At 68.9% G+C, this 45,328-nt stretch carries 31 protein-coding genes and 1 pseudogene; 18 read left to right on the top strand and 14 right to left on the bottom strand.

Annotated features, from left to right (window positions below; genetic code table 11):
* Positions 1 to 267 precede the first annotated feature (267 nt).
* The gene (locus P1P75_RS11590; RefSeq protein WP_319254249.1) at positions 268 to 2,895 is read left to right on the top strand and encodes a hypothetical protein; all 2,628 of its coding nucleotides are present in this window, start codon (positions 268 to 270) and stop codon (positions 2,893 to 2,895) included.
* Between the two features lie 63 nt (positions 2,896 to 2,958).
* On the opposite strand, the gene P1P75_RS11585 is transcribed toward P1P75_RS11590, so the two are convergent.
* The 6 genes from P1P75_RS11585 to P1P75_RS11560 all read right to left on the bottom strand — a co-directional run bounded on the left by P1P75_RS11585 (position 2,959) and on the right by P1P75_RS11560 (position 7,054).
* Positions 2,959 to 3,270: a hypothetical protein gene (locus P1P75_RS11585; protein ID WP_319254247.1), complete on the bottom strand. Its 312-nt coding sequence runs from the start codon at positions 3,268 to 3,270 to the stop codon at positions 2,959 to 2,961.
* A gap of 126 nt (positions 3,271 to 3,396) precedes the next feature.
* Positions 3,397 to 3,693 carry a hypothetical protein gene (locus tag P1P75_RS11580; protein WP_319254245.1) on the bottom strand — a complete coding sequence of 99 codons (297 nt, stop codon included), beginning with the start codon at positions 3,691 to 3,693 and terminating at the stop codon, positions 3,397 to 3,399.
* Between the two features lie 566 nt (positions 3,694 to 4,259).
* Entirely contained in the window at positions 4,260 to 4,973 is a 714-nt protein-coding gene (locus P1P75_RS11575; protein WP_319254243.1) for a ParA family protein, read from the bottom strand.
* A 181-nt stretch (positions 4,974 to 5,154) separates the two neighbouring features.
* A complete protein-coding gene (locus P1P75_RS11570) occupies positions 5,155 to 5,739 on the bottom strand; it encodes a helix-turn-helix domain containing protein (RefSeq protein WP_319254241.1) in 585 nt (194 codons plus the stop codon).
* Positions 5,721 to 6,365: a MarR family transcriptional regulator gene (locus P1P75_RS11565; protein ID WP_319254239.1), complete on the bottom strand. Its 645-nt coding sequence runs from the start codon at positions 6,363 to 6,365 to the stop codon at positions 5,721 to 5,723. The genes P1P75_RS11570 and P1P75_RS11565 overlap by 19 nt, the downstream gene beginning before the upstream one ends.
* Entirely contained in the window at positions 6,365 to 7,054 is a 690-nt protein-coding gene (locus P1P75_RS11560; protein ID WP_319254237.1) for a hypothetical protein, read from the bottom strand. The genes P1P75_RS11565 and P1P75_RS11560 overlap by 1 nt, the downstream gene beginning before the upstream one ends.
* Before the next feature lie 1,035 nt (positions 7,055 to 8,089).
* Between P1P75_RS11560 and P1P75_RS11555 the strand changes: the two genes are divergently transcribed.
* Positions 8,090 to 10,000 carry a DUF2075 domain-containing protein gene (locus P1P75_RS11555; RefSeq protein WP_319254235.1) on the top strand — a complete coding sequence of 637 codons (1,911 nt, stop codon included), beginning with the start codon at positions 8,090 to 8,092 and terminating at the stop codon, positions 9,998 to 10,000.
* Between the two features lie 176 nt (positions 10,001 to 10,176).
* Entirely contained in the window at positions 10,177 to 12,291 is a 2,115-nt protein-coding gene (locus P1P75_RS11550) for a DUF2075 domain-containing protein (RefSeq protein ID WP_319254251.1), read from the top strand.
* Between the two features lie 53 nt (positions 12,292 to 12,344).
* Here the strand turns inward: P1P75_RS11550 and P1P75_RS11545 are convergent, their stop codons facing one another.
* A complete protein-coding gene (locus P1P75_RS11545; RefSeq protein WP_319254233.1) occupies positions 12,345 to 12,473 on the bottom strand; it encodes a DUF6408 family protein in 129 nt (42 codons plus the stop codon).
* A gap of 512 nt (positions 12,474 to 12,985) precedes the next feature.
* Here P1P75_RS11545 and pglW point away from each other — a divergent pair.
* Together pglW and pglX are read left to right on the top strand one after the other, a co-directional pair.
* Positions 12,986 to 17,716, top strand: a complete 4,731-nt coding sequence (gene pglW / locus P1P75_RS11540) for a BREX system serine/threonine kinase PglW (protein ID WP_319254231.1) — start codon at positions 12,986 to 12,988, stop codon at positions 17,714 to 17,716.
* Positions 17,713 to 21,330 carry a BREX-2 system adenine-specific DNA-methyltransferase PglX gene (pglX, locus tag P1P75_RS11535; RefSeq protein ID WP_319254229.1) on the top strand — a complete coding sequence of 1,206 codons (3,618 nt, stop codon included), beginning with the start codon at positions 17,713 to 17,715 and terminating at the stop codon, positions 21,328 to 21,330. The genes pglW and pglX overlap by 4 nt, the downstream gene beginning before the upstream one ends.
* Here the strand turns inward: pglX and P1P75_RS11530 are convergent.
* Positions 21,257 to 21,781, bottom strand: coding sequence for an ATP-binding protein (locus P1P75_RS11530; protein WP_319254227.1), 525 nt, complete (start codon positions 21,779 to 21,781; stop codon positions 21,257 to 21,259). The two genes, pglX and P1P75_RS11530, sit on opposite strands and share 74 nt — an antisense overlap.
* Positions 21,782 to 22,009: 228 nt before the next feature.
* Here P1P75_RS11530 and P1P75_RS11525 point away from each other — a divergent pair, with 228 nt between their 5' ends.
* The 4 genes and pseudogenes from P1P75_RS11525 to P1P75_RS11510 form a co-directional block, all read left to right on the top strand.
* Positions 22,010 to 22,840, top strand: coding sequence for a helix-turn-helix transcriptional regulator (locus P1P75_RS11525; RefSeq protein WP_319254225.1), 831 nt, complete (start codon positions 22,010 to 22,012; stop codon positions 22,838 to 22,840).
* Entirely contained in the window at positions 22,837 to 23,031 is a 195-nt protein-coding gene (locus tag P1P75_RS11520; protein WP_319254223.1) for a DUF397 domain-containing protein, read from the top strand. Before P1P75_RS11525 ends, P1P75_RS11520 begins: the two co-directional genes overlap by 4 nt.
* A gap of 223 nt (positions 23,032 to 23,254) precedes the next feature.
* Positions 23,255 to 24,130 carry a hypothetical protein gene (locus tag P1P75_RS11515; RefSeq protein ID WP_319254222.1) on the top strand — a complete coding sequence of 292 codons (876 nt, stop codon included), beginning with the start codon at positions 23,255 to 23,257 and terminating at the stop codon, positions 24,128 to 24,130.
* 8 nt (positions 24,131 to 24,138) lie between these two features.
* A pseudogene (locus P1P75_RS11510) lies at positions 24,139 to 24,288 on the top strand (SAM-dependent methyltransferase); the annotation flags it as partial.
* Between the two features lie 53 nt (positions 24,289 to 24,341).
* On the opposite strand, the gene P1P75_RS11505 reads toward P1P75_RS11510, so the two are convergent.
* Together P1P75_RS11505 and P1P75_RS11500 are read right to left on the bottom strand one after the other, a co-directional pair.
* Positions 24,342 to 24,980 carry a DUF6879 family protein gene (locus P1P75_RS11505; protein ID WP_319254220.1) on the bottom strand — a complete coding sequence of 213 codons (639 nt, stop codon included), beginning with the start codon at positions 24,978 to 24,980 and terminating at the stop codon, positions 24,342 to 24,344.
* Positions 24,973 to 25,242, bottom strand: coding sequence for a hypothetical protein (locus P1P75_RS11500; RefSeq protein ID WP_319254218.1), 270 nt, complete (start codon positions 25,240 to 25,242; stop codon positions 24,973 to 24,975). The genes P1P75_RS11505 and P1P75_RS11500 overlap by 8 nt, the downstream gene beginning before the upstream one ends.
* A 254-nt stretch (positions 25,243 to 25,496) precedes the next feature.
* Here P1P75_RS11500 and P1P75_RS11495 point away from each other — a divergent pair, with 254 nt between their 5' ends.
* Positions 25,497 to 25,907 carry a hypothetical protein gene (locus tag P1P75_RS11495; RefSeq protein ID WP_319254216.1) on the top strand — a complete coding sequence of 137 codons (411 nt, stop codon included), beginning with the start codon at positions 25,497 to 25,499 and terminating at the stop codon, positions 25,905 to 25,907.
* Positions 25,904 to 28,060, top strand: coding sequence for a tetratricopeptide repeat protein (locus P1P75_RS11490; RefSeq protein WP_319254214.1), 2,157 nt, complete (start codon positions 25,904 to 25,906; stop codon positions 28,058 to 28,060). Before P1P75_RS11495 ends, P1P75_RS11490 begins: the two co-directional genes overlap by 4 nt.
* 37 nt (positions 28,061 to 28,097) lie before the next feature.
* Here the strand turns inward: P1P75_RS11490 and P1P75_RS11485 are convergent, their stop codons facing one another.
* Together P1P75_RS11485 and P1P75_RS11480 are read right to left on the bottom strand one after the other, a co-directional pair.
* Complete coding sequence (locus tag P1P75_RS11485; protein ID WP_055511941.1) at positions 28,098 to 28,355, bottom strand: Txe/YoeB family addiction module toxin; 258 nt, start codon at positions 28,353 to 28,355, stop codon at positions 28,098 to 28,100.
* Positions 28,352 to 28,624, bottom strand: coding sequence for a type II toxin-antitoxin system Phd/YefM family antitoxin (locus tag P1P75_RS11480; RefSeq protein ID WP_319254208.1), 273 nt, complete (start codon positions 28,622 to 28,624; stop codon positions 28,352 to 28,354). The genes P1P75_RS11485 and P1P75_RS11480 overlap by 4 nt, the downstream gene beginning before the upstream one ends.
* A gap of 346 nt (positions 28,625 to 28,970) precedes the next feature.
* Here P1P75_RS11480 and P1P75_RS11475 point away from each other — a divergent pair, with 346 nt between their 5' ends.
* The 4 genes from P1P75_RS11475 (at position 28,971) to P1P75_RS11460 (ending at position 39,471) form a co-directional block, all read left to right on the top strand.
* Positions 28,971 to 32,849, top strand: coding sequence for a phage resistance protein (locus P1P75_RS11475; protein ID WP_319254206.1), 3,879 nt, complete (start codon positions 28,971 to 28,973; stop codon positions 32,847 to 32,849).
* The gene (gene pglZ / locus P1P75_RS11470; protein WP_319254204.1) at positions 32,846 to 35,749 is read left to right on the top strand and encodes a BREX-2 system phosphatase PglZ; all 2,904 of its coding nucleotides are present in this window, start codon (positions 32,846 to 32,848) and stop codon (positions 35,747 to 35,749) included. Before P1P75_RS11475 ends, pglZ begins: the two co-directional genes overlap by 4 nt.
* 174 nt (positions 35,750 to 35,923) lie before the next feature.
* Positions 35,924 to 37,273, top strand: a complete 1,350-nt coding sequence (gene brxD / locus P1P75_RS11465) for a BREX system ATP-binding protein BrxD (RefSeq protein ID WP_319254202.1) — start codon at positions 35,924 to 35,926, stop codon at positions 37,271 to 37,273.
* Positions 37,273 to 39,471 (top strand): DEAD/DEAH box helicase, encoded by a 2,199-nt coding sequence (locus P1P75_RS11460; RefSeq protein ID WP_319254200.1) that lies wholly within the window; start codon positions 37,273 to 37,275, stop codon positions 39,469 to 39,471. The genes brxD and P1P75_RS11460 overlap by 1 nt, the downstream gene beginning before the upstream one ends.
* Before the next feature lie 216 nt (positions 39,472 to 39,687).
* Here P1P75_RS11460 and P1P75_RS11455 read toward each other — a convergent pair whose 3' ends face one another.
* On the bottom strand, positions 39,688 to 41,148 hold the full coding sequence (locus P1P75_RS11455; RefSeq protein ID WP_319254198.1) for an MFS transporter: 1,461 nt from the start codon (positions 41,146 to 41,148) through the stop codon (positions 39,688 to 39,690).
* Between the two features lie 235 nt (positions 41,149 to 41,383).
* Here P1P75_RS11455 and P1P75_RS11450 point away from each other — a divergent pair, with 235 nt between their 5' ends.
* Positions 41,384 to 42,001, top strand: a complete 618-nt coding sequence (locus P1P75_RS11450; RefSeq protein WP_319254196.1) for a TetR/AcrR family transcriptional regulator — start codon at positions 41,384 to 41,386, stop codon at positions 41,999 to 42,001.
* Between the two features lie 215 nt (positions 42,002 to 42,216).
* Here P1P75_RS11450 and P1P75_RS11445 read toward each other — a convergent pair whose 3' ends face one another.
* Positions 42,217 to 42,792, bottom strand: coding sequence for a YdeI/OmpD-associated family protein (locus tag P1P75_RS11445; protein WP_319254194.1), 576 nt, complete (start codon positions 42,790 to 42,792; stop codon positions 42,217 to 42,219).
* 499 nt (positions 42,793 to 43,291) lie between these two features.
* On the opposite strand from P1P75_RS11445, the gene P1P75_RS11440 reads away from it, so the two are divergent.
* Positions 43,292 to 44,626 (top strand): cytochrome P450, encoded by a 1,335-nt coding sequence (locus P1P75_RS11440; protein WP_319254192.1) that lies wholly within the window; start codon positions 43,292 to 43,294, stop codon positions 44,624 to 44,626.
* A gap of 151 nt (positions 44,627 to 44,777) precedes the next feature.
* Positions 44,778 to 45,011 (top strand): hypothetical protein, encoded by a 234-nt coding sequence (locus P1P75_RS11435; RefSeq protein ID WP_319254190.1) that lies wholly within the window; start codon positions 44,778 to 44,780, stop codon positions 45,009 to 45,011.
* Positions 45,012 to 45,328: the final 317 nt, after the last annotated feature.

Below are 45,328 nucleotides of genomic sequence, written 5' to 3'. Positions count from 1 at the left end.
GACGACACTCGGGCCCTCAACCTGCCCAGCCTCAGCCCACAGCACGAAAACGGTCCACCGACTCCGTCGGCGGACCGTCACGCAAGATCGAGGCTAGAGGCGGGACAGACTCATGTCCGCCATGCGCTGAACACTCTCCTTGACGAGTTGTCCCGGCTTGGCCGCGAGAGCATGAGCGCCGCTAGCGCCCATAAAACAGTCAGCTCGTTGCTCGAAGACCCCCGAATTGACGCTGTGCGGCTCATGGGCCTTCTGCAGGAGGAGGGAGTGCTCACACGCGAGCGTCTCCACCTGGGAAGCGGAAGGTCTGGGGAAGGCGTTCGCATCGTCTTCCAGGCCTTCGCTGACTTCCTGCTCTTGAAACGTCGCCTTGCGCTGTCCGACGACCCGCTGAACGACGAAGCGGTCAGACAGTGGCTGACGGAGGAGAGCAGCTGGGGGATCCATGAGGCAGCGACCATCCTGTTCCCCGAGGTCTACGGTGTGGAGCTGCTGGACTTCTTGAGTCTCAGGGTGACCGAGGCGCCCGACGGGCACGAAGACAGGGACGCCTGGAACCAGCACGGGCGCGCCCGCCGGCTCTATGAGGTACTTGTGGAGACCCTGCCGTACCGTGCCTCGGAAGCAATCACTCAGCGGACGATTGACCTGCTAAATGAGGCCCAGCGCTATCTGCGTCGTTCGGACCTCTACGAGGTGCTCTTCGCCCTCGCACCGCAGCCCGACAACCGACTCAACGGCGAGGGACTGCACCGGTATCTCCTTCACCGGAAGATGCCCGAGCGCGACAGCGACTTCGGTATCGCGATGTATCAAGCGCTGTCCGACGCCTCGGGAACGGCAGCCCGACTCGCCCGCTGGGCGGCAGCGGGACCCTATCCCGCCTACGACCCCAAGGTAGTCGAGCTCGCCTGCATCCCCCTGTGCTGGCTCCTGTCTTCTCCGAACCGATTCATGCGGGACTGGACCACCAAAGCCCTGGTGCACCTGCTGCGTGGGCATCTCGACGTCATGCGCGCACTCGTCGAGCGTTTCTGGGCGGTCGACGATCCTTACGTGGTCCAACGTGTAGTCGCGATCGCCTACGGTGCACTCCTGCGCAGCTCCCCTCAACACGCTGATCAGGCAAAACCTCTCGCAGAACTTGTCCACAAGCTGGTCTTCACCCCACCCGTCCGGCCGGACGAGCTGCTCCTCGACGCTGCCCGCGGCATCGTCCGATGGGCCGTAGCGCAGCAGATGTTGCCTGCATCGGCGCTTGATATGTCCCGGCGCCCATACGGGCTGACGGTGCCTGGTCCGCCACCGACGGAGGCGAGGATCAAGGCCAAGTACGGTGGGCGCGAAGGGCAGTCGGCTGACGAGAGCTATTTGTCGATCTATCTCTCACTGATGGGCATGGGCGATTTCGCCCGCTACGTCGTCCAGCCTGGCGTTCATCACTTCTCGCGCTACCGCCTTGGGCAGTCGTATCCCGAACGGCAGCGGCGGGAGCCGCGGTTCATCAAGAGCCGCTGGGAGAAGTTCGTCGCGTCGCTGAGTGAAGAACAGAAGATGACGCTGGCCGACAAGTTGCGCAACCCTGAAGAGCAAGCACTGAGCCGGCTCAAGTCCCTTCTGCGCCGTGCCGAGGATCCGCTGAGCGAAGAGCAGCGAAAGCTCTGGGACGCATCGTTCGTGTATCCCAAGCCGGTGGACAACGACTACCCGGCAGACATTGCGTGCCGTTGGATCTTCCGCCGCACACTCAGTCTCGGCTGGACACCCAAGCTGTTCGGAGACGAAGACCGACGCATCGGCCGTGGGCGCGGTGGAAGAGAAGGACACAAGGCCGAACGCTGGGGCAAGAAGTACCAATGGATGGCCTACCACGAGCTGCTGGCCCGGATTGCGGACAACTACCAGGCATCGCGGCACTTCGGAGATAGCGAGCCCTATGAGGGCTTGCACCAGATCATCGGCGACCGCGAGATCGATCCCAGCCTGCCCCCGATCGACTACCACGCCTTCAACGAAGAAGGCGGCAACGGCGTAACGGCATGGAGCTCGCCGCTGATCAGCATCGAAGCGTGGCCACCAGCCCCCCTCGACTTCAGCCGATACCGCGGAGACATCAGACGGTTCCTGGCCGATGCCGCCTCCGAGCCGACCGTTGCCGACTCCCTGTTCCTGAGTGACCGAGAAGGCCACGACTGGGTGGCACTCGAGAGCTTCCTGAACAAGGTCGATCCGATGGCCGACAAGGGATGGCGTGGCCTGCAGGAGAAGAGCACCATCCACACACTGCTCGTCAAGGCTGATGACGCCAGCGCCCTCCTGAAGGCCCTGCGAGACGAATCACGTCACGATACCCGTGATCTCCTCGACTCACACGGCCACACAGACTGCTGCTATGTCGGCGAAGTAGGCCGTATCGGACCGAACTGCCCGCACCGACACGACACCCTTCGCCGGGTATCGATCGGCGGCAAAGAGATCGAGGTCGTCCCCACCATCGAGGAGTACACCTGGGAAGGCAGCATTCTCGACTGCTCCATTGGCGATACCGCCAATGTTCTCCTGCCTGCGACCTTCATCCAACAGGCCGCGGGATTGACCTTCGATATGCGAGGTCCGGGCTGGCTCGATACTGCGGGCGCACCCGTGTTCACCCACTACGAGGAACCCGGGGATGAAAGCCGGGCGCTTCTGGTGAGGAAGACCTTCCTGCAGAACTTCCTCGTGGAGCACAGTCTTGAGCTGGTTGTGTGGCACTGGTACGAACGAATGCAGCTACGAGACGACTATCACCAAGGCCAACACCCCTATGTCGAATCGAGCGTCATCGCCCGGCTGGGGGCAGACATGAAGATTGGCCAGGGCACCCCGCAGCGGACAGAACGGGACCTGGAGTGATTGGCAGGTCTTCCCTCACCGCGACGTACGGTGCCCCAGTGGCTTCCGCTGTGTAAAGGCTGGTTAAAGGACTTCCGTCCCGGGCGGTTTGAGGTCCGGTGGGTAGCCCTTTGCGTGGAGCCAGGCGTCAAGGGCGAGAGCGACGATGTCACCGTGAGGGATGTCGGTGTCGGCGTTGCACCGGCGGATCCGGCGCTGGAACTGAAGAACTTCAGGGACGGCGTGGTTGAGCTGCCCTCGTTTGGTGTGCCGGTCTGTGATGACGTTCACGGTGTCGGGGTGCGGCGTAAGAGCGTCGTCGGTTGGCTGGAACTCGGCGTCGAGCGCGTCGGCGATTTCCCGCAGTCGGCGGGCGTAGGGGGAGTGATCAGGCACGAGAGCTGCTCCGGTCGGTCCGTCTAGGCGGATAGCTACCCGCCTACTGGGCTATTGGAATAGTCGGCACGAGGGGCGGCCGCACCCCGGCACGGGGCGGCCGCCCTGCGTGCGCTGCAGTCGGGCTCAGAACCCGCGAGCGGTGAGCCACTCGTCCAGCGCGACCGAGACGATGTCGCCCATGGGTAGGTGATCGAGTTCGTTGTCCAGCGCGAAGCGCTTGATCCGCTTCTTGAGCTTCAGCGCGGCGGGGACCGACGAGTCGAGGCTCTCACGCGTGATGATGCGCTGGTTGAGAACGGCGGCGACCTCGGGGATGCCCTTGGGTCGGCCGGGACCGTGCGCGTACGGGGTCCCCTCGCTGGGCGCCTCCTGCGATCGAGTGTCCTGTTCCTGGTGAGCCCCCGGGCCATCGGTCCTCACCGGGAACGCGGTATCGCCTGCGACCGGAGGGACTGAGGGGCGAATGGCCACCTCGGCGGCCGGAGCCGCACCAGTAGCCGCGGACGGCACAGGAGACGGACCATGTTGCGCGACAGGTTCGGCCGGCGTCGTGGGCTGGGCCGCGGGTGTTCCGGCTTCGGCAGCCGGGACCACAGGCGGCACCTGCCGTTCCACCGGCTCCCCACCGGCCCCGGTCCCCGCCTCAGGGGCGACGACGGCCGCGTGAACCGGCTGGCTGGCAGCTGGCTCCGGCACGGGACCGCTCGGCGCCCCGGCAGTCGGCTGGGCGGGGGCCTGCGTCACTTCGGGCACCGCCTCGGTCCGGTCCTGCACCGACCCCTCGGGGTCGGGAACGGTCGAAGGAGCAGGCTGAACCTGCGGCTCGCCCGAAGTGGGACGGCCTTTGCCCTGGGCGGCGGCCTGTTCGGCGGCGTACTGCTCGGGGGTGAGCTCGGCAGCCGGGGGAGGAGGCGGCGGGGTCGCCTTCTTGGCCCCGCCACCGAGGGTGCGACCAGTGCGTCGGCCAGGGGGCTTCATGCGCTCGCTCACGCCGTCAGCTCCTTCATCAGCTCGGCGTACTCGCTCAGCTCGGTCGGGATCTCGCCGAAGGCCTCCATGTAGTGCACCCAGGAGTGGATGGTCGTCTCGGCGAGCGGGAACGGCTCGTCGCGGTCCGGCCCGATGCCTTCTCCCCGGTCGGGGTCGAGGAGCTGGTCCTTTGCCCGGCTGGGCAGGCTGGTGCGGTCGTCGGCCTTGACCATCACGACATGGGCGGTGACGCCGTGGTCGTTGCGGGCGGCGGCGCGCTCGGCCTCGTCGATGGTGGCCACGAGCTTGCGGCGCTCGATTTTGGTGGGGGCGACCGGTACGAGCAGCAGGTTCGCCTCGGTGACAGCCTCGTGGAAGATGCGGGCGCTGCCGCCGCCGGCGTCGACCACGATCGCGCCGAACTCGGCCCGCTTGGTGCGGAGGTACTCGGCGATGTCGTCGAACGGGTAGCGCTCGACGATCAGGTTGGCGGGGATGTCGTAGCCGGCGGCCTGGGCGACCTTGAACCAGTCGTAGGCGGACTGGCTGGTCGCGTCCGCGTCCAGCAGCAGCGTCGGCAGGTCGAGGACGACGGCGTAGTAGAGGGCGATGAACCAGGCTGAAGTGGTCTTGCCGGTGCCGCCCTTGAGCATGCCAACGACGATGACGAAGGCGTCCCAGGGGCTGGCCGTGGCCGCGGCCAGGGCCTTGGTGCGAGTGTTCTCACTCACGGTGCTTGATCTCCTGAATCGGGAAAGGTGTGTTGACGTGCGTGCATCGACCAGAAGGCCGACGCACGGAGGCAGCTGAGTGCGGACAGAGGAGGGGCTCGTGCGGCAGCGCTGGATCCGGGATGGCACGCCATCGGTCCTGCGATCTGCCAGGCCCGGCCGGGGACACCTGCCGGGGCTCTCATGACCGCTTCCTCGGGGTACGGGCCGGGCCGTGGTTGTGCTTGGGCCGCATGCAGGTGCCCGCTTGGTGCAGGAGCCGGTAGACGGTGCCGACGGAGTAGCTGCACTCCGCAGCGAGGTCCGGCACCGTGGCGCCGGCCTCGTACCGCGCCCGCAGGGACAACGCGAGCTTCTTTCGCCGTGCGGCATCGGCCGCGGAGCGGATGCGCAGCGTCTGCTGGGTGGTCCGGGGCGTGCCGCCCGCCTCGATCAGCAGCCGCCGAGCCACACGTCGCGTCACGGACCCAGCCGCAGCCAACTCCGTGAGGGTGGCGCCCTGTTGCTCGTAGAGGCGACGCAGGCGGGCCGCGAGGTTGCGGCGGGCTTGCCCGTCGCGCAGCCTGCGCGTCTGCCACGAGGTGCGCATCACGGTCCCGGCCTCGTGCAGCCGGTTGAGGACCGTGCCGTAGGACAGGCCACTGCTCGCCACGAGTTGGTCCAGGGTGAAACCGGACTCGTACTGCTCCCGCAGTGCTTGCGCGGTGACCTGATCATCGTGATCGGTCGTGGGGCGAGGGGGTGGGTTCACGCTGCGGACTCCCATTCACTGAGGGCTTCGGCATGGGCGGCGGCCAGCTCGTCGTAACTGCGCTGGTCGGCAGGGGTGATGAGGATCAGCCGTCCATCGGTGGCAATCCGCCAGTCGGGAGCGGCACGGCCACTGGCCGGATCGAGGACACAGCCGTCCGGGGCGTGCCACGCGGCGGAAACCTCATCGGGGCGTGGCGCGGGAACCAGCACCTGGCGCCCGTCGCGGACGATCACCACGGCCTTGCTGCGGTGCTCCGACAGCCGCTCCAGTGCTTTCTGGTACGCCGCGCGCTCGGCGGCATGCACCGCCTTGCGCTGCGCCGCACCGCCCGCGGTCCCGTGCCGCGTCGCGACTGCGTCCCAGCCGCGGGCTGGCTCGGCGATCTCTTCGGCCGCAGCCTCCGGAGGGAGGTCGCCGAAGCCCTCCAGGGCGCGAGTAGCTAGGGTCCAGGTCTCACCGCTGTGGTGGACGAGGCCGTGGTCGGCCAGGCGCCGCAAGGTGCGGTAGATGGTGGCGCGGGAAACGGAGGACGAGCCGACAAGCTCGGCGACCGTCTGCGCCGGCCGGGCGTGCAGTGCACTGATGATCACCAGGGCGGCGCTGCCGAGACCGCGGTGGGCGAAGGCGTCGTGGCCCATCAGATGGCCGATGACGGTGGAGTCGAGGTCGGCCGTTGTACCCGTCTCAGAGGTGGGCCACTCCTCAAGTGCCGGGTCGGGGGGTACTGAGTGGTTCGGAAACGAGATTGCGCTACGGGGATGCTGTGGCGGTCGGAGCTGCCTTCGGTGAGATACCAGGTCGAGCCCTCGCGGCCGTGGCCGACTCGCAGACGTTGCAGCCAGCCCTGAGGTTTGAGGACGGTCTCGTAGACGGCCCGGAGGGTGGTGCGGGATATCCCCGCTTCCTCCGCGGTCTGCCGCTCGCTGGCGTGGTGTAGGGGACCGCCCGCGATCTCGGCGAAGTTCAGATGCGCCCGCAGGACCCGCAGCGCGGTCCGCCCACGTTCCCCACGCCAGGGCGTCGTCTCGATGCGGTCGCGCAGCGCGGCGAGAACCTCGTACGCGTGGTGCCGCGATCCCAGCATCGTTGTGCTGCTGACCGCGGCCGAGGCGCTGGCCCACACCCGACCGATGTACGCCAGGGCACGTGACTGCCCGGACCGCAGCGCGATGCTCCGAGCGTGCCGCCCGCCCTCGTGCTCGGGATGCAGCAACAGCTGTGTCAGCTCGTCGACGGTGCCGTCGGCGCGAGCGACATGGCAGGCGATGGCCGCCGTGATCCGGTGCCCGTGTTCGGCCACGCCCTGACGGGTATCGCGCAGGGACACGGTCCGGCCGTCGGAGGCGAGCTTGCTGTAACTGCCCGCCGCATAGCGGCCGGTGAGGTCTCCGAGCAGAATGAGATCGGCTGCAGCCGAAGGCAGCTGGTGAAGACCCAGTCGCTCGCCTGGGTGAAATGGCCGTCGGAGAGAACCTGTCTGGTAGGTGCTGTGTGGCACTGTGGAGCCGTCCCGCAAGGACAGAGACGCCACCCAGGCCCGCTAAAACCACGGGTGGTGTCCGGTACCGACCTCCAATCGGTGCCAGCGATGCCTCCAGGATGGCCATCCTGGAGGCATTCGTATGCCTGGCTCCGATGCCGGAGGTAGACGTCCCCATCGCGGCTCGACCGAGGTCGATTCCGGGTGCTGTCAGCGGGTTCACAGCCCGATCAACGCCGTCTGACCTGGACCGACTCGGACCAAAACAGAGGGCGATTGCCTCTGACTGGCTCCGAGCAGCTCGGTTCGAATCGGGGTCGAATCAGAGCGATTTCCTCTGACTGCCTCCGGTCGCCTCTGCAACCCGACCTAGCAGGTCACAACCGATACGCCCCACGAAGCCGCAGGTCAGAAAGGTGCGTCAGGAATACCCGGCGTACAGCCCGACTCGTCTGCCGTCCGGTCCCTGACTCCTTGGGGCGGGCGCCGTGCGTGGGTTCGACCACGTGAAGTAGGCGTCCGATGCCCAGGTCGGGCGGTGCAGGGGACGACGGGGTCCTGGTCGCCGTCGCGTCGGCCGGGCTCGCTCGCGGCCCGTAAGCCCGACACCGGCCGCAACCGCTGGGATGACGCGGACGCTACCAAGCTCGACTGTGGCGGCGGCAGAGGACCCAGGTCAGGCGCTCCGGCATCCGGACATCGGGAATCCGGACACGGCGTCCGCTGACGCCACTGGCGACCACCCGTACGACTGGGAGGACCGCCAGGTACCCTCAGACACATCGTCAACGCGGCCCGACGGGCTTCCGTTCCACTCCGGTGGAGCCTCGAAGGACATGCCCCCACCCGCACGAGTCTCTTCGTGCTGCCTGGGGGAAGTCCTTGCTGTTCCGCGCGTCCGCGAAAACGGTCGCAGTCATGGCACTCGACGGTTCGCTGTTCCTTCACCTCACCGACCGGTTCGTCCACATGCACGGCTATCGGCCCGGCGCCTCGGAGGTGCGCTCCTGGGAACGCAGCATCCCCATCCTGGCCGCCGCACTCAACGACGCCGGCCTGGGGGACGTGGAGGTCATGCTGGAGTACGCGCTCCCGCTGAACAGCAAGCGTGCCGACGCCGTCCTCGCCGGAGTGCACCCGGTCACGGGGGACCCGTCGTACGTCGTGGTGGAGCTGAAGCAGTGGAGCCAGGCGCTGCCACACGAGGACGACCCCACCCTGTGCCATCTCGACGCGTACGCCCACCCCGTGCTCAATCCGATCGAGCAGGTGCGGCGATACTGCGACTACCTGGTCAACTTCAACGGCGCGGTGGCCGAGCACGGCAGGCGGATCCAGGGAGTGGCCTTCCTGCACAACGCCACCGAGTCCGGGACGGCGGGACTGCGGGAGATCGAGTGTGACGCGCGGGGTTTGCTCTTCACCGGGGAGCGCCGTGGCGCGTTCCTGGACCACCTGCGGTCGAAGCTGAGCGACAAGCAGTCCGGCGTCCGGGCGGCGGACGAACTGCTCGCGGGCGCCACCGTGCCGTCGAAGCAGTTGATGTCCGTGGCTGCCCAGGAGGTGCGGGAGCGACAGCAGTTCGTCCTCCTCGACGAGCAGCAGGTCGCCTACCGCCTGGTGCTCAACGCGGTGGAGCGGGCGAAGCGCGCCGACCACAAGGAAGTCGTCATCGTCACCGGCGGCCCCGGCACCGGGAAGAGCGTGATCGCGCTCCAACTGCTCGGCGAGCTCTACCGGAGGGGCGTGGCCGCGGTCCACGCGACCGGTTCGCAGTCGTTCACCAAGACGATGCGCAAGGTGGCCGGCTCCCGGAAACGGGAAGTCCAGGATCTCTTCAAGTACTTCAACAGCTTCATGACCACGGAGAAGAACAGCCTGGGTGCTCTGATCTGTGACGAGGCGCACCGCATCCGGGAGACCTCCGCGAACCGCTACACCAGCGCGGCCCTGCGGACCGGCAGGGCACAGATCGACGAACTCATCGACGTCGCCCACGTACCGGTCTTCTTCCTCGACGAGCACCAAGTGGTGCGTCCCGGTGAGATGGGCACCGTGGACGACATCCGTGAGGCCGCGTCCAGACGGGGCATCGACTGTCATGTCGTCCCCCTGGAAAGCCAGTTCCGCTGCGGCGGCAGCGACGCCTACCTGCGCTGGGTGGTCCGGCTTCTTGGCCTCGCGCCCGGCGGGCCGGTCGTGTGGGAGCCCGACGACCGCATGCAGTTGCTGGTCGCGGACAGCCCTGAAGAACTGGAGGCGTTCCTCGACGCCCGCCGCGCCGAGAAATACGGTGCCCGGATGTCCGCAGGCTACTGCTGGCGTTGGTCCCCCGAGCCCAAGCCCGGCGATCCACTGCCCCCCGACGTCGTCATCGGGGGCTGGGCCCGTCCATGGAACCTGCGTGGAGACCGGTCGGTCTCCGGCGCGCCCCCGTCCGCGCTGTGGGCCACCGACCCCGCGGGCTTCGGGCAGATCGGCTGCGTCTACACCGCTCAGGGGTTCGAGTACGACTGGTCCGGCGTCATCATCGGCCCAGACCTGGTCTGGAGAGGCGACCGTTGGGTCACCGACCGCACCGCCTCCAAGGACCCGGTGTTCAAGAAGGCCACACCGGACACCGATGTGGACCGTCTCATCCGGAACACGTACAAGGTGCTGCTGACGCGGGGCATGGTCGGCACGATCGTGTACTCAACCGATCCGGAGACCCGGGAGAAGCTGCGGGAACTGGTGTCCAGCCGGCCGGAGTCACGGCCTGCCGCGATCGAGGAGCCCCCTCTGCGGCGGTGAGTACCTGATATTCGGCCATGATGCCGGTGCTTCCAGCCGACCGACGTGTCATATGCGTCGGGAGAGTGGTCACTTCCCTAAGATCCCAGGCGTCATTGCGGCCCGACGGGCTTCCCACGTGGACATGCCCCCATCCGCACGAGTCACTCGTGCCCTGGGGGATCCACCTCGTGTCCATGCTCCTGCTGAAACTGGCAGCGCGGGATCTGCTGAACCTGAACTCAAGACGCCGTATGGTGCCCCACCTCGCCGCGAGATGGAAGCACTTCCTCAGCACCGACGCTTCGTTGACCGAACGGTCCGCCTGGGCGGAGAGCCTGGTGCATCTTGCCGAAGATCTGGTCGCCGCCGACCGGGGGAACGTCGAGATGGTCGTCGAGTGCGCGGCCACACTCGACGAGGCCGACCGCCCCGGGGACCCGCGGCTCATAGACGTCGTCCTCGTGGGTCATCATCCCGAGGAGAACGGGCTGTCCGTCCAACTTGTCGAGCTGAAGCGGTGGTCGACGGTGACCCGGGTGGAGCGAGCCACCGCGGAACTGGTCCATGTCCCCGGCATGGGGGAGAAGAAGCATCCCGCGCTGCAACTGCGCGAATACTACGAGGCGTTCACGGGTGACAGAGGCCCGCTGCACGGACTGGACTACGAGTGCGGCGGCTTCGCCTATCTGCACAACGCCACCGACGCCGCAGTGCTCCCACTGGTCGGCGTGGACGCGCCGACCGGTTCCTACGCCCGTGTCTACACCAGGGACAGCCGTACCCAACTGCTGTCGGACCTGCGGAGCAGCTTCGCCGACGACGGTGCCGACTCGGCGGCCGAGATCCTGTTACGGAGCATGGGCCTGCGCAACACCCCGTTGCTCGACGCCATGATCCGCTCCAGCGGCGAGGACACGGTCTTCACCCTGCGCGGCCGTCAGAAGAAGGTCGCGGACCAGATCCTCGACACGGCCGCCAAGGTGCTTCCCGATCCCCGGCGGCCCGCGCTCCTTCCCGACGAACGACGGGTGGTTTTCCTCGTCACGGGTGGTGCCGGTACGGGCAAGAGCGCCATCGGCCTCCAGCTCAAGGCCGAACTGGAGGCGGAGGGCCGCACGGTCAAGTACGCGAGCGGTAGCAGGGCTTTCAACGGCGCCCTGCAGGAGCATGTCGGCTTCGGCGACCGGGAGTTCAAGGAGACCTTCACCTACTTCAGCAACTTCGTCACCCCGCCCGACCCGCCGCTGGACGTGCTGATCTGCGACGAGGCCCACCGCCTGCGCGACCGCTCCACCAACCGCTTCTGGAAACCCGAGGACTGGGGCACCAAGCCTCAGGTGGACGAGCTCCTCGACGCCTCCCGGTTGACGGTGTTCTTCCTCGACGAGGGGCAGTCCGTACGCCCGCAGGAGGTCGGCACCGCCGCTCTCGTGGAGGAAGCAGCACGGCGCTACGACGCCCATCTGGTCCGTAGCTGCCTGCGGGAGCAGTTCCGGTGCGGTGGCAGCGACGCCTACATCCGCTGGGTGCGTGGCGCGCTGGCGGTGTCCGACGCGGAACCGGAGTTGTGGACCCCGGACGGGCTGATGCACGTCGAGGTCGTGGACAGCCCGGAGGAACTCGAGCGGATCATCCGTTCCGAGGCCGGGGCGGGAGCGTCAGCGCGCATGGTCGCCGGATACTGCTGGCCCTGGACGAAACCCCTGGGCAAGGAGAAGCGTCTTGAGCCCGACGTCCGGATCGGTGACTGGCACCGGCCGTGGAACGCGGACAGCGACTCCTTCTGCGAGAACAAGACCGTCCCGCCTTCCAAGATCTGGTCCGTGCACGAGAACGGCCTCGGTCAGATCGGCTGTGTGTACACCGCGCAGGGCCTGGAGTGGGACTGGTGCGGTGTGATCATGGGCGAGGACATGGTGCGCCGGGGCGACCGTTGGGTGTTCCGCCGGGGCAAGGAGAGGGTGGACAAGGAGGCCGGCGTCAAGCGGGTAGCCGTTCCCGGGTCGTTCGATCCCAAGGTGAAGCCGAAGAGTGTGGACGATGACGAGTTCGCCCGCCTCGTCCGGCACGCGTACCACGTGCTGATGACCCGGGCGAGCCGGGCGACCGTGCTCTACTCCACGGACGAGGAGACCCGGGACTACCTGAAGGGGCTCGTCGGCGATGTCCAGATCCACGATCTGCGACCCACCTGGGAGAACCTGCCGGAGCAGGCGCGACAGCCGCACCTGCCCCGCCCCGGCCGAGGACGGCGCCGCCGCAGGAAGCGCCAGAAGGACACCCCGCCCGGAGAGCTGCGTCTCTTCTGACGCGGGGACGAGCACGTGGAGTGGCGGGCTCTTCCGGGCCCGCCACCTGCCGGTCAGAAGACCAGGCGTGCTGCCGCGGCCAGGGCCGTCATCAACAAGTTGATGACGACGCCCACCGTGACGTCGACCAGAATCTGACGAATCCGGTCACGACGTGCAAGCTTGTACTCAACGGGGTTCATGGGTTTCCACTCCTGAGCGTGAGCTGGGAATGGCAGGGATCGCCCTACCGGGCATCCGCAGTCGCACCGCGTACAGCACGCGGTGGAGACCACTCGTCGCTCATCGCCGAGGACCGGCACCTGGAACACCGCCGACGTACCCTCCGGGAAGGTGCGCAGCGGGTAACCACGTTAGTGCACGCGCCAGTTGACGCGGATCGGTTTTGGGCGCCGCAGTGTGTCCGCCCCGGCGTCACACGAGAGGGCGCTGGACGGGACGCCGTCGATCACGATGGCCTCTGCTGTGCGGAGTTTGCGCAATTTCACCTGAGGGGATGGGTGAGGCTCCAGAATATGTGTGGTCCACACAGCACAAGTCGCTGAATTCAGGCGATAAGGGTGGAATATCCCGTACTCCCGTCCTTCACCGTCTCTTTTCGTGGCACGGCCAGCCACTAGGATCTGGACCCTGGGGCTGACCAGGTCATGGGGAAACGGCGGCCCTTGCAGGACACGAGGAGCGGGGAACAGGCATGCGGGAAGGCCGGTGGGTCACGGTCACCGAGTCCGAGTTCGATCACGAGCGCCGTGGCCTGGAGGCGATCCGTGAGCGGCTGCCGGACTCCGACCCCTGGCGTGCCTGGTCGAACTTCACCTTCACCGCGAACACCGGTCACGTGCGGGAGGTCGACCTCCTGGTCGTCACTCCCGGCGGCGTCTGCATGATCGAACTGAAGGACTGGCACGGCTCGGTCGCGTCCGAGAACGGCACCTGGGTGCAGACCACTCCCGGCGGTCGCCGCCGGACGCACGGCAACCCGCTGCACCTGGTCAACCGCAAGGCCAAGGAACTGGCCGGCCTGCTCGCGCTGCCCGGCGGCAGGCGCGTCTGGGTCGCCGAGGCCGTCTGCTTCACGGACAACGGCCTTCGTGTACGCCTGCCCGCCCATGACCAGAACGGCGTGTACACGGTCCACCAGCTGGTCGAGATGCTCAAGCAGCCTCCGCGTGACGAGCGGGGCCGCATCACGGCGATCGGCTCGCGCGAGATCGAGGCGGCCCTCAAGAGCGTCGGCATCCGCAAGAGCGACGCGCAGTACAAGGTCGGCCCGTACGAGTTGGAGCGGAAGTCCTTCGACTCCGGTCCCACCTGGGCGGACTATCTGGCCCGTCACAGTGATCTCCCCGAGGCCGCCCGCGTCCGCATCTACCTCAGCGAGCGCGGCTCGGACGCCTCGCTGCGCCAGTCCGTCGAGAACGCCGCCCGGCGCGAGGCCGCGGTGCTGGGCCGTTTCAAGCACCCGGGCGTGGTCGAACTCAAGCAGTACTTCCCCTCCGGGCACGCGGCCGGCCCCGCGCTGATCTTCGACTACCACCCGGACACCCTGAAGCTGGACGAGTACCTGGTCCAGTACGGCGAGAAGCTGGACATCCTCGGCCGGATGGCGCTGGTCCGCCAGCTCGCCGAGACCATGCGCTCCGCGCACTCCAGCCGCATCCACCACCGGGCGCTCGCCGCCCGCTCCGTGCTCGTCGTCCCCCGGCCGCGCGGCGGGAAGGGCCGGGCGGTGGGGGAGGAGGCCGCCTGGCTCACCCCGCACCTGCAGATCTCCGACTGGCAGATCGCCACCCAGCGCAGCGGCGACTCCTCCCAGGGCCAGGGCATGACCCGCTTCGCGCCGACCGCCCTGTCCGCGATGCACCTGGCGGACGACGCGGACGCCTACCTCGCCCCCGAACTCACCGCCCTCAATCCCGACCCGGTCCATCTCGACGTGTACGGGCTCGGCGTCCTCACCTACCTGCTGGTCACCGGCAAGGCCCCGGCCGCCAGCCAGGCCGAGCTGCTGGCCCGCCTGGAGGCGGGGGAGGGCCTGCGCCCCAGCTCCCTGGTGGACGGCCTGTCGGAGGACGTGGACGACCTGGTGCAGGCCGCCACCGCCTACCGCCCCGGCCAGCGCCTTTCCAGCGTGGACGAGTTCCTGGAGCTGCTGGAGGTCGTCGAGGACTCCCTCACCGCCCCGGCCCAGGCCGCCACCGCCACGGAGGGGCCCGGCGACGAGGACGACCCGGCCGCCGCCGACAAGGACCCGCTGGAGGCCGTCGCCGGTGACGTGTTCGCCGACCGGTGGGAGATCCGCCGCCGCCTCGGCACCGGCTCCACCAGCCGCGCCTTCCTCGTCCGCGATCTTCAGGCCGAGGCCCGTAGGACCCGCCCGTTGGCCGTGCTGAAGGTCGCCCTCTCCGACAGCCGCAGTGAGATCCTCGCCCGCGAGGCCGAGGCCATGGGACGCCTGCGCCCCCATTCCGGCATCATCCGCCTCGTCGAACCCGAGCCGCTGCACATCGGCGGCCGTACCGTCCTGGCCCTGGAGTACGTCGGTGACGAACGCGACGACGGCGGACCGGGCACGGAGGGCGGCGCACGTCCGCGCCGCCGCGAGGAGACCGTCGCCCGTCAGCTCCGCGAGAACGGCCGCCTCCAGGTCGATCAGCTGGAGGCGTACGGCGACTACCTCTTCGGCGCCGTCGACTTCCTGGAGGGCGAGGGCGTCTGGCATCGCGACATCAAGCCCGACAACATCGCCATCCGTATCCGCCCCAACCGCACGCGCGAACTCGTCCTCATCGACTTCTCCCTCGCCGGCTACCCGGCGAAGAGCACCAACGCGGGCACCGACGGCTATCTCGACCCCTTCGTCGACGTCATCACCCGCGGCTCGTACGACTCGCACGCCGAGCGGTACGCCGTCGCCGTCACCCTGCATCAGATGGCCTCCGGTGAGCTGCCCAAGTGGGGCGACGGCAGTGTCCTGCCGCGCATGACCGACGCGAAGGAGTGGCTGTACCCGACCATCGCGGCCGAGGCCTTCGACCCGGCCGTACGGGACGGTCTCGTCGCCTTCTTCCAGAAGGCCCTGCACCGCGAGGCGGGCAAGCGGTTCCCCGAGCTGAAGCCGATGCGGGACGCCTGGCGCAAGGTCTTCCTCGACGCCTCCCGGACCGTTCCGTCCAGCCACCGTTCCCGCCACCCGGCCGCCGCGGCCATGGGGGAGGGGTCACCCGCCGAGGCCGTCGCCGCGGCGGCGATCGCGGACGCCGAGCCGGAGACCGCCGAGCAGCAGCGCGACCGCCTAGCCGCCGAGGTCACCGGGGACACCCCACTGACCGTCTCCGGTCTCACGCCCGCCGCCCAGTCGTTCCTGTACGGCCTCGGCATCACGTCGGTCGGCGAACTGCTCGACTACAGCCGCCGCAAGCTCGTCAACGCCCCAGGCCTCGGCGCCAAGACCCGCAACGAGGTCCAGAAGCGGCAGCGCGAGTGGGGCGAGCGGCTGCGCGAGATCCCCGTCTCCCCGCTCACACCGAAGGGCCGGGCGGAGGCCAGGGAGGAGCTGGAGCAGCTCACCGCCGCCGAGTCGGCCCTCGTCGGCGAACTCGCCACGGGCGAGTCGGCGGGCGCGCTGTCCCCCCGTACGCTCCGTTCCGTCAGCCTCGACACCCTCGCCACCGTCTTCGTGCCCGCCGTCAACAACAACGGCTCCAACCGCAACAAGGCGGAGATGGTACGGCTGTTGCTGCGCCTGCCCGACGAGCACGGCGTGCTGCCCGACATCGGGGTGTGGCCGAAGCAGAAGGACGTCGCGGACGCGCTCGCCCTGAGCCACGGCCGTATCCCGCAGATGCTCAAGGACGAGCGCAAGCGCTGGAAGGCGGAGCCCGCCGTCCAGGCACTGCGCGAGGAGATCATCGACCTGCTGCTGAGCATGGGCCGGGTCGCCTCGGCGGTGGAGATCGCGGACGCCCTGGCGGTCCGGCGCGGCACGCATCTCGCGGGGCGCGAGCAGCGGCGGGCCATGGCGCTGGCGGCCGTACGGGCCGTGGTCGAGGTCGAGCAACTGCTGCCGCAGGAAGCCGAGTTCCTGCACCAGCCGAACCGCAAGGCGACGGACGAGTCCCTGGGCGCCGGCCTGCTCGCGCTTGACGTGCGGGAGAGCGACGGCCCGGACACCCCGACCGCGCCGGGCCTGCTGGAGTACGCGACCCGCCTCGGCAAGACGGCCGACCGGCTCGCCAAGCTGGACACCCTGCCGACGGCCGCGACCGTCCTGGCCGAGCTGGGCGCGCTGACGGTGCCGCCGGGCACGGTGGACTGGGACGAGCGGCGCATGGTGGAGCTGGCGGCCGCGGCCTCCGTGAACGCCGCCGCCACGCCACGCCTGGAGATCTACTCGCGTGACCTGCCGCTGGTCAGGGCGCTGCGTCTCACGCAGGCGGGGCTCGTCCGCTGGACCCCGGGGATGCCGGAAGGACAACAGCCGGGGCTGACCGGCGAGGCCGTGCACGAGCGGGTCCGGGCTCGCTTCCCGGAGATGGTCGTCCCCGACGGGCACGGTGGCACGACCCACGAACTGCCCACGGGCGGCCCGCTCACCAAGGCGCTGCGCGACGCCGGCTTCGAACTCTCGCTCAGCATGCACGAACGCGACGGCATCCTGCGCTACCTGCCGACCCGGGTGGACGACGCCTCCAGCTACCTGACGACGGGTGCGTGGCGGCAGTCCACCCGTACGGGCGCGGTGACGCGGTACGCCGACGACCCGCAGCTCGCGGGCGCGGTACGCGCGGAGGAACGGCTGCTCGCGTCGGCCCGCCGGGACGGGTACCGGGTGCTGACCGTACGGCAGCAGTTGGTGCGGGACGCGGTGCGGGAACTGGGCGCCGAGCGGCTGGGCGCGGACGCGGTGTCGGTGACGGAGCTGTTCCTGGAGGCCCTGCACGCGCAGGTCACACCGGGCACCAAGCCCACCTGGGAGACCCTGCTCAAGGCGGACGCCGCCGAGCCGGGTTCGAAGGGCGCGGTGCGCTTCGCGGAGTACACGCGGACGGCGTGGGGCGCGGTGGAGCCCCGGATCGCGGAACTGTTGGGCGACGGTGGGGGTGGGGGTGGCGGGGCGGTTCCTGCCGGCCCTGCCGGTCCTGTGCTGCTGACGGAGGCCGGGGTGTTCGCCCGCTACGACGCGATGGGCGTCCTGGACCGGCTGGCTTCGGCGGCCCGGCGGGGCGGGCGGGGGCTGTGGCTCCTCGTCCCGCAGAGCGACCCCTCGCGCGAACCCCGGCTCGGGCAGGTGGCCGTGCCGTACCAGGCCGGCCTGGGGGAGTGGATTCAGCTTCCGGACACGTGGGTGGGCAACGCCCATCGCGGGTCCGGCGAGGTGGTGGCGAGTATGAGTGCCAGTGGTGTCGAGGGAGACGTCAAGTGATCGACCGCAAGGCTCTGTTGAACGACCTGAAGCAGCAGGTCAAGGCGGTCGAGACCGACCTCGGGCGCCAGGTGAAGGCGCTGGGGGACGTCGGCGCGCGCCTGAGGGCCGAGTACGACCAGGCGCGCAAGCTCGGGCGTACGGCGGCGACGTGGACCTCGTGGCTGGACGAGCGGGTCACCCAGGTCGCGGTGGCGTGGGTGCTGGGGTCGGTGTTCGTACGGTTCTGCGAGGACAACCGGCTGATCCCGGAGCCGTACCTGACGGGGCCGGACGGTGACCGTCGGGAACTGGCGGAGTCACGGTACGACGCGTACGTGGAGACGGACGAGGACCCGACGTACCGGGGGTGGCTGGAGAAGGCCTTCGAGGAACTGGGGCAGGGGCAGGCGGGACGGCTGCTCTTCGACAAGCGGCACAACCCGCTGTACCAGGTTCCGCTGTCGCATGACGGTGCACGGGAGCTGGTCGAGTTCTGGCGGGGGAGGGACGAGGCGGGCGTCCTCGTCCACGACTTCACCGACCCGCTGAACGAGGACGGTACGGAGGGGTGGGACACGCGGTTCCTGGGGGATCTGTACCAGGACCTGAGCGAGGCCGCCCGGAAGACGTACGCGCTGCTCCAGACACCGGAGTTCGTGGAGGAGTTCATCCTCGACCGGACGATGAACCCGGCTGTGCGGGAGTTCGGGTACGAGGAACTGAAGATGATCGACCCCACGTGTGGGTCGGGGCACTTTGTGCTGGGGGCGTTTCGGCGGTTGGTTCGGCTGTGGGGGGAGGGGCAGCCGGGGAAGGATGTGCACGAGCGGGTGCGGGCTGCGCTGGACTCGGTACACGGGGTGGATATCAATCCGTTCGCGGTGGCTATTGCTCGGTTCCGGCTGCTGGTTGCGGCTATGGCGGCTAGTGGGGTGCGGACGCTGGGGGAGGCTGCGAAGTATGAGTGGCCGATGCACCTGGCAGTAGGGGACTCGCTGATCAAGGCTCGTCGTTCTCAGCAGGACAACCTGTTCGGAGAAGCAGACGCGGGTCTCGTAGACGAGTTGGCCGAGTTCAAGTACGCCACGGAGGACGTGCACGAGTACCAGGACATCCTGCGGCCGGGACACTTCCACGTGGTCGCCGGGAATCCGCCGTACATCACGGTCAAGGATAAGAAGATCAACGAGCTTTATCGTGATCTGTATTCGGCGTGCGCGGGCACATACGCGCTCTCGGTACCGTTTGCCCAGCGGTTCTTCGAACTGGCCAAGCGTGGGGATGCCGAGGGGCGTGGATACGGCCTGGTCGGGCAGATTACTGCTAATTCCTTCATGAAGCGCGAGTTTGGGACGAAGCTCATTGAGGGCTACTTCGCGCACGCAGTGGAGTTGACCGAGGTCGTCGACACGTCGGGTGCCTACATTCCGGGACATGGGACGCCTACGGTCATCCTGGTTGGTAAGCAGCGAGGTGGAGCTGGGCGATCGCCGGTCATTCGGACTGTCCGAAGTGTGCAGGGCGAACCTGCTGCGCCAGAGAACGCAGAGGAGGGTTCGGTCTGGCGAGCCATAGTCGAGCAGATCGACAAGCCGGGTTCGGCGAGCCAGTGGGTATCTGTGGACGACCTGGATCGAGCGCGATTCTTCGCCAAGAAGCCCTGGATCTTGACTGACGGCGGACTGGAGTTGGTGGACGCGCTGGCCACCGCTCGTGTTTCAGTGCTCAAGTCGCACATCGTCCGGATCGGATTCTATGGAGATACTCACGCGGACGATGCTATGGCGATGCCTGCTCGGACACTTAAGTATCGCAGTGCTGAGTCGGAGTTCGTTAGGAACCTCGGTGTTGGAGACGAGGTCCGGGACTATGTGATCGCTGACGGCAACTGTGTGATTCATCCATACGACTCGAGGCGTTCCGCCGCGCCCCTCAACGCAATGCCGAGTATCGCGCGTCTGCTGTGGCCGAGCCGGACCGAGTTGGGTAACCGCTCGACGTTCTCAGGAGCAACCTACTTCAGAGATGGTCGGCCGTGGTGGGAGTGGCATCAATTGCCCAAGGATATGGGTGCGCATCCTTGGTCTCTTAATTTCGCTTTCGTCGCCACACATAATCACGTGGTACTGGACCGCAGTGGGCGTGCCTTCACCAGGACCGCGCCCGTGATCAAGTTGCGAGAGGGGGCGAGTGAGGACGACCACCTTCGGCTACTTGGACTGCTCAACAGCTCCACAGCTGGATTCTGGCTCAAGATGGTCAGCCATGACAAAGGTAGCCAGTCGGGTACAGGTGGCTTCATGCATGATGAGTGGGAGAGGTTTTACGAATTCACTGGCACCAAAGTTCAAGAGTTCCCTCTCCCTGCCGAGTATCCTGCAGATCTTGCTGCGATGCTGGACGTACTCGCTCAGGAGCTAATAGCTGCCAGCCCGTCGGAAATCGTTAGACAGGGTACCCCCAATTCTCTAGCTCTGCGTGAAGCAAGAGAGCGTTGGGAATCGACTCGGCGCCGCATGATTGCACTTCAAGAAGAGCTGGACTGGCAAGTTTATTCGTTTTACGGTCTGCATTCTGAAGATTTGCGCACCCTTGACGCCTCTGCTATTCCTGAAGTGAATCTCGGTGAACGTGCTTTTGAGATCATTCTAGGCCGCCGGGTGGCTACTGACGCCAAGGCGACCGTGTGGTTCGAGCGACATAATTCGGTGGCTATCACAGAAATCCCCAACCATTGGCCGGCTCCCTATCGTGAGATGGTGCAGAAGCGGATTGATGTAATAGAGTCAAACCGTGCCATCAATATGATCGAGCGCCCCGAATACAAGCGTCGCTGGGCCACCGAGGGCTGGGACGCGCTCCAGGGCAAGGCCCTGCGCTCCTGGTTGCTCGACCGTATGGAGAACCGCGACTACTGGTTCGACGAGAACGGTCAGCCCACCATTCTCACGCTGGCCCGTCTCACAGATGCGCTCTCGCGCGACGAGGACTTCGTCTCCGTCGCCAAGCTCTACGCGCCCCGCAAGGAACTCGCCAAGGTCGTCGCCGAGCTGATCACCGACGAGCACGTGCCGTTCCTGCCAGCCCTGCGCTACAAGCCCTCCGGCCTCAAGAAGCGCGCCGACTGGGAAGAGGTGTGGGACCTCCAGCGCAAGGAGGATGCCGCACCCGACGAGCCCGCCAAGCGGAAGATCCGGGACTCCATCCCCGTGCCGCCGAAGTACACCTCGGCCGACTTCCTCCGCCCGTCCTACTGGAGGGCTCGCGGCAAGCTCGACGTGCCCAAGGAGCGGTTCATCTCCTATGGGCAGACCAACGCGCCCACCCCCGAGCTGTACGGGTGGGCCGGCTGGGACCACCGAGAGCAGGCGCAGGCGCTTGCCACGTACTTCACCAACACCGTGCTGTCCACCGAGGAGATCACGCCGTTTCTCGCCGGCCTGCTGGAACTCCAGCCGTGGCTGTCCCAGTGGCACAACGAGTTCGACATGCTCTACAGCGGCTCCCCGGCGGACTTCTTCGCCGGTTACCGCCAGCAGAAGCAGGGCGAGCACGGACTCACTGACGACGACCTCCGGGACTGGCGTCCTCAGGCCGCGACCCGAGGTCGTCGCGCAGCAGTGAAGCAGTAGCCAGGAGTAGATCGAGATCCGTCGGTTCAGGGGCCACCCGGTGTGTGAGCGGGTGGCCCTGGGTTCGCACGCACAGCTCCGCCCACACGGTCTTGCCCGGGGCGGCCTGGCGAGGGGTGACGCCCCAGTCGTCCGCGAGGGCGGCGACGAGCAGCAGGCCCCGGCCGGACTCCGAAAGCGAGTCGGTCGCCGGGGGGCTTGTCGGGGGCTGTTTCTCTGCTCGGGTGTCAGTCACCTCGATGCGGAAGGTGCCCTCGATCAGGGTGAGTTGTAGGTGGAAGTCCCGGCCGGGGACGTGGCCGTGGCGTACGGCGTTGGCGGTGAGTTCTGCCGTGATGAGGGTGAGCGTCTCGTTGGCCGGGGTCGTGTAGGGGTGGCCCCAGTCGTTCACCCGGTGCGACACGAGTCGGCGTGCGAGGCGGGCACCACGAGGGGTCGAGGTGAAACGCATGGTGAACTCGTGTGCGGGTGCAGGGTGCTGTGGCATATGCCCGTTCGGGGGAGTTGCTGACTTCATAGGGTCAACGGTTGCGGACTCTGTGTAGCGTTGACCAGGAGCGATGCGCTGACGAGTACGGGCTGTACACGCGGGCGGTGCGCTTGTACGTGGTGTCGGGCGTGACCGGTTTCCCGAGTCCTGAGTTGGCGGATCGGGTGGTTGTACGAGAGGAGCTGCGGCGTGGACGACGAGGTTCAGCAGCCGGAGTACGAGGTCGGGACGGGCATGCTGTTCGTGTTCGGGCGGCAGTTGAAACTGTTCCGGGAGCGGGCGGGCATGGACCGGGCGAGGCTCGGGTCGCTGACCGGGTACTCGGCCTCGACGATCGCGTCGTTCGAGCAAGCGAGACGTATTGCACCGCCGAAGTTCATCGACCAGGCCGATGAAGTGCTGGAGGCGGGTGGGGTGTTGAGCGCGAGCAAGGAGGAGGTGGCTCGGGCTCAGTATCCGGCGTTCTTTCGGGATGCGGCCAAGTTGGAGGCCGAGGCCGTTGAACTTCATGTGTATGCGAACCAGGGGGTGCCTGGACTCTTGCAGTCCGAAGAGTATGCGCGGGCAGTGTTCACCAACTGGCGGCCCCTGCTCCATGAGGACGTGGTCGAGCAGAGGGTGACGGCGCGCCTGGCTCGGCAGGAGATCTTCTGTCGGACGCAGTTGCCCACCATCAGTTTCGTCGTCGAGGAGTCTGTCCTGCGTAGGCCTCTGGGTGGGTGGGGCGTCATGCGCGGGCAGTTGGAGCAGATCCTGCTCCATGGCCAGCGGCGTAACGTGGAGATCCAGGTGCTGCCGACGGAGCGGGACGAGCACGCCGGAATGGCTGGTCCGTTCACCTTGATCGAGACGAAGGAAGGGCGGAGGATCGCGTACGTGGAGGCTCAGCAGGACAGTCGCCTCTACACGGCGCGGAAGCCCGTCCGGGAGATCGAGGAGCAGTACGGACTCCTTCGGGCTCAAGCGCTCACTCCGCGCGAGTCGCTGGCCTTCGTCGAGAAATTGCTTGGAGAGAGATGAACGTCGAACAGCCTGTACCTGAGTCAGCCTGGTGCAAGAGCAGTTACAGCAGTGGGGCTGGAGGCGAATGCGTCGAGGTCGCCACCCGCCCCGCCAGGGTCCACGTCCGCGACTCGAAGGACACAACCCGCGCCGCACTTGCCGTAGAACCCACGGCGTGGACCGCGTTCGTCGAGTTCGCGGCACTCTGACAGGGGTGGCAACGATGGCAGGGCCTTCCGGTGGGCATGTGCTTGCCGAGGGCCCTGCACAGGTCCGCCTCCCCGCCGCGGGTTCGCGACGGCACGTTGCCTTCTCAGGCGATGATCGGCATCGTCGTGGACGCAGCCCGGACCCTCCGCCACCCACGGCAATGCCCCAACTGCGCTGATGCAGTAGGCCTCTTGAAGCGCCACGCCACTGTAGATTTCTGCCATGAAACAGGGCAAAGAGATCGAGAACCCCGAGTCGCGCTTCTCCGCGGTGCTGGTGGGCGCGGCGAAGCTTCCGGGTGTGCGTATCAACAGGGAGGCGTACCTCCGCAGTGCGCTGGCTCGCCACTGCTCCGAGGATGAGATCCGAAGAGCGATAGAAGAGACCCCCGCTGCGGCGGGCATCACTGTCGAGGTTCTCGACAAGGTGGCCAACGACTCCATCCGCTTCGAATCCGCCAAGGTCAGCGCCCTTTCCGCCGCTGCCGGAATACCCGGCGTCTTCGCCCTTCCCGCCACTGTGCCCGCCGACCTGGCCCAGTACTTCGGCCACATGCTGCGTATCGCGCAGAAACTCGCGTACCTCTACAGCTGGCCCGATCTGTTCTCCGACGACGGCGATGACGTCGACGACGCGACCATGGGGGTGCTCACGCTGTTCTTCGGCGTGATGTTCGGCACCCAGTCGGCGAACGCCGCCGTGGGGAAGGTCGCCGGGATGATGTCGAAGCAGGTCGCCAAGAAGCTGCCGCAGAAGGCACTCACCAAGGGTGTCGTCTACCCGATGGTGAAAAAGGTCGCGGCTTACCTCGGCGTCCAGATGACAAAGCAGTCCTTCGCGAAGAGCGTCTCGAAGGCCATCCCCGTGGTCGGGGCCGTTGTGTCTGGCACGCTCACTCTTGCGACCTACCTCCCGATGGCCAAGAGGCTCAAGAAGCACCTCTCCAGCCTGCCGCTGGCGAACTCGTCAGAACAGGTGATGGACGGGGAGATCGTGGAAGGCGAAGTCGTGGAGGAACACGAGCCTCTCGCCACAGCCCACGCCGAACAGGCGGGCGCGGACGCCACTGCCATCAAACTGGAAGCACCTCAGTCCTGACGTCGCCGAGCGCCTTCACCTACCGCTACAGCTACCGGCCGGCCGTCCGGGAGCGCCTGCTCATCCGGGACGGGTTCGCCACGGCCGACGCGTGGGTCCTCGACGCGCCTCATCCCGGGCACATCGGGACGCTCCTCGTCCGCGCGGTCGCCCCGTGACGGACATGGTTGAGCGCGTCTTCGAGGGCTCGCTCGTCATCCCGGCCCGCTGATCACCGCGAACCGCGCAAGCCTGTCGAAGCACCGGATACCTGTGGCGGGGCCAGAGTGACGATCTCCCGGTCGAAGAAATCGTGGAACCCCTCACCACGCTCATAAAGCGTGTCGAATCCGGCGTTGGTTTCCCGGATCAGTGAGCGGTCGGTGTAGCGGTTGGCTCCGGCCGCGTTTCCGTCCTCGTCGTAGACGACCTCATACATGGCTGCATCGCCAAGAATGACTACTTCCGGAACCGGGCGACTCCGCTCGATGTTCGAAATATCGCGAGCGTCGATAATTCTGATGTCGTCGCCCAGGTCCACGCGTACGCGCAGGACGAACAACTCCCACTGCACATAGGGCGTGACCGGGAACTCCACGACGCGAAGGCGGCGGTGCGCGACGCCCAGTCGCGACGCCTTGCGGAGTTCCTCGGCGTAGTCCTCGCGCCTCTCCTCGGCCAGCGACAGAGCCCTCTCCCAGTCGCCGTCGGCGAAGGCCTCCCAGCTCGGGAAGCCGCGCTCCTTGAAGTGCTGGCCGCGCTCAAGCTTGTTGAGGAAGCCGATCCCGCCGGAGTAGATCCGGCTCAAGTCCGCGTGGTACGTGGAGCGGTCCAGGCGTTCGGAGGCGCCGCCGGGGAAGGAGTCAAACACTGGGGATGTCCGGCTTCGCCGCGATGAGCATGTTCCTGGGGATGACCACGAGGCGTTCGTCCGACCCGATCGAGACCCCGTCCGGCAGGTTCCTGCCGAGTGACTGGGTGAGGTCCCGGCCGATGACGGCGATGTCGCCGTTGGTGAGTTCCCACATGTCCGGGCAGTCAGGAGTGCCGGTTGTGTTTCCGAGTTCCTGGGGTGTTTTGCCCAGTCGCTGTTTGAAACCCGTGTCCGGATCCGCTTCCCATGGCCTGGCCATTTCCATCGCCCCCTCGATCGGTCGGGATGCCTCACTGTAGCCTGCACCTTGCTTGCCTGACCTGTGTGGGAACCGTCCCACAGGGGTAATGGCGAGGATTGATTCATCCTTGTCTCATGTCGCTCGGGGCTGGAATGATATTGACCGGAAGGAAAATCATGTCAACGCCTGACAGGTGACACTTTCCATCTGTGTCATCTGTGTCATCTGCGCGATCTGCGCCATCGGATAATCGGGTGAACGGAGGGGCGGCTGTGGATCCAGAAGTGGCCTTGCTCGCACAGAGCGCGGGGACCACCCTGGTCGCGTTGATGGCGACCGATGCCTGGCAGCATGCCCGTGACGGGGTCACGCGGCTCTGGCGCCGGACGCAACCCGAGCGCGCCGAGACCGTAGCCGCCGAGTGGGAGGCCGGTCGGGAGGACGTGCTGGCCGCCGTGGCGGCGGACGACCAGGAGACCCTGGACGAACTACGGCTCCAGTGGCAGGGGTTGGTGCGGCGGCTGCTCGTGGCCCGGCCTGCCGCCGTCGAGGAGCTGCGCGCACTGCTGGACCAACTCGATCCCGGTGGCTCGGCCGCCCGGCAGATCACCCAGCACGCCACCGCCTCCGGTCAGGCCCGGGTCTACCAAGCGGGACGTGACCAGCACATCGCAGAGCGATGACGGGCGGGACGGACGGCCACGCCGAGGACCAGGGACGTGTCTACCAGTCGCGGGGCGACCAGCACATCAACGAACACCACCACCACCACGGTGGTGACGAGCCGGAGCACGGCGGACCGGACTCGGTGCGACGCCCGGCGGTCGGCCGGCCCCCCGTCGCGCTCCGCGACCGTAGTGACGTGATGGAGCGTCTGCGGGCGAGCGTCGAGGCGGAGCGCGGCGGCCAGGTCTACGTGCTGTACGGCATGGGCGGCTCCGGCAAGACGGCGGTCGCCTGCGCCCTCTTCCAGGAAGTCACCAAAGAACAGGGCCGGGTGGGCCTGTGGGTCAACGCGTCCGACCGTGCGAGCCTGCGCGCCGGCATGCTCGCCGTAGCCGCAGACCGAGGAGCGGGCGACGGCGAACTGCTCGCCGCACGCAATGGCCTCAGACCCGCCGCCGACCTCGCCTGGACGTATCTCGACCGCTCCGCCGAACCCTGGTTGCTGGTCCTGGACAACACCGACGAGCCGGAGATCCTGCGGGACGGCGACTGGCTGCGGACCAGCCCGCGCGGCATCGTCCTGGTGACCACACGGCGAGCGGCGGCCCGGTGGTGGCCGGGCGCCGAGCTGCAGTACATCGGCGTACTGCCCCGAGAGGACGCCGCGCTCGTGCTGCGCGATCTCGCACCGCACAGCGGTACGACGGAGCAGGCGGCGCGGGTCGCGGACCGGCTCGGGCGGCTGCCCCTCGCCCTGACCCTGGCGGGCGGCTTCCTCTCCCACCAGGTCATCGACCCCTGGACGATGGACACCTACGGGGACCAGCTCGACGGAGACGAACGGGTCCAGCTGATCGACCGGGGAGCCGACGCGCTGTCCGAAGCGGACCCCCGGCATCTGGTCGGCCTGACCTGGCAGCTGACCCTCGACGCGTTCGAGGCGCGCGGGCTGCCCGAAGCGGCGGCCCTGCTCAGGCTGCTGGCCCGGTTCGCCGCCGAGCCGCTGCCACTGACCCTGCTCAACCACGCCGGCATCGGCGCCGTACTGCCTCGTGCCCGAACCGAGACAGCCCTCAGAGCCCTCCTGGACCAGTCGCTGTCCGAACTGGTCGACGCCGCCGGCGCGCGCTGCGTACAGAGTCACGGCATCCTGCTCGACAGCGTCTCGGCGGCGACCCCCGCGGACCTGGTGCCCGCCCTCGACACGACAGCCGTCCGGCTGCTCGACGCGGCCGTGCCCGGTGTACCCGACGCGGGTCCGCACGATCCGCGACTGCGCCTGCTGGTACCTCACGCGCTGGCCCTGCTGAGGCACATCGGCGGGCCGTCCGCCGCCGACGCCCTGGCCGTCGCGACGCGGCTGTCGGTCGCCCTGCACCGCACCGGTGACTACCTCTCCGCCTGGGAGACCGCCCGAAGCGCGGCGGACCTCGCACGGCGACTCCTCGGCGCGGACCACCGTACGGTCCTCGCCGCCCGCTCCAGAGCAGGGCGGGCACTGTTCCGGCTCGGCAGGTACGCCGAAGCCGAAGCGGCGCTCCGCGCGGTCCGGGACGCCCAGGAGCGCCTGTTCGGCGCCGACGACCCCGACACCACGGACAGCGGCTACGGCCTCCAGCTCGTGCTGGCGAACCTCGGCAGACGCGAGGAGTCCGTCGCGCTGCTCCGCGACACCGTCGCCGGGCGGCGCTCGGCGCTGGGCCCCGCGCATCCGCTCACCCTGCGGGCCCGCGCCAGCCTGCTGGAGATGCTGCCCGCCGCCGAAGTGGTCACCGAGGAAGGCGGCACACTGCTCACGCTGCCGTCGGAATGCGACCGGTTTCTCGGCCCCGACCACACCGTGACCCTGGGCGCCCGGCACAACCACGCGTGGGCGCTGTACCTCCTGGGCCGCTTCGACGAGGCCGACGGTGAGATCCGGCGGGTCGCCGAGACGTATGTGCGGCGCTTCGGGCCCGACCACCCGATCGTGCTCGCCGCCCGGCAACTCCTCTCCCGGACCAGGGTCGCGCTCGCACACGTGGAGGAGGGGATCGCGCTGATGACCGACGTCGTCGAGCGGCGGGAACGCGGCCTGGGCCCCGTACACCCCTTCACGGTCGCGAGCCGTCGGTTGCTGGACGAGTACCGATCGGGTCGATGGCGCCCGCCGCAGCCGTCCGGCGGATGACGCGGCGGGGTGTTCGGCGCGGTGGCGAGTGGTGGCCTCAGTAGTGGTAGCGGGCCTTGAGGATTTTGACTTCCTTTTCGTCCACCCGGTAGACGAGCCGGTGCTCGTCGTCGATCCGGCGTGACCAGTAGCCGGACAGGTCGCCCTTCAGGGGCTCCGGCTTGCCGATGCCGGTGAAGGGCGTGCGCTGGATCTCGGCGATCAGCCGGGTGATCCTGCGGGCCATGGCGCGGTCAGAGCCGAGCCAGAACAGGAAGTCCTCCCATCCGGCCGGGTCGAAGTGGACGCTCCTCACACGTCACCCGCCAGCTCTTCCAGCTCTGCCATGGTCCTGGTGACCACGGTCTCACCGGCCCTGTCCCGTGCGACGGCCTCCATGAGGCTGCGCGCGTTGGCGGGAGAGCGCAGCAGGTAGACGGTCTCCTGCCAGGAGTCGTAGTCCTCGGCGGACATCAGCACGGCGTCGCCGCTCTTGGAACTGATGCGTACAGGGGTGTGGTCGTCGTTGACGCGCTTGATGAGGGGGAAGAGGTCCTTGCGGGCCTCGCTGGCGCTTATGGTCATCTGCGGCAACCTCTCCTCGTGGTACTGGAAAATGGTACAGCAACGGTACGACATTCCGGTACGACTTGCGGAGTGAGATGTCTTCAGTGGTCCTGATCTGATTCCGGTGGCCAGGGGTGCGAGGGTCGCCGGTTGATCGATCGGTATGAAGACGGGTATACAGCGCAAGGGGGAGTAAGCGCGTGCCCGGCGGCCGGACGCGTCCGGCGCGGGTGGACAGCGGCCCGCCTTCGCTGTGGTCGCTCGGCTTCGCCGTCCCCCTTGGTCGGCCGAACAGGCGGCGGACATCCAGGACGACCGAGGACGAGCGGTGGCGGAGACCACCAGATGGAGAGCGTGACCGGTAATGGCCCAGCAGCCGCCCCTCCTCCGCGATGTCATCGACATCAAGGAAAAGGTCTCGACCTCGGACTTCGTGCTGTCCCTCGCCGAGGCGACGACACCCGAGGGCGCCCAGAACGCGCTCAAGGACTACGTCGTCACCGAGCGGCTGCTGGAGAACTTCGACGAGGCGCTGGCGCTCATCAAGTCCTCGCTCGACGGGCACCGCTCCAAGGCGGCCTACCTGCACGGCTCGTTCGGTTCCGGTAAGTCGCACTTCATGGCCGTGCTGTACGCCCTGCTCAGCGGCGACCCGGCCGCCCGCGCCCGTACCGAGTTCGACCCGGTGCTGACCAAGCACGAGTGGCTGACCACGGACGGCAAGAGGTTCCTGCTCGTGCCGTACCACATGCTGGGTGCGAAGGCCCTCGAACAGAGGGTGCTCGGCGGGTACGTCACGCACGTCAAGAAGCTGCACCCGCACGCGCCGACCCCGCAGGTGTACCGGACCGACTCCCTCTTCGCCGACATCCGGGCCAACCGTGCCACCTACGGTGACGAGGCGGTCATCCGGGGCCTGGGCGGCGGTGACCCGGGCGACGGCGAAACGGACGAGTGGGGTGAGGGCTTCGGCTGGACCCCGCAGCTCCTCGACACCGCCCTCGCCGCCGAGGAGAACCACGAGGGCGGCACCCCGCTCAACCTCCGCAACCCCTCCACCCCGGCCGAACTGCGCGCCAAACTGGTCAACGACGCTGGCACGAACCTCTTCCCCGGCTTCGCCAGGAACGCCGTCGAGAACGAGCACGGCTTCATCTCCCTGGACGCCGGTCTGTCCGTCATCGCCGAGCACGCCAAGTCGCTCGGCTACGACGGCCTGATCCTGTTCCTGGACGAGCTGATCCTCTGGCTCGCCACCCTCATCCACGAGCAGAAGTTCGTGGCCCGCGAAGCCAGCAAGATCACGAACTTCGTGGAGGGCGGCGACGCCCGCCGCGCCATCCCCGTCGTGTCGTTCATCGCCCGCCAGCGCGACCTGCGCGAACTCGTCGGCGAAGAGGTGTCCGGCGCGGCGGAAGCCTCCATCCAGGACACCCTGAACCTGGCCTCCGGCCGCTTCGACAAGATCACCCTGGAGGACCGCAACCTCCCGCAGATCGCTCACGCGCGCATCCTCAAGCCGAAGGACGCCGAGGCGGAACGGCTCGTCGACGCGGCCTTCGAGCAGACCAAACGGGTCGGCACCCAGGTCTGGGACACCCTCCTCGGCTCCGAGAAGGGCACGACCGGCGCGGACGCGGAGTCGTTCCGGCTGACGTACCCCTTCTCGCCGGCGTTCATGGACACCCTCGTCCACATCTCGTCCGCGCTGCAGCGCTCCCGGACCGGTCTGAAACTCATGGGCGAACTCCTCGCCGACCACCGCGGCGAAATCCGGCTCGGGCAGCTCATCCCCGTCGGCGACCTCTACCCGGTGATCGCCAAGGGCGGCGACAAGCCGTTCACCGACAGCCTGAAGGTCGTCTTCGAGGCCGCCGACAAGCTGTACAAGACCAAGCTTCGGCCCTACCTGCTCAGCTCGTACGACATCACCGAGGACGACGTCGAGCAGTACGTCAACCGGCCCGAGGCCATCACCGAACCGCAGCGCGCCAACCGCTGCCGCATGTTCGTCGGCGACAACCGGCTCGTGTGCACCCTGCTGCTGTCCGCGCTCGCCCCCAGCGTGCCCTCCCTGGCCGAGCTGACCATCCGGCGGCTCGGCGCCCTCAACCACGGGTCGGTCCTCGCGCCCATCCCGGGCGCCGAGGTCGGCATCATCAAGAACAAGGTCGCCGAGTGGGCGGCCCGCTTCCCCGAGATCAAGGAGACCGGCACCGACGCCAACCCCGGCGTACGGCTGGAACTGTCCGGCGTCGACGTGGACTCCGTCATCGCCAACGCCCAGGTCAACGACAACCCCGGCAACCGGGTCGCCCTCGCCCGGCGGCTGCTGTCCGAGGAACTGGGCGTCGAACACGGGCAGTTGAGCGACCATCTCGGCTTCGTGTGGCGCGGTACCGCCCGCACCGCCGAGATCGTGTTCGGCAACGTCGCCGACGAGGACGAGCTGCCCGACCACGACCTCATGCCCCAGGAGGACGGCCGCTGGCGCATCGCCATAGACCTCCCCTTCGACGAGGGCGAGTGGGGCCCGGTCGAGGACGTCAACCGCATCCGGCGGCTGCGCGAGCGCCAGCAGGGCGAGCGGTCCCGCATCGTCGCCTGGCTGCCCGCCCATCTGTCCGCGCAGCGCTTCGCCGACTTCCGGCGTCTCGTCGTCATCGACAAGGCCCTCGCCGACGAGCACCGCTTCGACACCCAGTACGCAGGCCACCTCAACGCCGACAACCGCAGCCGCGCCAGGGGCCTCCTCGAAACCCAGCGCGAGGCCCTGCTCAAGCAGGTCAAGGGCGCCTTCAAGCAGGCGTACGGGCTCGCCCAGAAACAGGCCGCCGACGTCGTGCCCGACTTCGAGGACCACCTCGTCCCCGTGCCCGATGTCGACGGCCTCACCCTGTCCTTCGGGCAGAGCCTGCACGACGGCATCCGGCATGTCGCGGGCAAGCTGCTCGTCCACCAGTACCCGGCACACCCCGACCTCGACCCCGACGGCACCGGCGTCGCCGTCAAGCCGATCGACACCAAGAAGGTGTTCGCCCACGTCCGGTCCGCCGCGGAAGCGCGTGACGGGCGGGTGGAGGTCCCGGCCGCCGACCGCAGGCTCATGCAGCGGATCGCCGGCCCCCTGCGGCTCGGGCAGCAGAAGGAGGCCTACTTCGAGCTGTCCCGCTACTGGGCCGACCACTTCCGCCGGCTCGCCAGCGCCCAGGGCGTCACCGGGGACCTGTCGCTGATCACCCTGACCGACTGGACGGACAAGCCCGACCCGCGCGGCCTGCCCGACTTCCTCGCCCGGCTCGTCGTCGCCGCGTTCGCCGAGATGGACGACCGGGTGTGGGTGCGCGGCGGCACCGTACTCGACCCCGCGCCCGAACTGTCCGCGATCAAGGACCTCGACGCGCTGCGCAACCAGCCACGGCCCGCCGAAACGGACTGGGACACCGCACGGCAGCGGTTCGAGACGATCTTCGGCGCCAAGCCGCCCACCCTGTGGCGCGGTCGCATGATCAACCAGTTCGCCCGCCAGATCATCGAGGCCGCCCGCGCCCACCGGGACCACGCGGCGGACCTGGTACACCAGTTGGAGGCACACGCCTCCTTCCTCGGCCTCGACGAGACCGCCGACACCGGACGGCTCGCCCTCGCCCGGCGCTCCCTGCAACTCCTGGACGCACTCACGGCGGAAGCCGGCAAGGGCGCCGCCGGGGCGAAGAAGACCGTGGAGGCCCTCGCCTCCTTCGACCTGGGCGAAACCAGCGCCGACCGGTACGGGACCTCCATCAAGCAGGCCCGCGGCGTCGCGGAGGCCGTCGCCTCCGCGCCCTGGAGCACCCTCGAACTCGCCGCCGGACTCGGCCCCGAGGGCGCCGCACTGCTCGACTCGCTGCGCAACATCGCCCGCGACGACCAGCGCACCGCCGACCTGCGAGACTCGCTCGCCCGCACCCAGCGCGAGGTCGTCGCCCTGCTCAAGCGCAGCCAGACCACCACCCCGCCGCCCGCGCCCGTCGCGCCGCGGACCACGGCCGACGACCTGGACCTGGGCAGGCCGACGAGCGACCCGCGGATCCCCTTCACCCAGCAGGAGACTCCCTCCTCGGCGAGCGGCACCACGCACACGTCCGGTGGCCGCCTCACGACCGTGGCATGCGCCGCCGCCGACCTCCAGGCGGAACTGTCCGAACTGGCCGCCCGCCACCCCGACGCGACCATCGAGATCACCTGGAAGGTCGTCGAATGACGGACACCGTCGCCGCCCCTCCAGGCGCCGTCCGGCTGAACACCGCGACCGTCACCCAGTACCTGTCCTCGCAGACCTCCCTCGCCGCCTCCCTGACCGGAGACGGCGAGAGCAGGCGCCGGGTCGTCCTGCTGAGGTCCGCGCTCCAGTGGGACGGGCCCGCCGAACCCGCCTGGGGCGAGGGCCGGACAGCCGGAGTCGCGGTGGCGCCCTCACCGCTCGCCGTCCACGAACTCGTCCTCGACCACCTGACGGGCCGACGTCCCGGCCCCGCCGTCCTGGTCGTCCTCACCGACCGTGAGCACAACGAACTCGACCCGGCGATCACCGCCCGCGTCCACAAGCAGCGCATCGACCTGGTCGACAGCTGGGACGTCGTACGGGAGGCGTTCGGCGCCCAGGAGATCGACCCGCGCCTGAAAGACGTCAACTGGGCCGCCGAAGCCCTGCTCGACGCCACCCCGCCCGGTGGCTGGCCGCCGGTGCCCGGTGGCTGGCTGTCCCGGCAGTACGCCCTCACCGCACTCGCCCAGCGCCGCCTGCGCCTCGGCCGCTACGACACCGAGGGCGGTCCGCGACGCCCCGGCGAGGACCGGCTCGACGCGCAGACCCTGCTGCACTGGTCGACCGGGCCCGGAGCCCCCGAGCGGTTGCTCGGCCTGCGGGGGCCCGAGCGCGCCGGGCTGACCGCCTTCCTCGGCGAGGAGGACCAGGCCGGTCTCGCCGGACGCGCTCTGCTCGCTCTCGTCGACGCCGAGCGTGGCACGGACGCAGCCGCCTTCGGCCTCGTGTGCGAGGCCCTGTGGCAGCACGCCGAGCCCGCCCCCCAGACGTATCAGGCCCGGGGCCGTGCCGAACGCTACTTCGGCGACCAGCCCCCAGCCACCGGCGAACAACTCGACGCTCTGTTGGGCGTCTTCGGCCGGTCCGCCGAGGAATACGTGAACACGCTGCTGACGGCCGGACATCGGGGCGGCGGGGCCGACGCCGACCAGGCCCGCGAGGCGCGCCGCACCAGCGGCATCGTGCTCGACCGGGCTGCCGCGCTGGCCCGCCAGTTCGGTGCGGAGGCGGCCGTCGCGGCAAGCCCCGTCCTGCGCGACGGACTCGAAGCCCGGTTCACCGCCGTCGGCCAGGCCCTCGCGGCGGGCGACACGGCCGCGGTCGCGGAGGCCGTGCGACGGCTCGCGGACCACCGGCTCGCCACCGATCCGCAGGAGGCCGCCCGCATCGAACGCGCCCGCATGGGGCAGCGCCTCGCCCTCTGGCTGGCCGCCGACCCGGCCGCCGACGCCCCCAGCGTCGGCGCCGCCATACAGCGGCACGTGACCGAGACCGGCTGGGCCGACCTCGCCCTCGAGCACATCGAGGCCGGCGGTGACCCCGACTCCGTTCTCAAAGCCGCCTACGACACCCTCGGCACGCGCGTCAGGGACCGGCGGCGCCAGATCGACGCGTCCTTCGCGCGCTCACTGGCAGGCTGGACACAGGACGGCACCCCGCCCGGCGGCATGCTCACCGTCGAGACCTTCCTCGACCGGGTGATCGGACCCGTCGTCCGGCGCGGGGAGGAACGGCGGGTGCTACTGCTCGTGCTCGACGGCATGAGCGCGGCCATAGCGAACGAACTCGGCGAGGAACTACGCCGCTCCTGGGCGGAGTTCGACCCACTGGCCGAGGACACCCCGCGTCGGCGGGCGATGGCCGCCGCCCTGCCCACCGTGACGGCCGTGTCCCGGACCTCGCTCTTCGCGGGCACCCTGGTGAAGGGCACCCAGGCCGACGAGAAGCGGCTCTTCCCCGCGCTGAAACTGTGGAACGGGGCACCGGCCGCCGTCTTCCACAAGGACGACCTGCGCACCGACACCTCGGGCGACACCTTCGGCCCGGCCCTCACGGAAGCGCTCACCGACGGCAGGACCCATGTCGCCGTCGTCCTCAACGCCATCGACGACCGGCTCGCCAAGGAACAGAAACTCGGCGACGGCACCTGGCGGGTCGACGACGTACCCGGCCTGCGCGACCTGCTTCGCGTGGCGGCGGCCCAGGGCATGGCGGTCATCGTCACCAGCGACCACGGCCACGTCGTCGACCGGCACGGAACCAAGGCCGACGCGGCCACCGAGCCCTCGTCCGCGCGCCACCGCCTGCCCGGCGGCCCCACCGGCGAACGGGAGATCGCCCTGACCGGACCGCGTGTGGTCTGGCCCGAGCCCGGCGCGTCCATCGTCGCGCTCTGGGACGCGGACTCCCGCTACACCGCCCTCAAGGCCGGCTACCACGGCGGGGTCTCCCTCGCCGAGTTCACCATTCCGGTGCTCGCCTTCCTGCCGTTCGGGGCGGAACCACCCAAGGGGTGGCGGGAGTTGGGGGATCAGCGACCACCCTGGTGGGCTTCGAAGGAGGCGGGCCGGCCGGTTCCGGGCGAGCCTGCGGCCCAGTCGGCCGGCGCGACCGCGAAGAAGGGCACGGCGAAGCCCCGCAAGAAGCACCCCGCACCCGAGTCGCTGCCCGACGCGCTGTTCGACGTGGCGCTGACCGCCGGGGGAGACGACACGCTGCTCACACCGACCCTCGTCTCCCGGACCGAGGTGATCGTGAGAGCGCTGCTCGACTCCGAGACGTATCAGGTGCAGCTCGACGGGCTGGCCCGCAAGCCGCAGCAGGAGCAGGTCCACAAGGCCCTCGCCGCCCTGCTCGACGCGGGTGCCACCTTGCCCGTGACCGCGCTCGCCCAGCGGGCGGGCATGCCGACCGCCCGGGGCGACGGCTTCGCCGCAGTGCTGCGGCAGCTCCTCAACTACGACGGCGTGCAGGTCCTGGAGACCCTGCCGGACGGACGCACGCTACGCCTCCACGAGGGGCTGCTGCGCGAGCAGTTCGCCCTCCGCGCGGGCTGACAGGATCCGGGGTGCCTGCGGAGTCCGCCCGCAGGCACCTCCCCGGTTTCTCGAGCGGGATGTACGACATCATCCACTGGTTCACACGCCGGGCATCGAAGACGAGACCGACCGTTCGGCGACCGCCATCCGGTCCCCGTACGGCGTGCCCGGGGAAATGGAAGACTGGCTCCTGTGAGCACCACCGGACCACAGCGCCCCGCACAGGTGAGCGCCGCCCGCCGCCGTACCGTCATCGACGCGCTGCGACGCGGTGCCGTACCCGACAGCGGGCTCGACCTGCTGGCCACCGGACTCGACCGGTTCGAAGCGGCCCTGGACGCGGAACTGGACGCCGTCGCGTCCGGGGGCTCCGTGTTCAAGGCCGTGCGGGGCGAGTACGGGTCCGGCAAGACGTTCTTCACCCGCTGGCTGGGGGAGCGGGCCAAGCGTCGCAACTTCGCCGTGGCCGAGATCCAGATCTCGGAGAACGAGACACCACTGCACAGACTGGAGACGGTCTACCGGCGGCTCACCGAGCGCCTCACCACCTCCAGTTTCCCCGCGAGCGCCCTCCGACCCGTCGTCGATGCCTGGTTCTACGCCCTGGAGGAGGACGCACTCGCCGCCGGTTCGACCGAGGACCAGCTCCCGACCGAGGTGGAGAGGCTGCTCGTCGCACGGCTCGCCGAGGTCTCCCGGCACGCTCCGTCGTTCGCCACCGCTCTGCGCGGCTACCGCGCCGCCCTCGCCGACGGCGACGAGGCGACCGCGGCGGCCGTCCTGGCGTGGCTCGGCGGCCAGCCGCACGTGGCGGCCTCCGCCCGCCGATCCGCCGGGGTGCGCGGCGACCTCGACCACTTCGGTGCGCTCGGGTTCCTGCAGGGGCTCCTCACCGTGCTGCGCGACTCAGGACACACCGGGCTGTTCGTCGTCCTCGACGAGGTGGAGACGCTGCAGCGGGTCCGCTCGGACGCCCGCGACAAGGCACTCAACGCGCTGCGGCAGCTGATCGACGAGGTGCACTCGGGCCGCTTCCCCGGCCTCTACCTGGTCATCACGGGTACCCCGGCCTTCTACGACGGTCAGCAGGGCGTGCAGCGTCTGGCACCGCTCGCGCAGCGGCTGGCCACCGACTTCACCACCGACCCGCGCTTCGACAACCCTCGCGCCGTGCAGATCAGGCTGCCCGGCTTCAACCAGGAGTCCCTGGTCGGGCTCGGCCTCACCATCCGCGATCTGTACGCCGATGCGGCACACACACCCGACCGTGTGCGCAAGCTCGTCGACGACGTGTATGTCGCCGACCTCGCGGTGGCCGTCGGCGGGGCGCTGGGCGGGAAGGTCGGAGTGGCTCCCCGGCTGTTCCTGAAGAAACTCGTCGGGGACGTGCTCGACCGCGTGGACCAGTTCGACGATTTCGACCCCCGGCGGCACTACCGGCTCACCGTCGCCGGCAGCGAACTCACCGACGTCGAGCGAAACCTTGCGGCCACCGTCTCCGGGGACTCAGCGTCGGCCGATGACATCGACCTGGAGCTGTGATGGCGGACGAGGGTCTCCCGGCCGGGAAAGACCCGGGGGACGAGGAGGCCGACGTACTGGACCGGCTCGACCCCGTCGTCCTGCATCACATCGTCAACACCCTCGGCTGGCCCGATCTGCGCCCCCTGCAGCGGGCGGCGATCCCCCCGCTCATGGACGGACAGGACGCCGTGCTGCTGGCTCCGACGGCGGGGGGCAAGACCGAGGCGGCCTGCTTCCCTCTGCTGTCGGCGATGACCGAGCAGAAGTGGACCGGCACATCCGTGCTGTACCTGTGCCCGCTCAAGGCACTCCTCAACAACCTGGTCCGCCGCGTCGACACGTACGCCCAGTGGCTGGGACGACGGGCCGCACTCTGGCACGGCGACACCAAGGAATCGCAACGCCGGCGCATCCGGGCCGAAGCACCGGACATCCTGCTGACCACACCCGAGTCGCTCGAAGCGATGCTGATCGGCGTCAAGACCGACCACGCCCGCCTCCTGGGGAGTGTGCGAGCCGTCGTCGTCGACGAAGTGCACGCGTTCGCGGGGGACGACCGGGGATGGCATCTGCTCGCCGTGCTCGAACGGTTGGAGCGGGTCACCGGACGGCCCATCCAGCGCGTCGGGCTCTCAGCGACCGTCGGCAACCCGGCCGAGCTGCTGCACTGGCTGCAGGGCGCGGGCGTCGGCAGCCGCAGCGGTCAGGTCGTCGCGCCTGGAGTGCACCTGCCGGCCACCGACGGCAGTGGCCACGGCGACAATGCGAGTCCCGAGCCGTCCAGCAGGCCCGCGGGCGAAGTGGAACTCGACTATGTCGGCTCCCTCGACAACGCGGCCAAACTCATCGCGGCACTGCACAGAGGAGAGAAGCGGCTGGTCTTCTGCGACTCGCGCCGCCAGGTCGAGGAGTTGGGCGCGGCGCTGCGCGCGCGCGAGGTCACCGTCTTCCTGTCCCACGCCTCCCTCTCCGTCGATGAACGCACCCGTTCCGAGCAGGCGTTCGCCGAGGCCCGCGACTGCGTCATCGTCTCCACGTCAACCCTCGAACTCGGCATCGACGTCGGTGACCTGGACCGCGTCATCCAGATCGACTCACCGGCCTCCGTCGCCTCGTTCCTGCAACGCATCGGCCGCACCGGCCGACGTCTTGGCACGGTGCGCAACTGTCTGTTCCTCACCACCCGCAAGGACACACTGCTGCAAGCGGCGGGCCTGCTGCTGCTGTGGTCGCGCGGCTGGGTCGAACCGGTCCGCCCCTCGCCGGAGCCGCGCCACCTGGTGGCCCAGCAACTGCTCGCCGTCACCCTGCAACAGCACAAGCTCGGCGACCAGTTGTGGGACCGGCAGTGGAACGGCCTCGCCCCCTTCGACACGTCGGCGGCCCCCATCCTGCGGTTCCTCACCGAGGAGGGCTACCTCGACAGTGACGGTGGAATGCTGTTCATCGGACCCGAGGCGGAACGCCGCTTCGGGAAACGGCACTTCATCGAACTCACCGCCTCCTTCACCGCACCTCCGCAGTTCACCGTCCTGTCCGGACGCACCGAGATCGGCCGCACCGACCCGAGCGTGCTCACCGAGGAACGCCCCGGCCCCAGGCGGTTGTTGCTCGGTGGACGCAGTTGGCAGGTGACCTACATCGACTGGCTGCGTAAACGCGTCTTCGTCGAGCCGGCCGACGGCGGTGGAATCGCCAAGTGGATGAACGGTGGCGTCGTCGGACTGTCGTACGCGCTGACGCGGGCCATGCGTGAGGTGCTGCTCGGTGCGAACCCGCCCGTGTCCCTCACCCGCCGGGCGGAGGCGTGCCTGGCCGAACAGCGGGAGACCGACGCACCCGGCACCGTGGTCCCGGGCGGCACGTTGATCACACGCGTCGGCTCCGATGTCCGTTGGTGGACCTGGGCCGGATACCGCGCCAACGCCACCCTGGCAGCGACCCTCCAGTCGGTCACCGACCCTCTGCAACGACCGACCGACTGCTGGCTGCGCCTGCGAGAGAACCTCACCCCGGCCGACTGGCGTGCCGCCCGTGACAACGTCGGTGAGCACCTCGTCCTGCCTGACGTGGACCGCCGGGCCGTACGCGGACTGAAGTTCTCCGCCGCTCTCCCACAACGCCTCGCCGTGGCCACGGTGGCGGCCCGCTTGGCCGACTTCGAGAGCGCCGGCTCGGTGCTTGGCGAGCCGACACGCTTTCAGTACGACGGCTGAAGCGGAAAAGTCCTCAAGTCCCCTTCCGCTGGCTGTGGTTGCCGTGCCCGGTCGCTGGGGCGGACGCCGGTCGTGGTCCTGCGGGACTCGCGGGTGCTGGACGAGCTGCGGGGCTTGCCGGCTCAAGGCCGTGCGTCAGGCGGTAACCCGGCACCCCGGAACTGGCCGAGGGGGCGGGTCCGTGGACCCGCCCCCTCAGCCAGGTACTTCCGGCGGCTACTCCGCCTTCTTGGCCTGCGGGGCCGACGGCGAGGCGTCCGCCGAGAGCTCGGGCTCCGCTTCCGGGCCGGCGTCCATGCCGGGCATCATCCCCGGCATCGGCGCGTTCGCGGCGGGCCGGACGAGGAGGACCACCAGGGCGAACGCGACGACCGTGATCGCCACCGCGACCAGGAAGCCGGCCGAGGCGCCCTTGGCCAGGACGTGCGCCGGGTCGCCCGTCTCTCCCTTCGTCGCCGAGCCGTACACGGTGATGATGATCGCCAGGCTGAGCGAGCCGCCCATCTGCTGCGTCGCGTTGAGCAGACCCGACGCGGCCCCCGTGTCCTTCATCTCCACGTCGGACACGCCGACCATGGTCATCGGCATGAACACCATGCCCGCCCCGAGCCCGTACAGCAGCATGGGACCGAGCAGGTCGCTGAGGTAGGTGCTGTCGGCGGAGATGGCCGACAGCCAGACGAGCGAGCCGATGATCAGGATCGTTCCTGCCACCAGCGGCAGGCGCTGTCCGATCTTGGGGATGAGCTGCATCATCACGCCGGAGACGACGATGATCGAGACGCTGAGCGGCAGGAAGGCCAGGCCCGTCTTGAGCGGGCTGTAGCCCAGTACGTTCTGGAAGAAGAGGGTCAGGAAGAAGAACATCCCGATCAGGGAACCCATCATCGCCACGCCGAGGGCGTAGATGCCCGCGCGGTTGCGGCTGGCGAACAGGCGCAACGGGATGATCGGCTGCGGGGTGCGGCTCTCGATGAAGACGAACGCCACCAGCAGGACCACGGCCCCGATGAACGAGCCGATCGTGGTGGCCTCCTGCCAGCCGCTGTCGGAGGCGTGGATGAAGCCGTACACGAGCAGGGCGACGCCCCCGGTGGAAGTGATCGCGCCGCCGACGTCGAAGCGGCCCTCGCTCCGCGGCGTCTTGCCGATGAACAGTGGCGCGGCCAGGGCCAGGGCGACGCCGATGGGCACGTTGACCAGCAGGACCCAGCGCCAGGAGACCCACTCGGTGAGCAACCCGCCTGCCACCAGGCCGATCGCGCCGCCCGCGCCGGATACGCCGGCGAACACCGCGAACGCCCGGTTGCGCTCCCGCTCGGTCGGGAAGCCGGTGGCGATCAGGGACAGCACCGTCGGTACGACGATGGCGGCCCCGGCGCCCTGGATGACACGCATGCCCAGCAGCCAGCCGGCGTTCTGGGCGAGGCCGCCGAGCAGGGACCCCAGCGTGAACAGCAGGATCCCGCCGATGAAGGCCGGGCGGCGGCCCAGGAGGTCACCGACCCGGCCGCCGAGCAGCAACAGCCCGCCGAACGCGAGGATGTAGGCGTTGACCACCCACGACAGGTTCTGCGTGGAGAACCCCAGGGAGGTCTGCACGCTGGGGAGCGCTACGTTCACGATGGTGGCGTCGAGGATTACCATGAGCTGGGCCATGGCGATGACAACCAGCATGAGGCCGGTGCGATGCGCTAGCCGGGGCGGGCTCGCCGGGGCTGCGACTGCAGGGGTGCTAACAGCCATTTGGTAGCCTTATCAGGGAAATGTCGAGGAAGCTTGAGGAAGCTTTAAGGAACTAGAGCGTTCACTGTTTGCTACTCTAGCAGTGGCAAGTAGGGAACGCAATCGTTCATACGCGGTCTGCTGGGCGGGCCGTCCGGGAAGTGGGGATGCCGTGTCCGGAGCCGGATTGGCTGCCGACGCCGCGGTCGAAGGCCAGGGCCCGCCCAAGAGGGCGGCGGCCAGCCGTCGGCGGGGCGAGAACCTGGAGCGCGCCATCTACTCGGCGGTGATCGCCCAGCTCGAGGCCGTCGGCTATGCCAGGCTGACGATGGACCGGGTGGCGGCCGATGCCCGGACGGGCAAGGCGGCGCTCTACCGGCGCTGGCCCAGCAAGGCCGAACTCGTGGTCGACACGCTCGACTACGCCCTGCCCGCGCCCGAGGACGCGCCCGACGAGGGCAACGTCCGCGACGACTTGGTCGAGCACATGCGGCAGAAGGCGGAGGTCCTCAACTCCCCGGTCGGCCGCGCGATGCAGAGCCTGCTGGCCGAGATCGACCGGGACGGGCCGATGGTGCGCCTGGTGCAGGAGCGCGTCTTCCAGCCCCGGCAGAACGTCTTCCAGCTGATCCTGGAGCGCGGGGTGCGGCGCGGCGAGATCCGTTCCGGCCGGCTCAGCCCGTTGGTCGCTGAACTCGGGCCCGCCATGCTGGTGCAGCGCTTCCTCGGCGACTCGTCCCCGGTCCCCGACGACTACCTGGTGGCCGTGGTGGACGAGCTGATCATGCCCATCGTCCGCCCGTAGCCGACAGGACCGGCCTCACCGCCCGTACCTCTGCCGCGCGATCGAGGAAGTCCCGGCGGGCTGTGCCCGCCTGACGGCATCTCCTCGGCCAGGGCCTGGCCGAGGGTGCGGTGGCCGCCGGAGCCGGGTTCCGCGAGTGCTGCCAGGTCACCGGTCTGCGACAGGGAACCCGGGCGCCGGCCGAGCCGCGTGGGCGGCAGGGTGCCGCCGTGCGGTCACGGGTGGATCTTCTCCTGGTTGGCCAGCATGCCGACGTACTTCTCGATGCGCCGGGCCCTCGTCTCGGGCTTCTTGGCGTCCTGCACCCGGTAGAGGATGGAGTAGCGATTCTGGCTGTCGAGGGTCTTGAAGAACTCCGCGGCGGCCGGGTTGGCCTCCAGCGCCTTCGCCAGGTCCTCCGGGACGGTGGCGGTCTTCGCCCCCGCGTAGGCCGCTTCCCAGCGCCCGTCCTTCTTGGCCCGCTCGACCTCGGCGATCCCCGGCGGTTGCATCCGGCCCTGCTCGACGAGGGCGGCGACCTTCTCCCGGTTGACCTTGGACCACCGGCTGCGGGCCGAGCGTGGCGTGAACCGCTGGAGCCAGTGGTCCTCGTCGAGCTTGCGCTTCTGGCCGTCGATCCAGCCGTAGCACAATGCCACGTCGAGGGCCTGGGCGTACGTCAGGGCGCCCTTGCCCGCCGCGTCGTTCGTGAGCTTCAGCCAGAACCCGCCGGATGCGGCGTAATTGCGGGCGAGCCAGTCCTGCAGCTCCGCCGCCGATGCGAATTCGATGATCTCTTCGTCTCGGGCCATGAGCGTCAGTCAAGCACAAGACGGCGGCCCGAGCAGGGGCCCTCCGGTACCGGCGGGGCTGGCCGCAATCTGTCGAAAGCGGGCGGGCAACGGGTTATGGCCTCATCGGTTCCTGGCCGGTCCGGCCTGGGGCCGTGATCGATGGCGGGCCGGAACGACGGCACCGACCAGCTGCCACAAAGTCACCTCCGACCGTCCGGCCCTCGCCCCCCCGGCCGAGTTCTACGGGGTGGCCCGGCGCTGCCACCGGGCGTAGGTCAGGGCGTCGGCGCCGCTCGGCGTCGATCGGTACCCGGTCCGGCTGGACCCGCGGACACAGCCGCCGGATCCCGGTGCCACTGCTCAATTCTGAGCGCCGGGCGGCCACCGGCCCGAGCTAGCATCGCAACGCACTCGGACGGCCCGCCGGTTGAGGCGAGGCGTTGGGTGAGTACCTCCTGTTCCAGTGAGAAAAGACGACGGGAGCGAGCTTATGTCGGGGGATCAGGTTGTCAGTTCCGTGCCAGTGGCGTCAGGCAGCGTTCTGCTTGCAGGACACAGGCCGGCCGTAGCGGTCCGGAGGCTGGCCTTCTTCGAGCGGGTCCGTGGCGAGGCACCCGTGCTGCGGCTGCGCATGGGCCGCACTCCCACCTTCCTCATCAACGACCACACCATGGCCCGCGAAATACTCGGCGACGGCGGTGACACCTTCGCCCGGGGGCGGTTCTTCACCAAGGTGCGCCCCCTGGTCGGCAACGGACTCGGCAGCTCCGACGGCGCCTTCCACCTGCGCCAGCGTCGGATGGTCCAGCAGGCGTTCACCCACGACAACCCCGGGTACGACGTCGGCGCACTGCTGGCCGGCATCAAGGCGCAGGTCGACACCTGGCAGCCCGGCGCCGTCCTGGACATGGCCCAGGAGATGGACACCCTGGCCAACGCGCTGATCAACACCGCGCTGTTCTCCTCGGACAAGGTGGCCGGCGACGCCGAGACCGTCCGGGACACCATCGCCGAATTCATCGCCGGCGTCGGCATCCGCAGTGTGGTCCCCAGTGACCTGGTGGACAAGCTGCCCACCCCGGCCAACCGGCGCTTCATCCGGGCGCGGGACCGGCTCGAAGCGGCGCTGGCCTCGATCATCAACCGGTACCTGACCGACCCCCAGGACCACGGCGACATCCTGTCCAGCATGGTCGCCGCCCGGGACGTGGACGGCCAGGGCATGACCCCGGAGGAATTGCGCGCCGAGGTGCTGTCCATGCTGATCGCCGGGGGCGACAGCTCCGGACACGCCCTGGGCTGGGCCCTCTACGAGATCGCCCAGCACCCCACGGCCGCCCAGCGGCTGCGCGAGGAGTACGCCCAGGTGCTGGAGGGGCGGGACATCACGATGCGTGACCTGAACCGGCTGGTATACACCCGCCAGGTCATCAACGAGACCCTGCGGCTGCGCGCCCCCGGCTGGATGGACATGCGGCGCACCACCCGGCCCGTACAGGTCGGCGGCTTCGCATTCCCCGCCGAGGCCGAACTGCTGATCAGCATCACCGCCCTGCACCGCGACCCGGCCGTGTACTCCGATCCCATGACCTTCAATCCCGACCGGTGGTCACCAGGTCACCCCCAGCTGCCCCGCCGCGAGCTGTTCATGCCCTTCGGCGCGGGTACCCGCCTGTGCGCCGGAGAGTCGATGGCCAACCTGACGATGGCCTACGTGCTGGCCACCGTGCTGCCCCGCTTCGAACTCCGGCCGGTACCCGGCCCCCCGGTCCGGGAGGTGTGCAAGGGCATCATGAGGGCCAGCGCAGTTCCGGTGACCGTGCACCCGGTAGCGCAGCAGGCCACGGCATAACCCGTACCCCGGCGAGGAAGGGTCCTGCCCGATCCCTGCTCCGGACACCGAGGCCCGCGCCGGCGCGGTGCGGGCGGCAGCACCCAGGTCCAGCCCACCGTGCTCATCGGGATGGCCTGGGACCTCGCCTGCCTTGCCCGGGTCGGATTCGATGACGCGTGACGAGCGGGTCGTGCTCGCCCGTGGCCCAGCCGTCCGGCTCGCCGAGCCGGGGGTGGCGATCGCCCTTCGGGATGCGCAGAGCGCGGCCATGGCCACGCAACTCGCCGACGGGACGGAGCAGTTCGAGCGGCGGGCCCCGGAGCCGGCGAAGCATCGGCATCCACACTCGCGCAACGGCTCCCACTCCTCGAAGGGCGATGCCCCGGGGGGTGCCGCCGGGTAAGGTGCGCCTGGCCGAGCCGGACAGCCGCGTAAGGGCAGGGGGAAGGGCGCGTCCGGGCCGGCGGGGGCGTCAGGCCCATGTCGCGCAGCAGCGGTCCCCCGGGTGTTGACCCTGCGGGGTCGGGTCGTCCTCCCGGGTCGGTGCAGCCCGGGCCGAGGCCGACAGCGTGCCGGGCGGCGGTGGATGCCGGCTGCTCCTCTTCCGGCCGGTGATCGGACTGGTGACTTTTACAAACCTCGGAGCCCACTAGAAAGGCACAAATCGCGTATCCCGTCTCAGGCTTAAAAAAAAACAGACTTATGCAGAAAAAAAAAAAA

Source organism: Streptomyces sp. ID05-39B, from assembly GCF_033794725.1.
GTDB classification, from domain to species: Bacteria; Actinomycetota; Actinomycetes; order Streptomycetales; family Streptomycetaceae; genus Streptomyces; species Streptomyces bobili.
This window is presented reverse-complemented; position numbering and strand designations above follow the sequence as displayed.

Coding starts and splice junctions, on each gene's coding strand:
- P1P75_RS11445 (WP_319254194.1), bottom strand. CDS start 42,792: ATGGCCCGAGACGAAGAGATCATCGAATTCGCATCGGCGGCGGAGCTG.
- P1P75_RS11480 (WP_319254208.1), bottom strand. CDS start 28,624: ATGACCATAAGCGCCAGCGAGGCCCGCAAGGACCTCTTCCCCCTCATC.
- P1P75_RS11520 (WP_319254223.1), top strand. CDS start 22,837: ATGAACGTCGAACAGCCTGTACCTGAGTCAGCCTGGTGCAAGAGCAGT.
- pglW (WP_319254231.1), top strand. CDS start 12,986: ATGCGGGAAGGCCGGTGGGTCACGGTCACCGAGTCCGAGTTCGATCAC.
- P1P75_RS11490 (WP_319254214.1), top strand. CDS start 25,904: ATGACGGGCGGGACGGACGGCCACGCCGAGGACCAGGGACGTGTCTAC.
- P1P75_RS11570 (WP_319254241.1), bottom strand. CDS start 5,739: ATGGGAGTCCGCAGCGTGAACCCACCCCCTCGCCCCACGACCGATCAC.
- pglZ (WP_319254204.1), top strand. CDS start 32,846: ATGACGGACACCGTCGCCGCCCCTCCAGGCGCCGTCCGGCTGAACACC.
- P1P75_RS11565 (WP_319254239.1), bottom strand. CDS start 6,365: ATGGGCCACGACGCCTTCGCCCACCGCGGTCTCGGCAGCGCCGCCCTG.
- P1P75_RS11500 (WP_319254218.1), bottom strand. CDS start 25,242: ATGGCCAGGCCATGGGAAGCGGATCCGGACACGGGTTTCAAACAGCGA.
- P1P75_RS11460 (WP_319254200.1), top strand. CDS start 37,273: ATGGCGGACGAGGGTCTCCCGGCCGGGAAAGACCCGGGGGACGAGGAG.
- P1P75_RS11515 (WP_319254222.1), top strand. CDS start 23,255: ATGAAACAGGGCAAAGAGATCGAGAACCCCGAGTCGCGCTTCTCCGCG.
- P1P75_RS11530 (WP_319254227.1), bottom strand. CDS start 21,781: ATGCGTTTCACCTCGACCCCTCGTGGTGCCCGCCTCGCACGCCGACTC.
- P1P75_RS11550 (WP_319254251.1), top strand. CDS start 10,177: ATGCTCCTGCTGAAACTGGCAGCGCGGGATCTGCTGAACCTGAACTCA.
- P1P75_RS11435 (WP_319254190.1), top strand. CDS start 44,778: ATGACGCGTGACGAGCGGGTCGTGCTCGCCCGTGGCCCAGCCGTCCGG.
- P1P75_RS11455 (WP_319254198.1), bottom strand. CDS start 41,148: ATGCTGGTTGTCATCGCCATGGCCCAGCTCATGGTAATCCTCGACGCC.
- P1P75_RS11475 (WP_319254206.1), top strand. CDS start 28,971: ATGGCCCAGCAGCCGCCCCTCCTCCGCGATGTCATCGACATCAAGGAA.
- P1P75_RS11545 (WP_319254233.1), bottom strand. CDS start 12,473: ATGAACCCCGTTGAGTACAAGCTTGCACGTCGTGACCGGATTCGTCAG.